Raw genomic sequence first — 56,570 nt, 5'->3', positions numbered from 1 at the left:
GCGCCGATGCCAGCACTGCAATCCATTGGTCCATCTCGATGCGGCCGGCCGTGCTTCCTCCAAGCTTGACGACCAGCGGCTTCATACCACTTTCCTTCCTCCATCAGGCTTTGCCGCGACGACGCGAAGCGGCTTTGACAATCGGGCGCTTTCCCTCTTGCGCTCGATCTGCACGCCGACCCCGCCCGGACCCAGTTCCAGTTTTTCTACGCGCACGACGACACGGGCCACACGCGGGTTCTCAAGGATGAACGTTGCGGCCTGCTCGGCAAGTGTTTCAACCAGATCGACATGACCACGGCTGATAATCGCGCGGATGCCGTCCATGATGAGGTCATAAGAAACGATATGATGCATGTCCTTCGGATCGCGGGTGAGACGAAGGACATCCGCTGTCACATCGAACCTGACCTTCTGCTTTTTGCCATGTTCAAAGCTGTAAGCGCCGATGTCGACCGGCAGGACGAAATCCCGCACGAAGATCTGGTCGGTGCCGAGATTGTCCTCAGCCGGATCGGGGAAATATCCCCGTGCCGCCAGCAGTTCGAGGTCAACGCTCGGCGTTTTTTCAGCTGGCCGCTCCCCGGGGATGAGAGCACGGATCTTTGCCGTGGCCTCAGCGTCCAGATCGGCGTTCCTGGACAGGCCCTCGCACAGCGATCCCCGGAAACCCAGAAAATCCGGCTTGCCCGGCAGCAAGCGTGGGATGTCGGGTGCTTCCAGTGAGCCGGCAAGGCCCGTCATCAATCCGTGCCGGTGTCCCTGCGCCACAAAATCCGAAATTCGATCTGGAGGAATGTGATCCAGCAACCGTCCCTTCGATTTGTCATCCGTATCCAGCATGACGCCGTAAAAGCCTGCTTTTGCAAACGATGTCATGACGTTCTCCTCGTATCGATGGTCGGCAAAAATAACGGCGATCAGCCTCTTGCGGCCAGCAATATCGGCCAAGGCTTGTGCATCCGCCCCGATGCCGGACGACGGTAGAAACCCGATCTTGATGAAATCGACGCCTGTCGCGGCCACCTCCTCGACCCTTGCCCTAAGGGCCTGCAGATCGCCGCCAAGTTCGCCGCAGGCGGCACTGACGGGCCGTCTGCCGGACACGAAATCGACAACGTCGATGATTTGCGGGATGTCTGCCGCCCCGAGCGCGCCGCGCAAAGGGTCCTTGAGATCGATAATGTCGGCACCTGCCTGCAGGACAATCTCCGCCTCCTTGCGATTTTGAACACTGGCCAACATCAATGTCATGGCATGTCTCCGCAGGCGCCGCATTTTTCCCAACCGTGGCGGGAAAAGTTGAGTGCAAGTATTGAGTTTATCGGGGATTGGACTACAAACATAGTGGGCACCTTATCGAGACAACGCGTCCGCCTTCGTTGAAGCCGGCGCGGAGCGTGGTATGACCATGAAGAGTATGGTGCCGAATACTCTTATCTTTTTATTCGCTTGTTTTTCGCTGCTCGTCAATGCGCCGCCTCTGATGGCGCAGCAAAATCCCGCCGCCGAGCCTGCAACGGAAATCCGCATAGGATATCTGCGCGCCTATGAGCCGCAACTTGCGCTGTCGGTCCTGGATGTCCCCCCACGCGATGAAGGCGTTGCCGGAGCCAACATCGCCATCAACGACAACAACACGACCGGCAGATTTCTCGGCCAGTCGTACAGCCTGGACGTGGTAGAGACGAAACGGGAGGAGGATGTCGTCCCGGTTTTCAGGCAGATGCTGGCGCGCGGCGAGAAATATGTGCTGACCGACATATCGGCCAAGCAGCTGCTCTCCATTGCCGATCTCGCCAAGGAGAACGGTGTGCTTCTTTTCAATGTCGGCTCGACGGATGACATTTTGCGCGAGCAGGAATGCCGCTCCAACGTCTTCCATACCGCTCCGACGCGCACCATGCTTGCCGATGGCCTGGCGCAGTATCTGATCTGGAAGCAGTGGCGCAAATGGGTACTGCTTTACGGTTCCCACCAACCGGACCAGCTTTTTGCGGATGCGATCCGGCGCTCTGCCAAGCGTTTCGGCGCGACGATCGTCGAGGAGCGGCTCTACAAGGATACGGGCACGGCCCGCAGAACCGACAGCGGCGTTGTTCAGGTGCAGCGACAGATGCCGGTCTTCACCCAGGGCCTGCCCGACCATGATGTCGTTATTGTTGCCGACGAGAGCGAGGTCTTTGGAAGCTATGTTCCTTTCCGGACCTGGGATCCGCGGCCCGTCGCCGGCACGGCGGGCCTCATTGCCTCGTCCTGGCATCCGGCCAGCGAACAATGGGGCGGCTCTCAGATCCAGAACCGCTTCGTGAAGGCGACCGGACGGCGCATGCTCGGCAAGGACATGCAGGCATGGACGGCAGCCCGCATCCTCGGCGAGGCCGCGACGCGGACCAACGGCAACGATGCTGCTGAGATCGAAGCCTTCATTAAAGACCAGAACTTCTCACTGGCGGCCTTCAAGGGACAGAAGGTGAGCTTCCGTCGCTGGAACTGGCAGCTCCGCCAGCCAATTCTCCTCGGCGATGGGCGCGGTGTGATCTCCACCTCGCCGCAGGAGGGTTTTCTTCACCAGTTTTCCGAACTCGACACATTGGGGATCGACCAACCGGAGACAGCCTGCAAATTGAACTGAATACGTAATGGGAGGAGAGAATGCGCAGACATGTTTACCTGCTTGCGGGAATGATCGCCGCCGTCTTGTATGCGGGGCCGTCTCTGGCCAACACCGTTTATGTTTCGAACGAGAAGGACAACACCGTCACCGTCGTCGACTCCAAGACGATGGAAGTTAGCCAGACAATCAATGTCGGGCAAAGACCGCGCGGCATTACGATTTCCCATGACGGAAAGCTCCTTTATGTCTGCGCGAGCGACGACGACACCGTCGAGATCATCGATACGTCAACGCATCAGATCATCGGGACACTGCCTTCCGGTCCGGATCCGGAGCTCTTCGTGCTCTCGCCTGACGGCAAGACGCTCTACGTCGCAAATGAGGACGACAATCTGGTCACCGTCATCGACGTCGACAAGAAATCCGTGATCACCGAGATACCGGTCGGCGTGGAGCCAGAAGGCATGGGCGTCAGCCCCGACGGAAAGACGATGGTGAACACCTCCGAAACGACGAACATGGCGCATTTCATCGATACCTCGACCCATGAGATCGTCGCCAACGTGCTCGTCGACTCGCGCCCGCGCTTTGCCGAATTCAAGCCGGACGGTTCACAGGTCTGGGTCTCTTCGGAGATCGGCGGAACCGTCTCCGTCATAGACAATGCCTCCAGACAAATCGTCAAAAAGATCACGTTTGAGATCCAGGGTTTGCGCTCGGAGGCGATTCAGCCCGTTGGCGTGCGGATTTCGGCGGACGGCAAGAAAGCCTATGTCGCCCTCGGCCCGGCCAACCGCGTGGCGGTCGTAGACACGCAAACCTATGAGGTCGAGAAATATATCCTTGTCGGTCAGCGCGTCTGGCAGTTGGCGTTCACGCCCGACGGCCAGCACCTGATCAGCACGAACGGTCTTTCCAACGATATCACCTTCATCGACACGGCGAGCGACGAGCCGGTCAAATCCGTCACCGTCGGCGCCATGCCGTGGGGAGTGACCGTAGCCCCCAACTGATAGGCGTTGCGATTTCCAAAAGGAGGACAACATGAAACTCGCAGTCATTGCTTTTGCAATTCTTATTGGCGCTCTTTCTACGCAACAACCGGCCCTTGCCCAGTCCGGTGATGACGACGGCGATCCCGCGCCCAAGGTTACGCGCGCAAGCCAAAACGTGCCGGAATTGATCCTCGGATCGAAGGACAACAGCTATGCAGTGAACCGGAAGGACTTCGAACTCGTTTCAGGACAGGGCTACCGGTGGAAGATCACGTCGGCGGCCGGCCTTGAATACAAGTTCGTGACCGATCTGTTTCGCAATGTGTGGATGAACCAGATCGTCATCAACGATCTCGAGGTTCACATGAATGGAGCCCCGGCATGGCTCGAATTCGATTCAGAAGGAACGATCAACGTGCAGTTTTCGACAGTGCGGCCGGGAGAGTACACGTGGTCGGTTCCCGACCTTGCCGACAAGGGCATGACAGGCAAGATCATCATCAAGTAGGCATCCCGGGCGTCTTGCTCGCCTGCGGCAACGCCGCTTGTGAAAGGCATAACCAATGAAGCTTGAATCCCGCTTGGACGAGACCTCCAACAGGCAAGAGAGTGCTGCGGTCGCCGCACTCGAACTTGCCTCCGTCAGCTATAGCTATGGGCAGCGAAAGGCGCTCGACAATGTGTCGTTTTCCATAGAACCCTCGTGCTTCACCGTTCTTCTGGGGCTTAACGGTGCCGGCAAGACGACGCTCTTTTCACTCGTCAGTCATCTTTTTTCGCCGCCTGCGGGCCGCATTCGCGTTTTTGGCCAGGACATAGATCGCAATCCCGGCCCCGCACTCAGACACCTCGGCATCGTGTTTCAGGCCCGTACCCTCGATCTCGATTTGAGTGTCCGACAAAATCTCCTCTATCACGCCTCCTTGCACGGCATCGGATCGCGTGTGGCTCAGCAACGCATCGACGAGCTTCTTCAATCCATCGACATGACCGAGCGCATCGAGGAAAAGGTCCGCGGTCTGTCCGGTGGACAGATCAGGCGTGTCGAGATCGTCCGAGCCCTGCTGCACCGGCCCTCCCTGCTGCTGCTCGACGAAGCGACGGTCGGGCTCGACATCAAGTCGCGTGCGACCATTTTGAAGGATATTCGTGCTCTCGTGGAGAGCGCCGGCATCAGCGTGCTGTGGGCAACCCACCTGATCGACGAGGTTGGCCAGGCGGATCAGATCCTGGTCCTGGACCAGGGAAAGCTCGTCGCCGATGGCCAGGTTTCGACCATTCTTTCCCACACCGGCACGGAGACCATCAATCAGGCATTCTCGAAGCTTACCGGTATCACAGACATGAATATCCGGGGAGGAAAGCCATGACCGGCGCGACCGGAACGTTGGGCGGTGCGACCGCCGCAAAATCGAAAGGCTTCACACCGATCCAGTACCTCGTCTGCCTGAAGGGTATTCTGTTGCGCGAATGGCTGCGCTACCTCTCGCAGAAGGAACGCTTCGTCTCCTCGCTGGTGCGACCCCTGCTCTGGCTCTTCATATTCGCCGCCGGTTTCCGGCAGGTGCTGGGCGTTTCGATCATACCGCCGTATGAGACCTATGTTCTCTACGAGGTCTACATCACGCCTGGATTGTGCGGGATGATCCTCCTCTTCAGCGGCATGCAGTCCTCCCTGTCGATGGTCTATGACCGGGAGATGGGCAATATGCGTATCCTCCTCGTCAGTCCATTTCCGCGCTGGTACCTTCTCGTATCCAAGCTTTTGGCCGGCGTTGCCGTTTCGCTTCTCCAGGTCTATGCATTCCTGGCGATTGCCTGGTTTTGGGACGTCAAGGCGCCGATCGCCGGCTATTTCATGATCCTGCCTGCGCTGTTTTTCTCAGGGCTGATGCTTGGAGCGTTAGGGATGCTCTTGTCATCGCTCGTCAAGCAATTGGAGAATTTTGCAGGGATCATGAATTTCGTGATCTTTCCCATGTATTTCGCTTCCTCGGCCCTTTACCCGCTCTGGCGGGTTCAAGAAGCAAGCCCCCTGCTCTACAAGATATGCCTCCTCAACCCGTTCACCTATGCGGTCGAACTCATCCGCTTCGCCTTTTACGCGCGCATCGAATGGACATCGCTTGCCGTCGTTCTGGTCGTCACGCTTGCCCTGTTGGGGGGAGCCATCCTGGCCTATAATCCCGCACGTGGCCTGACCGTCCGCAAGCAGGAGATGGGAGCAAGCCAGTGAGCCGACGTTTTTTCGTGATCGCAATCCTTGCCGCGCTGTCGGCGGCACCGGTGGCACACTCCGCAGCAAACACCGATCCCGACTGGCCTTGCGTTCAACGCAAGGTGCCTGAACTTTCGATCGGCCAGGTGTGGAATGCCGGCGAGCTTCCCGAAACGGCCAAGCAATGGGACAAGGACCCTCGATTGTCCGACCTCGCCGCCGAACTCGTCAAGCGCAGCAATCCGATCGATGATGCCCGCAAGCAAATTTCGGATTACATCGCATCGCTGCCCAAGGATCAGGCCCATGAAAAACTGGAGCAGCTTTTCATGGGCGTGTTCGACAAGATTAACATAGAGCGCGGCCTGATCATCTCCGGCATTTCGCGCTATGCCGAAAGTCAAAGGCAGCTTGCCGCCGATCTCAGAAAAAAGGCCGCAGAGGTCGACAAGATGCGCACGGCATCTGATGCCGACCAGACCGAGCTTGCCAGGCAGACGGCGCAACTGACATGGGAGACGCGCATCTTCGAAGAGCGTGTCCAGTCGCTTTCTTATGTCTGCGAGGTTCCGACAATGATCGAGCAGCGCCTTTACAGCCTCTCGAAAATCATCAGCGAGATGATGCAAAGGAACTGATCCTGCCGCCGGCACCACCATCTTCGGAAAGGTGCCTGACGTCCTGAAATTGCTCGCGAATGGCCGAGCTCTTGCGCTATCGCGATCAAAGCCGCCGGCGCGACTTCGACGCGTCGAGCCTCGTTCGCGTATCCGGATCCCCAATGCTGACGGGCAAGCGGTTTCTAGTGCAACTGCCGGGGCGCTTCAGCGGCGAGCGCAGACGCCGCCGTGCGCAGGCCATCCAGCGGCGAGGGTTCCTGCGAGGCGAAATCGTAAAGACAGGGCGTTGCGAAGATTGCCCCGCTCAGAATAGAGATGATCAGCAGTCTCATTCGTCCTCCGCAGACATGGGGACCCATGTCTTCTTCCGTTCGCGTTGGGACTTTACAGGCCGCCGCAGACCCTTTGGGCTGCGGCGGCCGTTTGCATTACTCGACGATCTGCAGTTCCACATGGATGTTGTCGCGCGTCGCCTTGGAATACGGGCATGTCTGATGCGCTTCCTCGACGAGGGCCGTTGCCAATGCCGGCTCGATACCCGGCAGGCGAACGTTAAGGCGGGCCTGCAGAAAATAGGCGCCGTCGCTGATTCCAAGATCAACCTCGGCATCAACGGAAAGATCCTGAGGCAGCTTCACCTTTTGCTTGCCCGCGGCAATGCCGATTGCGCCGATGAAGCAGGCCGACCATCCGGCGGCAAAGAGCTGCTCGGGATTGGTGCCGTCCCGATTGCTGCCGGGAGGCGAGAGCTTTATGTCCAACTGACCATCGTCACTGCGAGACGCCCCCTCGCGGCCGCCGGTGGTCCGGGTCTTGCCAGTGTAAAGAACCTTGTCGATCTTCGTCATTTCCAAACACTCCTTTGCTGCGTCGCTGGCGACGTCGTTTTGGGAAAGTGTCATTTGCCCGATTGACGTATCGGTCATGTTTTCAAAACGATCCGAAGTGTAACGAAACGTAGCGACTCCCTGGTCAGACATCTTGCTGTACAGTTAAGGTAGGCTGAAGCTCGCAGCGTTGGAGCGTTTGCTTCCAGTTCCACGAACCGGTGCGCTGAGCCACAAAGCCGCCGTCAGAGCGACGGCGGGAGTTTCAAGAGGTCGGCCCCCGCATCTCGGGAAGGATGGAGACCTAGGCCTTGATCGACTGGCTCGCAGCCAACAGCATTGACGTTAATTCCCCGGCTCCGGTTGCCACGCCAAAGGCGCCCGAAGAGGCAAGCAATGCCTTCCTTGCCGGCCTCGGGTCGGCAGGATCAACGAAGCCTATGGCGATCATGCCGGCGGAGACGGCTGCCGCAACGCCGTGCGGGCTGTCGTCGACCATGACGCAGCGTGCCGGTCTTGCCGCGAATTTGTCGGCGCAATGCAATAAAAGGTCCGGGGCAGGCTTTGGCCGCGCCACGGCCTCGGCGCTGAAGACCCCCGGGTGGAAGCACTGCCAGAGATCGAGCCTGCCGAGGCTCGCGCGAAGCCGGTGCATTGTACTGTTCGACGCAACACATTTCGGCCGCGTTAGGCTGGCGACGATGTCGCCGATGCCAGCCATTGGCGTCAAGGACCGTGCGAATTCAGCATAAAGCCGCCGATGCCAGGCTTGGAAGACGTTTGCAACGTCCCCCAAGCCGTAGTCGCGGACGCACATGTCGCGGATCACCGCTTCGGAATTGCCCGTGAATTTTTCGTGGGCTTCGGAAGGGGTGATTGCCACGCCCGCCTCCTGCAGGGCTTCCGCAAGTGTGCGGCTTGCGATCGGCTCACTGTCGATGAGCACCCCGTCGCAGTCGAAAATGACCAGGTCAATGTTTTGAAGTGGATCGGGGTTGGAGTGATTGGAGGCGCGCGTGTGGTCTGTTGCAGATAAGGACACGGTTCACGAACCCCGTATGCTTAGGGCAAGATCCGGCCTGTCGGTCGTAATCTGCCGGACGGGTTTGGCCAGCCAATAGGCAAGGTCGGCACTGTGATTTGGCACCCATGCGCCGAGCCGGTCAAAGGGAATGAAGGACGCAATTTCCTCCCAATGCGTCGCAAGCAGAGACTTTTCGACGGCAATGATGTCGGCGAGCTCCTCCATTTTCTTAAGGCCGGCCCTCAGCCCAAGTCGCTCGGCGGCTGCGCGGTCAAATGACGATAGCGTCCGGATATGCGGCGCAACCTCACGGACAGTTTGAAGAACGCTGACGTGAAAGCTCGTCAGGAAAGAACGGTCGGCAAGCTTGAGACCATCGACGAGGTTTGCAGCCCTCCTCTCAAGGCCCGGATAGGCATCCCCCTTCGCATCTGCCTTCAGCTCGATATGCAGCTCAAGGGCGCTGCCCTTGAATATCTCGAGAACCTCTTCAAGCGTCGGTATCGCCTCTTCATCGCTGTCTTTCAGCCTGACGCTTCGGTGCGCGCCTGGAGCAAGGTCGAAGACCGGTCCGCAGTGATCGGTCGTGCGATCAAGCGTTGCGTCGTGAATGACGAGCAGCTCGCCCGAACGGGTCAAATGCACGTCGAATTCGACCCCTTCGACTGGCATTTCAGCCAGTTTGCGGAAGCCAGAAAGGCTGTTTTCGGGCCAGAGGTTGCGGCCACCGCGATGGCCGATGATGTAAACCATATCGAAATTGTCCTTATTGTCTCGGCAAAGGCTTACTTGCCGGAATCGACCAGCCCCTTGGTGAACCAGCGTTGCATGAAAAGAATGATGACTGCCGGAGGCAACATGACGAAAAGAGCAGCGCTCATGGCAATATTCCACGCAGGCACGGAATCCGACACCGGAACCAGCTCCTTAAGTCCCAGAATTGCGGTGGCCATCGTCTTGTCGGTGGTAAAGAGCAACGGCCAGAGATACTGGTTCCAGCCATAGAGAAAGAGGATGATTGCAAGTGCCGCGATATTGGCGGTGGACAGCGGCAGCAGCACATCCTTGAAGAATTTAAGGGGGCCGGCGCCATCGAGTTTCGCCGCCTCGCACAGCTCCTCAGGCACGGTCAGGAAGAACTGGCGGAAGAGAAATGTCGCCGAGGCGGAGGCAATCAGCGGCAGGATCAGACCGCCATATGTGTTCACCATGTTCCACTTCAGGGATGTTTCTATGCTGTAGCCCGTCAGGTTTTCCAAAAGGCCTGCAAATCCGGTGATGCCCGAAAGCCAGCGGATCGGGCCTGCAGCGTCGGCGACGGCCTCGTAAGTGGGGATAATGCGGACTTCCACGGGCAGCATCAAGGAAACGAAAATCAGCCAGAATGCGGTCATGCGGAACGGGAAGCGAAAATAGGTCACGGCGAAAGCCGCAATGAGCGAAATGGCGAGCTTGCCGATGACGATCCCGCCCGTCACGATGATCGAGTTGAGGAAAAGCTGCGAGAAATCGCCTTGCCTCCAGGCGATTGCGACATTCTCGATAAAATGCGAGCCCGGCACGAGCGGAAACGGAGCCTGCTGCACCTCTTCCAGCGTGAGCGAACCTGCCACGAAGGCAAAGTAGAGCGGCAAGCATACGAAAGCTGCGCCAACCAGCAGCACGGCGTGACAGAAGATCGAAAGGCCGAGATTGCGTTCACCCATGGCTACACCTGATAATTGACCTTGCGCTCAAGCGCACGGAACTGGAGGACGGTGAAAAGGACCGCGACGATCATCAAGATCACCGACTGGGCAGCCGACGACCCCAGATCGAGCTGCACGAAGCCGTCCTGATAGACCTTGTAGACGAGGCTGTTTGTGGCGCCTGCAGGCCCGCCACGTGTGACGGCATCGATGATGCCAAACGTTTCGAAGAGGCCGTAGACGAAGTTCATGACGACGAGGAAGAACACCGTCGGTGAGACGAGCGGCAGGGAAATCGTGAAGAACCGCCGAACGGGGCCTGCCCCATCAAGCTTGGCAGCTTCCAGCAGCGAGGCCGGAACCGAAAGCAATGCGGCAACCAGGAAGATGTAGTCGTAGCAGACGTTCTTCCAGATGGAGGCAATCGTCACCAGAAGCTGCGCATCGAACGGCCGTCTGTTCGGATCCCAGGCAATGCCCAGCGAATGCAGGAACTGTGCGATCGGACCGACAGCCGGATTGAACAGAAAGGCCCAAAGCACCCCGGATATGACAGGCGCAATCGCATAAGGCATCAGGATGATGCTCTTGTAGATGCCGCGGCCGCGGATGACGAAATCCGTGGCGAATGCAAACAGCCCCGCAAGGCCAAGCGTTGCAATGTTCTGAAGCAGCGTGAACCAGAGCGTAAAGAGGGCGCTGCTTCTATATTCAGGGCTTGCCAGCAGCGTCTGAAAATTCTTCAGGCCGACGAAGATCTGCAGGCCACCGAATGGGTCGACCTGTACGAAGGCGAGCGACAGTGCTTTGTAGGAAGGGATGAAGAAAAAAAACAGCAGGATCAGCAACTGAGGCGAAACGAGCAGGGCAGCGAGCCACGGCTTGTTGAAATGCGCAGCCTTGAGGCCCGCCTCGGGAAAGCGCGCTGTTGCCAGGCCGGACAATGGCCTTCCCAGGATGCGGAGGCGCCGTGGAGCGCCTCCGATGACCTGCACTGGGCTATTTCCCCGCATGGAGCTGCTCATATTGGCGAAGGATCTGGTTTCCGCGGGCAGCCGCCGAATCAAGCGCCTGTTGGGGGGTCTTCTGACCGGTCCAGACCCCTTGGATCTCTTCGACAAGAAGCGCCATCGACTGATTGTGGTTGCCAAAACGGAAGCCGCGGGAATTATCGTCCGGCGTACCGCGGGAAAGCTGCAGGATGGCGATCTCGCGCGTGGGATGCTCCTTGTAGTAACCTTCCGCCTTGGCCTGCTCGTAGGCTGCGTTGGTGACCGGCACATATCCCGTCTGCTTGCTCCACCAGACCTGTGTCTTCGGCGAAGCGACGAAATTCAAAAAGGCGGCCGCGCCCTTGTATTCGTCCTCGGATTTCCCCTTGAGTACCCACAGCGCACCGCCGCCGATCGTGCTGTTCTTCGGTTCGATGCCCTCCTCGTGCGGCAGGAAGGACGCGCTCCATTTGAACTTTGCGCCCGTCTCCACAGCAGCATGGGCGGCCGTCGAGGCGACATAGGTCGAGCAGGTGCCCGAGATGAAAAGCTGATCGGGAGAAAGCCCCTGGCCGGCGATCTGCAAGACGCCGTCATCCATCCATTTTTTCAAACGCTCCACCTGACCGACGATCAGCGGGCTCTTGTTGAAGACGAACTCGGTATCCAGCCCCCCAAAACCATTGCCTTTGGTGCCATAAGGCTGGTCCTGTATGGCCGCATAATTCTCGATCAGGCTCCAGTAGAAGTCGTTGGCGAGCGCCATCTGGCATTTCGAGATGCGTTTTTCCTTGATCGCATAAAGCTGCTTTTCGACTTCCTGCCAGGTTTCACCAGGCTTTTCGAAGCCGGCCGCCTTGAACTGTTCGGCATTGTACCAGAAGATTGGAGTCGAGCTGTTGAACGGCATCGCGGCCGGCTTGCCGTCGATGAGATAAAAGCCCGCAACGGGTCCGACAAAATCGTTCCAGTTGATTTTGTAGCCTTCCCGCTCCATGAGTTCAGGAACCGGAATGATCGCGCCGGACCGGTACATGGTCAGGAAGCCGCGTTCGGCAGCCTGAATCAAAACAGGCTGTTGGCCAACGCGATAGGCCGCAACCATTGCAGCCATCGTTTCCTCATAGTTGCCCTTGCTGACACCGACGATCTCATACTTGTCCTGCGAAGCGTTGAAATCGGAAATCAGCTGCTTGGTAATCTCGGCAAGCCGGCCGTTTGCGGCATTCCACCATTCGACCTTGACCCGGTCTGCGGCGAGCGCATTCCCTGCGATGTGTAAGCTTAAGACGAGTGCGGCGGCGCCAGCCGCAACGCTCTTGAAGATCCGCGCGAACTGTCGGTTTCCTGAAGCCTTGTCTGTCATCTCGTTTTCCTCTCCATCGCCTGCTGTTTGTGCGTCGGCTTTGCCGCTGCGGCTGACCCCTCCCAAGGTGGCGATGAAAACAGGTTAGGGGCGACTTGTTACAAATGTCAATAGCGTGTTACAAATGTATGACGGGCGCACGGGAGGAACGAATGGCAGCCATAGAACTCATCGATCTGAAGAAGAATTACGGTCAGGTCCCAGCGGTGAAGGGCATCAACCTGACCGTCGCCGACGGCGAAATGATCGTGCTTGTCGGGCCCTCGGGCTGTGGCAAGTCGACGCTTCTAAGAATGATTGCCGGCCTTGAGAGCATCAGTTCAGGGCATCTGCATATTGCGGGAGCCGATGTGAGCAACGTCGAGCCCGCAAAGCGCGATATCGCGATGGTGTTCCAGAACTACGCGCTTTACCCGCATATGACGGTTCGTCAGAACCTCGAATATGGACTGAAAAATCGCCGTGTCGCGCGCGCCGAAATCGACCGGCGGATTGCCGAAACCGCAGCCATTCTGGAAATCGGCCCATTCCTCGAGCGCCGTCCACGGCAGCTGTCTGGCGGGCAGCGCCAGCGCGTCGCAATGGGCCGGGCAATCGTTCGCAATCCCGCCGCTTTCCTCTTTGACGAGCCGCTTTCGAACCTCGACGCCAAACTGCGCGTCCAGATGCGGGTGGAAATCCGGCGCCTGCAGCGGCGGCTGAAGACGACAAGCCTTTACGTGACGCATGACCAGCTGGAAGCCATGACACTTGCTGATCGTCTTGTTGTCATGAATGGCGGACGGATTGAACAGATCGGCACCCCGGTCGAAGTCTATCAGCGCCCGGAAACGATCTTCGTCGCTGGCTTCATCGGATCGCCGCCCATGAACTTCGTTGATCTTAAAACGAACGGCACCATTGCGGCGGAAGAACTAACTATGTCTGAGGACGCCGATATGATCGGCGTTCGTCCAAATGCCATCAGGCTCGGCGAGACCACCTCGCCTGCCCTTCGTTTCAAGGGCAAAGTGGAGCTCATCGAAACCGTGGGCGACGAAAACCATGTCCATCTGCGCCTTAACGATGCGAAGAACGAACTGATTGTGGCAAGCATTGCGGGCGACCAGAGACTTTCGGACGGTGCGACGGTCTCATGCTTTGCCCTGGCAGACAGTCTTCACCTCTTCAACAGCGCGACGGGCCGGCGGGTCAACTAGCAAAAATGCATGCGAAAAACCACCGGACCACGGCAATTGACAAACGCGGCCGATCTGGTGCCCATAGCGGCGAAAGCAGAGGTTGTAAGAGCGGTCCCATGACACAGGCAAAGACGGCCGGCGCGCCAGTTGCACTTCCCGACGAGCAGATGCAGGTTCGTGTGGTATGGCTCTACTTCATGGAAGGCCGTACGCAGGGCGAGATTGCCGACGCGCTTTCGACCAACCGGCTTCGTGTCAACAAAATCATCGCCGAAGCCCGCCGATCCGGCCTTGTGACGATTACCTTGAATTCCAAGCTTACGTCCTGTATCGAGCTTGAGCAGACGCTGGTCGCGGAGTTCTCGCTGAGCCGGGCGATCATCGTGCCAACACCTTCAGATCCCGATCTCATACCTGTTCTGCTCGGCCAAGCGACGGCGGACTACATCGCCCAGCTGCTCAGCAACGGCAAGCTGTCGGGTATTGGCGTCGGCTGGGGAGCCACGCTGCGCGAAATGGTACGTCATATGCCATCCATGCGCCGGCCCGACATTTGCGTGAATTCGGTGATGGGCGGACTGACGCATGGCATCGAGATCAACACATTCGACATCGCAAGCGATCTCGCCCGCCATTTGAATGCGGAGTGCGCCTATCTTGCGGCTCCCATTTATGCTGGCAGTCCGGAATCCAAAACGGCAATCGTAACGCAGGACGTATTCCAGGCGGCTTTCCGGCAGATTGCCTCAAACGATCTTGTCGTGCTCAGTATCGGCGATATGACCGAGCGATCGCTTCTGATGCGCTACGGGCTGCCGCAGGACGTCACGATCGACGAGCTTGTCGCAACCGGCGCTTGCGGCGATGTTCTGGCGCAATTCATTGACAGGAACGGAACTCCCATCGACCACCCGCTCAATCTACGGGCAATCGCGCCGCCGCTGGAAGCGTTACGCAAGATCCCGAACGTCGTCTTCGCCTCAGGCGGGATCAACAAAGTCGAGGCCATTGCCGCGGTCCTCTTGTCGGGGCTTGGAACTGTCCTCGTCTGCGATGAAGACACGGCGCGCGCAGCTCTGTCGGTGGCAGCCCGCGCGCGAACGCCCGCGGAGTTGTCCTGAAATGTTTTCAAACGGTCACCAGGTAGCGAAGGCTCGTTGAGCAGCGTGTCCGGCCGCAAGAAGCTGATCATCGCAGGCCTATCGAGCGAGGTTTGCGTCGCCTTCGTTGCGTTGTCGGCAATCAAGGCCGGTTACGATTAGCGAGGGTTGAACAGTCAAGACAAAAACTATGCGGCGGGCTTCGCCTGAACTACGCTGATGGGGCAACGGCGATCTTGGCTGTGCGCTGCGCTCACGCCGAAAAGAAGGAGCCCGGTGTCGCGCTCGACCTCTGGAGCCGCGAGCGCTTGGCGGAATGTTTGGCTCGCTCCGGTCAGACGGCAAATGAATCGCTTGACTCGCTTCCCCAATAAGAACATTTAAAGAACAAAATGAAAGGCAAAGCCATGTCAATCGCCGAGAAGTTCATCGTCCTGCCCTACAAGAAGAACCGCGGAAATCTCGTGCCGGGGGAGATGCGCCAGGCTTCAAACGGTCCATCGGCTGAGAAGATTGCTGCCTCGATGGCTGCTCGCTTCGTCGGGGTCGCTGCCTATGCCGTGATGGTCGACGACGAGACCGGCGACATGACGTCGCCCCGCTTGCTTGCAAGGCACGGCGAAATCGCCGATCTGAACATTGCTTAAAGATCTGGCTTGGTCACGAAGGTGCCCTTCGAGCGTGATTGGTAGCGCCGAGCTCCAAGTTGCCATGCGACAGATGTTGGCGCCTGTGCTCGCCGCGCTACCATTCAATGCCATTGGATCTATTTTCTCCTACCGCGGGTTTTCGCATCGAGCTGAGCAGCGTGCCGTTCAAAGGCCTGCCTTATAAGGATGGCGAGCTCTTCGTGAATATCGGCCCGCGATCTTCTTGCACCCTGTTCGCAAATGCGATCGGGATCGCCTACCGACTTCAGGAAATTCGCCGCGCCTTGCTTGCAAATGGGCAGAAAACTGAAATGGTCGGAATCGTCGACCTGCGCATAAGCGGCATTCGGGACCTGTTTCGCCAAGCGATCAGAAAGCACCGCAACCGGGATTTTGCCGATGCTGCCGAGATTGATGAAGGTCAGCGGGATATCAATGCTTTTCACGCTTTCAGGACTGAAGACCGTCGGAAGGCCGGGATCGACCAGCACCGCAGAGGCGATGCGCGGATCGCGGTTCGATTGTTCGAAGCGCGCCCGGTCGATGCTACGCAGATCGAATTTTTCGACCATGACCTGCTTGTTGTTGACGAAGCCGCGCCCGCCTTCGAACCAGCGGCAATCCATCATGGCAGGATAGTCGTCGCAATAGCGCACATAAGCATCGAGATCGGCGCGAGCGCCGGCAAGCTCCATTGCCGTGCTGCCGCCGAGGGAAAAACCGAGAATGCCGATGCGGTCCTTGTTAATCGACGCCTGCCATCGGGAATCGCTGACGAGTGCCGTGATGATGGTCGAAATATCCTCGGTGCGTTCCCAGATTTTCGGGGTGGCAGCCGGCGTGGAATCGCCGCTCGTCGTGCCGGGATGGTTGGGGCCGGCCACGATGAACCCCGCCTCGGCCAGCACCCTGGCGATCCAGGCCATGCCTTCCACCCGCGAACCGGAGCCATGCGAGAGCATCACCAACGGAAAACGGCCCGTTCTGATGGAGGCGCTCTTTGAGGCAGGCGTGCCTTCAAAAATCCTGTTCTCGCCGACCAGTGCCGGTTCGCCATCGCCCTTCGATGGATACCAGATCGTCACCGCAAGTGCGCTGCCGCGTTCATGCGAGAAGATGCGGATATCCTGCAGGCCGGCTTCACCTGCGAAAACGGATGCGGTTGAAATGACGACAAAGAAAAAAGCTGTAAATGCTGTGGTCAGCCGCATGAGAGCCTCGTTCGGCTTGAGAAACGATGACTGACCTTCGATGGAGGACACGGCCTTTTCGACCTCAATCATGTTCAAGGACGTACTCGAACATGATGCGGTCCTTTCAAAGCGTCGAGCACACGAAGGATCCCTGTCTCGTCAAGGCGCGGGGGAACATGCCGGCTGCCGAGTACTGCAAGAGCGGGATTGAGCGACTTGTGTACCGCATCGTCATCCGTTCGGTGCATCCCCGGAGACAGGCAGATCGCCTGGCCCTGGTTATAGGTAGGCGCGTTGGGAATGCGCCCGGTGGTCGAGTTTCGCTCTGCTTCCGTTGAGGGGGCTTTGCCTACGCGGTAAACCATGTCCGGAATGATGTGATGCGCTTCGCCGGGGCAGATCGCCTCGACGTATTCGTATGGACCGACCACGCAGGGCCACTTCTTCCTGTCTTTGGTATCGACTCTCACATTGTGTCTGAGTGCTTCGGCGGGTCGGCGATGGTTTTCAACTTACATGCTGCTGCAATTTGAGTTTCACGCTCAGCAAGCTTGCGTGACAACGCTTGCGATCGCCGTTCGGGCCACCGTTTCACCGCATATGGCCGCATTTGGGCCATGGCCTCGTGTGCTATGGACGGCGCAGGCACAAGGCTTGCGCTCCTCTGGGTTGCAATGATATGAAGCACTCGGGTTTCGCCGAGCCGAGCAAAGACTCCGGCGCGCTGTTCAGCTTGGAACCCCAAGACGCGCTAAGGCGGTTCTCCCGCGCCAGCGTCACGATCAGCTGGCGGGCGAATAGGTACGGATGCAGATGGAAACGCGCCATGGGACGGCCGGTACGATTCGCACCTAAGATAACGCGTGGCACTTGTCATTGCGGCGCTGTGCGTTGGGAGTATCGAGGAGACATACCCGATGCCACGATCTGCAATTGCACGGTCTGCCGCCGCTATGGAGTGCTCTGGACCTACGGATACGATGGTCACGAAATCGCCGTGGAAGACCCAGGCATTGCTATGGCAGCGTATATTTGCGGGTCTCGCAGGATCTCATTCAATTTCTGCAAACTCTGCGGCAACCTCATCAGCTGGCGCAGCTTGAGGCCAAACGACGACGGCCGAACAAGAATAGCTGTCAATCTTCGCCTCGCCGATCCGCAGCAGGTGTCGGAAGTTCCACTGCGCCGCTTTGACGGCCTCCACAGCTTTCACGACCTGCCGCTTGATGGACGCACGGTCGCCGACGTCTGGTTCTGAAGACGTAATCGGCGCTGTAACTTCTCACTGGCGCAGCAGCACCGAACGATCTGCGAAGGGCGAACGTCTGAACTGCCGACCGCGGGTTGTCTTTCAGGCAGCGTCGCTTTTTTCAGAGTGCAGAACCAATCAGACCAAATCCCGAAAGACGCTCTGGAAGGCCCGGGTTCGCGCCAATATGCCTGTCCTCACCGGGATCAGTGCCACCGGCTGCCATCTCTTCGGCGAGCTTGAAATTGCCTTCGAGCCCAAGCGTGGAACGAACGGAGGCCGACATGACCGTGCTGTTGCGGCAAAGGCCTAGTCGCGATAGCGTTCGAGATCGGCGAGAGCGCTCAGCAGCCGTTGCTGCACCTCCTGCTCCTGTTGACTAATCGCGGTCAATAGCCGGCGCATGGTTCCGCGCAGCCCGTGAAGCTGGTCTACCAGGTCCATAACGACATCGACGCCAGCCTCGTTAAGTCCCATCTTCCGGCTAAGATCGAGGATCAATTGCGCGCGGGCGATGTCGCTGTCGTGGAACTGCAGCCGTTCCTCCACGGCATCAGGCACCAGCCATCCCTCCTCGATCCAAAAATTCAACTCGGTGACGTCGATCCTCAGGAACCGCCGGAATTCAACATCATCCATGCTCAGACCTCCATGCTCCTTCTTGGATCCTGCGCGCTCGTTTCGGCCCAATCCTTGACGAACGCGGTCAACCGGTCATCCGGCTTGTCGGGCAGGACGATCTTGAGAGTGACATAGACATCGCCTTGTTCACCGCCGCGCCTTACAACGCCTTTGCCCTTTAGGCGCAGCACCTTGCCTGTATTCGAATGCGGCGGCAGCGTCAGATGGACGGGACCCGAGGGTGTCGGCACGCGGACCTTGCCGCCGAGGACGGCTTCGCTGAGGGAGACCGGCAGTTCCAGGCGAATATCGTCACCATCACGGGTGAAAAAACGATGCGGACGAACGCGGATATCGATCAGCGCATCGCCCGCCGGTCCGCCGCCAATTCCCGGCTCGCCCTTGCCGCGCAGTCGCAACATCTGTCCGTCTCGGGTGCCTGCCGGAATCTGCACGTCGAGGGGCGGGCCATCGGGCAGTCTGACCTGCTTTTTGGCGCCATTGACCGCATCGAGGAAGTCGACCTCCATCGAGAACTGCCGATCCATGCCCTTGGCGCGGAATTGCGCGCCACCTCTGCGGCGCGAAAAGAAACTGGCAAAAGGATCGTCGGCGTCGCCGAAATCGGCGAAGCCGGAGTTATTATGGTAGGGGCCGCCAGGACCGCTCGCCGAGGCGTAGTCGCGATAATAGTTGCGCCGCGCCTGCTCGGCGCCCGTCATATCGATCTCGCCGCGATCGAAGCGGGCACGCTTGTCCTCATCGCTCAGAAGTTCGTAGGCAGCGGAAATATCCTTGAACCGCGTCTCGGCGCTCTTGTCACCCGGATTGAGGTCGGGATGGAACTTCTTGGCGAGCTTGCGGAAAGCGCTTTGAATTTCCTTTTGGTCCGCATCCGGCTTCACGCCCAAAAGCTCATATGGGTTCTGGTTCATACATGTCTCCTGTCGAGGCACGAATACTGCAAAGTGAACTCACTGCTGATATAGGTTGTCGCCGTCTGCTAAAGGAGAGGTGGGCGGAGCATTCAGCTTAAAGAGTGGGTGTTCCCGGGCTGCAAAACGACTCCATCATAAGGATCGGTGCGGACGAGCTCGTCCTTCACTGACCTTGCCCTGTGTTCTCAACCGCGACCTTGGCTGGCAGACGCTCGCGTCTTCGAGGATGGAGCCCGAAAGCGCCGCGCCTTTTACGTCCGACCCAGCTTTGCGCGGATCGGCGTTACTCCGGCAGTCCCGCTTTCCGAAGAGCCTCTATATACCGAGTACGATCGTCCGGTCGCCGGAACGGTGGGAGTATATCGGCAAGATTTGAAAGGCGCAGCGCAGGGTCGCAGTCGCATAGGCGAGCGATCATTTCCTTGGCTTCCGCAAACCGCCCCGCCAGGGCATGACCGGCCGCCACGACACGCATCGCGCTCGGGTAGTTCGGCTGGTGGCGCAACGACTTCCACGCCCAGGCGACGGCGTCATCGTAGCGGCCAGCACAAAAATGAGCGAGCCCGGTGTTGAACTGCCAAGCAAACAGGCGCGGATCAAATGGGCTCAGGCGCATGGCAAGCGCGGCGTGTTCGACGGCCTTGTCCGGCTCGCCCAAGCAAGCTTTCACCCAGCTGCTGACGCCCAACGCAGCGGCCAGATTCGGGTTGAGAGCAAGCGCGCGATCGATGCAAGCCGCACTGTCATCGAGGTCGCCACCAACGTAGCCGAGGACGTATCCGCCGTAGGAAAGCGCAATCGCATCGTCCCTTCCGAGCTCGACCGCCCTCCTGGCCAGTCGGGTAGCTTCGGCGATCTCTTGCGCACGGTCGATCATCCAGCCGTTGCTCTTTCGGGTCGCGTAACATCGCGCCGCCCGAGCATGGGCCATAGCAAACTCAGGGTCACGGTCGATCGCCTTCATGAACAGCCCCAAGGCATCGTCGATGGTGGATCTAACGGTGATCGTCCGGTCAAAGGCCGCCAGCCCGCGGAGATAGTAGTCGTAAGCGTCGAGGCTCTCTGTCGGCTTGCGTTTGGCGCGCTCGATCTCAGCCTCCTCCACTTTCGGTGTTATCGCGCCCACGATGCTTGAGGCGACCTGATCTTGAAGATCGAATACATCCGCCAGAGTTCCGTCAAAACGATCTGCCCACAGATGGGCACCCGTCGACGTGTCGATGAGTTGCCCGGCAATGCGCAGACGGCCGCCCGTCCGGCGCACGCTTCCCTCGACCACATAGCGTACGTCCAATTCGCGTCCGACCTGCTTTATGTCTACGGCTTGACCCTTGTAGGTAAAGCTCGAATTCCGCGCGATGACGTACAGGTGACGGAAGTGAGCCAGGGCGATGATGATGTCCTCCACTATGCCGTCGGCAAAATATTCCTGCTCTGTATCGCCGCTTAGATTCTGAAATGGCAACACCGCAACCGATGCCCGATCGTGATGTTTCGTTGGGACTGAGAGGGCCTGCAGCTGCGACACCGGTGCAGTCCGCTGATTTTCGGATTCCTCCCGCGATTGCAGCGATGCCGCCAGGAAGGCCGTCTGTGCCTCGGGCTCCGCGCGCAGATGCTTCTTCAAGAGAGCTCGGCAGGTGGCGAACTGGCGCAAGACCGCGTTGTCGTGCCCCCTCAGAGCGTGGATCCGCATCAACGCTCGATGGGCTGCCTCCATGGTCGGGTCCGAAGCAAGCAGCCTCTCCGCGAGCCCTTCGCAGGCTGTTTCTTCTGCGGAGCCGGGCCTAGAGAGCGCCAGGCTCAGCCGCTCCACCAGCTGCTGCGCCTTGCGTTGATATTTACTCTGATGAGGTCTGAACCATTCATCCAATCCGTCCGGGATGGTGTCGCCAGCAAGCACCTCACCGCGGTAGAGATCCGCAGCAAACGCGAGATCAGTGGTCCGGCCGTCTTCCAGTTTCAGGTCGAAGATCGAAATGTCCGCGTCATCCGGCCCGGTAACCAGCGCGACGGCCTCCTGGTCCCCCTCGATGTAGACGGTGGCATCCTTGCCAGCCGGGAACGACCGCCTGATGTCGACCAGCGCCTGCCGCAAACTGTTGCGGGCCTGCCCATTGCTTCGTCCCGGCCAAAAGGCTTCTGAAAGCTGTTCCCGACGATAGCCGCGGCTGCCTCCAAGGACCAAGGCAGCAAAAAGGAGCGAAGTCTTGCGCGTGGTGAAGCGGACTTGCCGGTGTTCCGCAGAAGTAACTTCGAGGCCACCTAGCAACCTGATGCGCACCGATCGTCTCCAGATTTTGACCGCTGCCGCAGAATAGCATTTCGGCAGATAGATTTAACATCGATTTAGCGGCTGCTTGTCGAACTTTTGCTCCTTCTTCACGCACAGCCGAACAGCCCGAAAACACCCGCGTGGCACGCTCCCACCTGCAAACCTCAAAATGGGAGAGAGAAAATGGCTCATACAGAAACTCGCGCTGGCAAAAGCGCGTCGAAAACACAGTTGTTTGGATCCAGGCTGAAGTGCGCAGCAACCATAATCGCGGCCTTGCAGCAGTGGCGGCAGACCGTCGCTAGACGGACGGCGCTGGCCGACTTGACGCCCGATCAACTGAGGGACATAGGTCATCCGCAGGTCAATCGGCCCGTGCTCTTAATCAAAGCAGGTCTGATCACGAACTTAATGTCGATGCGGTAGTCAGCAAAATCCAACCGCGCGCGAGATCAACAACGAGAAGATCCCAAACAACCGGTGCGGCGCTGATGCGCGTTCCTGCTCAAGTGGCTTCTTGTCGCCTGATTGCCGACCTTGCGCTGCGACAAAAAAAGGCTGCTCGCGGCCTCACAAGCGGGCGGCTCGATCCACGAAGCTCAGTTTTTCTGCGATTTCAAGACCTATCCACATCATGCTCGCCATCTTATGAGACGGCGTCGGATGAATCGCATCGGAGAAACCAAGCATGAGCCAAAAGGTCCCGCAAACCATCACCACCTGGTATGTCGATCCTGACGCCGAGGGAAGGATGGCGGATGGGCACGCCCCAATCTGGCGACGTCTTGTCGACCTCATCGTCGAGCGTGATCTCTCGCAAAAGTGCGTTCTCGATTTCGGCTGCAATCGGACCCTATTGCGGGCGTAAGCGCGTGAGCCAAGCAATCATCGCCATACGTGGGCCGGGCGTTGCCTGTACTGAAAGGATGATGCATTGACGACGTGCAATTTCCTGTCTAGCTGTATCGTCATGAAGATCGCAATGGTTCTCGTCGTGGTGATAGGGCGCATGGGCAGGATGGTATAGTCATCCGGCGAAAGCACCCATGCGCGGTAAGCAGGCTCCTGACGGGGCCTTTTTTATGCCCGGAGATTGGGCCGCGCCTCGTCAGACTTCCGCAATCCTTTCTGACCATACGGACAAAACAATGACGAGCGAAAATCCCATTCAGACGTCGTGTACCCAAGTGACCGGCAAAATGAACATCACCCTGATGACTGCCCCGCCCCGGCTAGCGACCCTCATCTTGCTTTCGGCGCTTGCGGTATTGCCGGTGAACATGATCTTGCCGTCGCTTCCGAACATTGCGGCCACGTTCCAAGCTGATTTCGCGCTCGTTAATCTTTCGGTTGCGGGCTATGCAACCGTAACGGCGCTGACATCGGTCATCGCAGGGGCGATGACCGATCGATATGGGCGCAGGCCGGTCGTATTAATGGCTGTCTCCACCTTCATTGTCGCGTCCCTTGGCTGTGCACTGGCGACCAATATCGGCGTTTTCCTTCTGTTTCGAGCAATGCAGGCGTCCATTGCTGCGTGTTTTTCCCTCGCCCTCGTCCTGATCAAGGAGACATCGGGCGAGCGCGAAGCCGCGAGCAAAATCGGTTACGCCGCCATGGGATGGGCACTGGCGCCGATGCTCGGTCCGATGTTTGGCGGGACGTTGGACGAGTTGTTCGGATGGCGGGCGAGTTTTGTTGTCTTTGCGGTCCTTGGTGCAGCCATGCTCGCTTTGGCCCTTTGTGATTTAAGGGAAACGGCCGCGGGCTCACAGAGACCGCATGGAAACTATCTTGCCGCCTATGGACAGCTCCTGAGTTCGGCGCGGTTCTGGGCCTACACCCTGTGTATGGCCTGGTCCATAGGGACGCTTTACATCTTCCTGGGCGGAGCACCATTGGCCGTCGGTCAGACGCTGGCCGGCTCAAGTGCGAAACTGGGCTTCTACATGGGATTGGTCCCGGCGGGCTTCATCCTGGGTAGCTATTTGGCTGGCCGCTACGCCTCCAAGCACGCGCTCGGCGCTATCCTCATTGTCGGTCGGCTCATAACGTGCATGGGGCTGTTGGTTGGCCTGATCCTATCGATGTTGGCGACATCCCACGTTCTTGCGTTCTTTGGGCCTTGCATGCTCATCGGCATCGGCAATGGACTGACCATGCCCGCCGCCAACACAGGTGTGCTGTCGGTGCGCGCCAATCTCGCCGGTACCGCGGCGGGGCTGGCCGCTGCAATGACAACCGCTGGCGGAGCACTCATAGCCTCAGTCGCCGGCTTTTTCCTCGTGAAGTCAGGTGCAACCCATGTCCTGCTCGGCATGATGCTGATATCGGCATCACTCGCGTTGCTGGCAGCACTTTTGGCCGCTTTTGTCGATTGGCGTGCCTCCAAGATGGGTTCCTAGGGAGGCCGATTTCTATCATCCCTTGCTCAGTCCACTTAAGCCTTGAGGTTCTTCTTGCGAAAACATGCTGGGCTTCTGGCTCGCGCGCACTCCCACCTTGATCAAGTTGAACGCCGATCTACCTTCTTCTCTAAGAGGCGAGAGCCCTGCAATCGGTAGATAATATGTGTCCGCAAACCTCCTGCAACCATCGACCGGTCGTCCCTCCATTGAAGGATCATCCCGCCATCGTTGGTCGTGATTGTGATCCACTCCCTTTCAGATCGCAAAAAGGCAGAGGCAACGAAGGAGCGCCGGCGTGCCCGCCTGGCGGAAAAGCAGTCCCGACAGCTTTGGGCAGGGCTTGGTTCAGAAAGGTCGATCACTGACAAACCAGATCGAGGTTCCCAACAGCGCATCTCCCGACACCGGGTCTTTATGGAGCGTCAGGAGAAGCCAATCTCCGGTCATCGCGACGGCAATCCATGACGGTCGGCTTATGCGGCACGACTTGCTGCCGCTTTGTGCTTTGAGCGAGTCCGAGCGTCTTCGTGAGGAAGACCCCTTCACAGCCTTCCTGATCAGTGGCGTGCCGAACCAGGTGGTCTTTCATCGTTCTCGGTTTGAAATCGATCTCAACCGGAGTCGCGAACAGGCGGTCTACTTCCGTCCTGAGCAAGCCTGGGGGCTAACTGTCTGGAAAAATGGCCTTCCCGCCTCCGAGCACTTGGCCTCCCTGACAATTTACGATGACTACTATGAAATGCTTGGCTCCTTTCTAAAGAGTATCGAGCGAAACCACGGGGAGTTCGTCCTTCTCGACGTCCACAGCTATAACCATCGCCGCGCCGGTCCCGACATCCAGACCGATCCCGAGCAAGCCCCAGATATCAACATCGGTACTTTCTCGATGGACCGCGATCGCTGGGCGCATGTCGTTGATCCGTTGATGGACCACTTCCGAGCCTTCAGGATCACAGACAAGCCGCTGGCCGTGAGCGAGAATATCGCCTTCCAGGGCAAGGGAGAGCAAACCCGCTTTATCCACGAGCAGTTCCCCAAGACGGGATGTGCCATCGCCATCGAGTTCAAGAAGATATTCATGGACGAGTGGACCGGGCAGCCGGACAACGCCGTCCTCGGCAAGCTTCGCGACGCGGTAACGGCGGCCGTTCCACTTCTGGAACGCATTGTGGGGCAGCCTCGATGATGCGCCAGACGTCGGCAGTTCAGGAGAGTTGGCTGGAGGAGATCACACAGTGTCTGCGTGATGATAAGCCGATCCGCAAGGAGTTGCCGGAAGGCGGGCGACTTCATATTGATCGACTGCTGCCCTTCCTCTTCATTTACGTTGAGACCCGCAAGACCGAAGAGGTTGCCCGGTCGGTAACACAGTCAAATGCTTCGTATCTTCTCGCATCGACCCCAAAGCAGGTCATGCCTGTCATCCAGGCTCTTAGCGCCGTCGCGGTTGAACGATTTGGATCTTTCCTGGTCGTCAGAAGTGGAGAGCTCGGGCGCGACAAGTTCCTTACCGATGACGCGCCCTATCTGCCGCCCTTCGAGGTTTCGGTCTGGTCAACCGAGAATGCCGTTGTAGCCAAGGAGACATTCTCGCAGGCGGTCATGGCGAGCGAGGCTCGGTTTCGCACGCCAAGGGTCGAGGAACGAGGCGCTCCGCCATCGATGATCGACGAGGAGATTTCTGTTTTACCCGGTTGCGCCGTCTTATCGGCCGAGTTTGCTCCGATTTACCGCGCGCCCGAGTCCGCACTGATATACCCAGAGCTTCGGGATCAGCTGATTGCAACCCTGTTCGATGCCGGGCTACGGGCATGTGCCGCATTCATAAGCTCTCGTGACATCTTGAAACTGACATCGCATCGATCCTTGGGGCGCCGCGCCTTTGTTGATGCGGTGAGCCGTGTTGACCGGGGCATCGATGAAATTGCGTCGGCCTTTGACGTGCTCCTTGCGGTTACCCCCATCAACGCTCAGCAGGCGTTTCAACAGTTCAAGTCGAACAGCTTCAAAGGCGAACCCGCCTTCCTGTACCGCCCTTTGACCATCCAGGTCGAAAGCGCAAAGCAGCACCTCTTTTCGGTTTCCTTTGATCATATGGAAGACCCGGTTCTCTACGATATCTATCGGGAAAAGCAGCGCGAAGTGGATTTGCAGCTTTCCTTGATCGCGTCGCGCCAGGCAGCCAGCTTCATTGAGTTCGGAAGAGCGCTATACGGGCCTGTCGAACCGTCTCTCCTTGCCGAAGCCGAAAGCATCCTCGGCACGCTTTCGAACGGCGGCCCGGCTGATTTTGACGACCGGGTTTCCGAGGCGCCAAGTGCGGACGCCAACTATGTTTCGCAACGCGCGCAGGCGATGATCGCTCTGTATCGGCGGGCGTGGCCGGACTTCAAAGTCGATATCGAGCTTCGCGATGATCTTCCATCAGGGTTGATGGTGACCAATCATCGCCTTCTGATATCAAAGACGACCAATATGGATCGACGGCGCGTGGAGCCACTTCTTTCCCATGAGATCGGCGTCCACCTGCTCACCTACTTCAACGGATCGTCGCAAGGCCTGCGGCTCTTTCGCTCTGGCCTTTCTGGCTATGAAGGGATGCAGGAAGGCCTTGCGGTTTTCGCCGAGTATCTCTCGGGCGGTATGACCGCGGAACGGCTGAAGTTGATTGCTGCCCGCGTCGTCGCATGCGCCGACATGCTTGCGGGCGTGCCCTTTGAACATACGTTCTGTCGTCTGGTCGAGGATTACAACTTCACCCACTTCGGGGCGTTCCATCTTGCGCTGCGGGTTTACCGAGGCGGCGGTCTGGCCAAAGATGCGATCTACCTGAGAGGACTGCTTCAGCTCCTCGATCACCTCAAGCGCGGCGGTGCGCTTGAACCCTTCTGGATGGGAAAGATCGCCTCTTCTCATTTTGGCGTCATGGAGGAGCTTGCAGCACGCGGGTTGCTGAAGCAACCGTCTGTCTATCCGCTGTTTCTCGCCACCGGCGAAGGGCGCGAAAGGCTCGACAGGGCCAGGCAGGGAATGCGGCCCATCGACATGGTCCAACCAAAGGAAAGCTAGATGCGCATTGTGTTCTTCGTGAACTCCATCGAGGGCGAGGCTCCGTACTATACGACGACCTCTCTGGCGATTGCGGCAATGGCTCGTGGCCATGACATCTGCTACGTCACGCCCGATGGTTTTGTGCTTCGACCGGATGACAGTCTCTCCATGCGGGCGATCATTCCCGGTGTTGGCAAACCCAAGAACGCCGAAGCATTCATCGCGGACCTTAATGCGAAAACCTCGCCTGAAACGATCGACGTGGTGGATGTCGATGTTCTCTTCTTGCGCAACGATCCATCCCTGGACGCCGATGAACGACCTTGGGCAGCGCATGTCGGGGCAATGTTCGGACGCCTTGCGGTCGAGCGCGGCGTGATCGTCGTCAATGATCCCGACGCCTTGGCGAAGGCGCAGAACAAGCTCTATTTTCAAGACTTCCCCGAGATCATACGGCCGACTACTCTTATTTCCAAGAGCCTGGACGAGATCAGGGCCTTCATCGACAGCCAGAAGCGTGGCGTCGTCCTCAAGCCGCTTCAAGGATCGGGCGGCCGGCACGTGTTCAAGATCAAATCAAGCAAGGAATCCAATCTTAATCAGATATTCGAAGCAGTCAGCGGCGAGGGATACCTGATCGCCCAGGGCTATCTTCCCGATGCCGTTGAAGGCGATATTCGATTGTTTCTCATGAACGGCAGGCCGCTGGAACAGGATGGTTCTTATGCGGCATTTCGCAGGGTCCCGGCAAAGGGCGAGGTCCGCTCGAACATCAGCGCGGCTGGAACTGCGGCCGCAGTCAAGATCACGCCAGAGATCCTTGAAGTCGCCGAAATCGTAAGACCGAAGCTCGTCGCCGATGGCATGTTCTTGGTCGGCCTCGATATCATTGGTTCCAAGATACTGGAGATCAACGTATTCACGCCGGGAGGGCTCCAAAACATTGAGCGGCTCTACGGCGTGGATTTCTCCTCCGTGGTGATCGAAGCGCTGGAAAAAAAGGTGAGCACGCGTGCGAATTACGGCAGCCGGCTGTCGAACGCAGTCCTGGCGACATTGTGATCGGCCAGTCGTGCGAATGTCAAATGTCACGGTCGGCCCCAGAGCATATAATGACCTGCATGAGCCAGTCCGGTACAAGTGCTCGCGGCAACGATTGCCGCCGGGGCCGCCATCTAGGCACCGGACGTGATTTCGGCTACCTTTGAACGGTCATTTCAGTCGTTCGGGGCCTATGGATCGATTTGATGCGATGCGGGTACTGCTTGCGGTCGTCGACGCCGGCAGCTTATCGGCCGCAACCCGAAAACGAAAGGGACCGTCTCTTCCTGCACGAGTTTCCCGAGACCTTGTACGCGTGGAAGGGCATTTCCCTTGAGCGTCGGGCACTACAAGGCGTTCCTTCCCCTACGTCTTGCCATCCTCGGGCTTGACTGCGTTGGCCCGAGGCACCCCGGGCAGTATCCGCTTCAGCTTCAGCGCCACGGCGGGGAAATCGTTGTTCTCGTCTGCATGAGATTTGCGCTGGACGAGCGCCTCGGCCTCAGGCGACGGACCATCCACCGTCCACTAGCAGGTTCGCGCCGGTGATCAGGCTCGCAGCCGGTGATGCAAGGAAGACAACGGCACCCACCACATCATCGGTTTCACCGATCCTGCCGAGTGGAATGTGAGCGAGCGTCGCTTTGCGATTGTCGGCATCGGAAAGAAAAGGTGCTGTACCATCCGTGTGGATGAACGTCGGCGATACAGTATTGACGGTGACATCATAGCGTGCCCATTCGGCTGCAAGGCAGCGCGTGAGGTGATTAATTGCCGCCTTGCTCATGCAATAGATCGCCTCGCCGCGCAGTGCCACGGTACCGGCCTGTGAGCTGATGTTGATGATCCGGCCCCCATTGCGCTTGATCATGTGACGGCCTACTGCCTGCGTCATCAGAAAGGTGCCCTTGATGTTGACATCGAGTATCTCGTCAAGATCCTTCTCCTCAACGAGTTCGGCGAGATTGCCCGGAGCCACGCCGACGTTGTTGACGAGGACGTCGATCCGACCGAAGGTCGTAAGCGCCGCGTCGACGGCTTGTGCGATATGGGCCTTGTTGGGAATGTCCAGTTTAACAGGAAGAACCTTTCGTCCCACGCCCTCGAGTTCGGCAACCAGGCCCGCCGACGCTGCGACATCGCGGACCCCCAAAACAACATCGGAGCCTGCTGCGGCACAGGCAAGTGCGCAAGCTCGGCCGATGCCACGGCTCGCACCCGTCACCAAAGTCACCTTGCCCTCAAGGCTGAAGTCCGGCGCATTCTTCTGCATGATGATGCCTCCCTCGATGAAGCTCATTTATGGCAGTGTCGGCGTGCGGATGCCAGATATTCTGTGCATGCCGGGGAGCGTCCCTTTGACCAACGGGCGATCCCACATCGTCTCTAGAGTGAGATCGATCGGGCAGCCCGAGGGTTGCGCGTTCACGCGCAGTCCAAAGACCAATTGCGACTGAGTGCGTAACGCAATTAGAACTGCGGTGGCGCGGGCGCTTAGGAGGAGAAAAAGCGCATGGCCAAGCTCGTCTTCGGAATGATTGCACTCGTCAGACGGCTACGTCGACAATATGGAATTTGCGCCAGGGTGCACTCCTGCGCCACTTCATCGAGGAACCGCGCGGCCCGACCGGCGGCGTACGGTCACCTCATGTTGGCACAGCCTGGATGAAATCCACGGCAGCGGACCTTGCTACCAACGATCGCGATGAATGCGGGTCGGAATCATCGAAACCGCGGGATTGCCTGGCGCATCCTGGCGGAGATGAAGCACCCATCGTCCAACCACGATCGCGGCAAGGACCGCTACTCCCATGCGAAGCCACGGATAGGCGCCGACACGGCTTCCCGCCACGGTCTTGAGCCGACCAGGGAACAGGGCCAGCTGCTCACGCAGGTCGGAAACGTCCTTCCGGAGCCAGGCAACTTCCCGCAAAGCCGATTGCAACTCATCCTCGCCGGGTATGTCTTCGGCCAGATCGTCGGCCGGGGCGCCTTCCTCCACGTCCGCAAGGTGTTCACGAAGCTGGGTTGGACTGTCAAAGCCCTTGAAACGGATGTTCGTCATTGCCTTTGCCTCAGTGCGTTATCGTCATCGTCGTCCTCTCCCTTGGCGACTAGCGGCGGAGGGAGCGGAGGTTTTTGTCACTTGGCACGTAGCGCTTGCTCGTACCGGTACCGGTCAATTCCCGCCTGGCCATGGTGCGTCTGCTTGCTGTGCGTGGGGAACGCTTCAGGCACCAAAAGGATGCATCACCGGTCGGAGGGGCAAGTCGATTGCGATACTGACGTGCACAGAGCCATAAGCCGCCTTCGACCCAAAACAGGCGCGCTCAGGCATCAGCCGCCGCCATCAACGTCGGTGGGTGAGAAGCGGTCCTCTGCCTGACTCGCGGCAGCACACGTTTTGCAGATTGAACCTTGACGACCGCCGCAGGTGTGGCCGTTGTCGACAGTCGCGAGGATTCGTCCAATCCTGCAAAGTGAGATGCCCAGGTAGCTGATGGCGCCCACGATGACGCAATCCGGTAACGGTATGGGTGCCGACCGTCGACATAGAACCCGCCGGCCACACGCAAAATCGTACAAGAATCGATTATGTCCAGCCAATCTCGTAACGCCAAAAGAACACGCGGAAGCTTTGGCCGGCGGCTAGCTTGCGTAGCTGGACCCGCTCCAGTTTTCTTTCACCGTTTCCATGGCGACATTCGTCGATGTGCTCGCCACAAACGGCAAATTTGAAATCCGTTCGCCAAGTACATGTCTATAGCGGCGTATGTCACGCGTCCTGATCTTGAGCAAATAATCAAAGCGTCCGGCAATCATGTGACATTCTTCGACTTCCTTGATCTTCTTGACTGCCGCATTGAAGGCGCGAAGCGCATCTTCCTGGGTGTTTGAGAGTTTGACCTCCGCAAAGGCAATATGCTCCAGATTCAGTTTTGAGGGATTGATGACGGCTTTGAAACCTTCAATGTAGCCGTCAGAAATGAGCCGTTTAAAGCGCAGCTGGCAGGGCGTTTTAGAAAGCCCGACGCGCGCCGCAAGATCGGTGACCGACATTCTTCCGTCGTCGGAGAGCAATTCGAGAATTTTCCTGTCGAATAGGTCAAGTTCACTAAATTCATGCTCATATTTAGTCATTTCATACAACTCCGCGCACAGCAATAAATCCATACAGACTATAAACCAGGAAAATCAAGTCTGAATGCCTTGACTGCGCGTGCTAGAGTAGGCTGCTTGCTGAGGAGGAACGCCACCCTGACCATCCCCGTTAGAATACAGGATCCGCAACCACAGAGATTTGGAGAGTGTCGAGACTTACATGGACCGCGCTCTCGCCTGCCGTCCCCTGCCCGAAGGTTTGCCGAACGCATCCAGGCTTACAATTCGACGTATACGGCTCGTTTCGGCAACCGACTGGGCGGGCGGATTTTGATCCGCCCCGATCCTTTCTTGAATGCAAGGGGCGTTATCTTGTCGTATTTTGAAGAGGTAGTGAACGTGATGCATATTCCATTCGGTCGCATGGAGCGTCGCAGACGGGAACGCCGCAATCTTCAAAACGCGCAGGCACTCGAAGATATGGCGAACAAGAAGGTCCCACCGACATCCGCGACGACTTCCCGAAGGGCGGCGGCAGCGAGATCGTTCAGCTCCGCTTTCGCACGGTTGAGGTTATGCGCGGCTCTTACGACCGCACCGCGCCGCACTGCACGCCTCTGCGCAGATCAGGGTTCCGAACGGGCGCGTATCATACCGCTTTGACCGCATCACTGACGCTGACAATGAAATCGGCATCCAACACAGGGAACTGAAAGGCACCAAAATGTCGAGCCAATCCAACAAAATCCTCAAGGACAACACTTTGCCGAACCCCGTCCCTTTTTCACTGTTTGCACCACCAATCAGAGCACAGACGCCCCTGCGGCAGGCGATCACCGCAGCGTATCGGCGTCCCGAGCCCGAATGCCTTCCTCCCCTCGTAGAAGCGGCACGGCCGCCTTCCTCTGCGAAGGCCGATGCGGCTAAGACCACGCGCAGGCTCATCGAAGCCCTGCGTGCCAAGCACAAGGGTACCGGGGTCGAGGGGCTTGTTCATGAATATTCCCTCTCAAGCCAGGAGGGCGTCGCCCTCATGTGCCTTGCCGAAGCCCTGCTGCGCATCCCCGACGCTGAAACCCGCGACGCACTGATCCGCGACAAGATTGCAGAGGGAGACTGGAAGTCGCATCTGGGCGGCACGAAGTCGATGTTTGTGAATGCCGCGACCTGGGGCCTGGTGGTCACCGGTAAACTGACGTCCACCGTCAACGACCGCAGCCTGGCTGCAGCGCTTACGCGGCTCATCGCGCGTGCCGGCGAGCCTGTGATCCGCCGTGGCGTCGACATGGCGATGCGCATGATGGGCGAACAGTTCGTCACCGGAGAGACGATCGACGAAGCGCTGAAGCGCGCCCGGCCGCTCGAAGCCCGCGGCTTCCGCTACTCCTATGACATGCTCGGGGAAGCTGCCACAACTGCTGTGGATGCAGAACGCTATTATCGCGACTACGAGGCAGCGATCCATGCCATCGGCAAGGCCTCCAATCGCCGCGGCATATATGAAGGGCCTGGAATATCCATCAAACTCTCCGCTCTTCATCCACGTTACGCCCGCGCTCAGGCGGACCGCGTGATGGGCGAATTGCTGCCGCGGGTAAAGCAGCTCGCGCTCCTGGCAAAGAAGTACGACATCGGTCTCAACATCGACGCCGAGGAGGCCGACAGGCTCGAACTCTCTCTCGACCTGCTCGAAGAATTGAGCCTGGATCAGGATCTCAGCGGCTGGAACGGCCTCGGTTTCGTGGTGCAGGCCTATGGCAAGCGCTGCCCCTTCGTCCTCGACTACATCATCGATCTTGCCCACCGTTCCGGTCGCCGGATAATGGTGCGGCTGGTCAAGGGCGCCTACTGGGATGCCGAAATCAAACGCGCTCAGCTCGACGGCCTTGAAGACTTTCCCGTCTTCACCCGCAAGGTTCATACCGACGTTTCCTACATTGCCTGCGCGCGCAAGCTGCTTGCTGCCGTCGATTTCGTCTTCCCGCAGTTTGCCACCCACAACGCGCAAACGCTTGCGACGATATATCATCTGGCCGGTCCGGAGTTTCAGGTTGGAAAATACGAGTTCCAATGCCTGCACGGCATGGGCGAACCGCTCTATGACGAGGTCGTAGGCAAGGCCAAGCTCAATCGTCCGTGCCGCATCTATGCGCCGGTCGGCACGCATGAGACCTTGCTCGCCTATCTCGTCCGCCGCCTTCTCGAAAACGGGGCAAACTCATCGTTCGTAAACCGCATCTCTGATCCAAACGTCTCGGTCGATGAGCTTGTTGCAGATCCTGTGGACGTCGTCGAAGCCATGCCGGTCGTCGGCATGCCGCATGACCAGATCCTACTTCCGGCTGCGCTTTTCGGAAAGGACCGGCTCAATTCGAAGGGGATTGACCTTTCGAATGAAGCAGCCTTGGCGGAGCTTTCCGCTCATCTCGCCGCCACCCTTTCCCGAAACTTCCATGCCATGCCGTTACTCGCCGACGGCTCGCAGGACGGTGAGACACGGCCGATCGCCAATCCGGCCGATCACTCCGATGTCGTGGGTCACGTTACGGAGCTCAAGGTTGACGATGCGCCCAGGGTTGCACGTATGGCTGCCGATGGTGTCGCAGAATGGGCCGCGTTGTCGCCTCGTGAGCGAGCAGCCTGCCTTGATAGAGCCGCCGACATAATGCAGGCCCGCATCGAGATACTGATGGCCATCGCCATGCGAGAAGCAGGCAAGTCAGCCGCCAACGCGGTCGGCGAAGTCCGTGAAGCGATCGACTTCCTGCGCTATTATGCCGACCAGGCACGCAAGACGCTTGGTCCAGCGCATGCACCGCTCGGCGCGATCGTCTGCATCAGCCCCTGGAATTTCCCGCTGGCGATTTTCACGGGCCAGGTGGCGGCCGCCCTCGTCGCCGGCAATTCGGTGATGGCAAAACCCGCCGGCGTCACCCCGATCATCGCCTATGAAAGCGTGAGAATCCTGCATGAAGCCGGCGTGCCGCGCGGCGCGCTGCAGTTCGTGCCCGGCAGCGGCCGCCTGGGAGCTGCACTGGTGGCGGCTCCCGAAACGGCAGGGGTCATGTTCACCGGCTCGACCGAGGTCGCCCGTCAAATCCAGGCCCAGCTCAGTGAGCGCCTCTCGCCGGCCGGAAAGCCAATACCGCTGATTGCGGAAACGGGCGGACAGAACGGGATGATCGTGGATTCGTCGGCGCTCGCCGAGCAGGTCGTTGCCGACGTGATTGCCTCCGCCTTCGACAGCGCCGGCCAGCGTTGCTCGGCTTTGCGCGTGCTTTGCCTCCAGGATGATGTCGCCGACAGGACGCTCGCGATGTTGAAGGGCGCGTTGAAGGAGCTCAGGATCGGGCGCACCGACCGCCTCAACATCGACGTCGGACCGGTGATTTCCGAGCAGGCAAAGGCCGAGATCGACCAACACATCGAACGCATGCGCTCGCTCGGCTGCAAGGTGGAGCAATTGCCGCTTCCCGAAAGCGCCGCTCTTGGCACCTTCGTTCCGCCGACGATCATCGAACTGAAGCAGATGTCGGACCTGACGCGCGAAGTGTTCGGACCTGTACTGCATGTCATCCGCTATCGCCGCGAAGATCTCGATCGCTTGATCGACGATATCAACAATTCCGGCTACGGCCTCACTTTCGGGCTCCATACGCGACTGGACGAGACAATCGAGCACGTCACGGGACGGGTGAAGGCGGGCAATCTGTACGTCAACCGCAACATCATCGGCGCGGTGGTCGGCGTCCAGCCCTTCGGCGGACGGGGTTTGTCCGGCACGGGACCCAAGGCAGGCGGGCCACTCTACATCGGCCGCCTCGTACAGCGCGCGCCCGTCCCGCCACAACACAGTTCCGTCCATACCGACCCTGCGCTTCGCGACTTTGCATCCTGGCTGGGCCGCAAGGGTCACAACGCCGAAGCAGAAGCAGCGCGCGAGCTTGCCGCGATTTCCGCGCTCGGGCTCGAAAAGGAACTGGCGGGACCTGTGGGTGAACGAAACCTCTATGCCCTTCATCCAAGGGGGCGGATCCTCCTGGCGCCGGCAACGGCAACAGGCCTTTTCCGTCAGCTTGCGGCGGCATTGGCCACCGGAAATCAGATTGTGATCGATCGTGCGTCGAACCTTGAGATCGCCCTCACCGCGCTTCCAGCCTCCATTTTGTCTAGGGTCTCCTGGAGTTCGAACTGGGAATCCGACGGACCATTCTCGGGCGCCCTCGTCGAAGGGGATGTTGAACGCACAGGCTTGATCAACAAAAGGATTGCGGCCTTGAAAGGGCCTCTTGTCCTCGTTCAGTCGGCCACGACCGATGAACTCGCAAAAGATCACGAGGCATATTGCCTCAATTGGCTGCTGGAAGAGGTTTCGATTTCGATCAACACGGCTGCGGCCGGCGGCAATGCAAGCCTCATGACGATTGGTTGAAACGGGGAAGTGCCGCGCGTGTCCGGATCAGACCGCGCGGCCGCTTCCGCCACCGCAACTTTGAAAGTTGAGAACGACCATGTCCACGGAACCGAAAACCGAAGAAAGTTCTGACGAGCATCTGGAGCATTACCGCCCTATCGCATTGAGGGCAGTATTGGCAGCATGCGCGGTCAAAGGCGAGCACAAGAAGCCGGCGGCAGTTCAAGATCTTGAAATATTCGGGGCCTTACCCGAAGGCTTTCACATGCCGCACGATCTGGAGAGCTGAGGGGTTTCCCGCGGCTTTCTCCTGACGGCCAGCCATGGCTCAAATTGCGCTGGCCTGCGCGGTCCGAAAAGCACCATTGGCGGCGACTTGTCTTGGGCTACCGGTCCCCTTTGCAGTCGCGCGCTTCATGTTTAAGCCACTCGACAAACTGTGCGAGGCGCGCATTCTTGGCGCTGCGCGACGGCTCGATGACAAAATAGCCGTTTCGCGTTGCGATCGAATCCTCGGTCAGCCTGACCAGAGCCTTCTGATCCAACAGGTTTTGGACAAGACGCTTCCACCCCAGCGCGATGCCCTGACCGTTCAATGCTGCGTAGATGGCTTCCGTATAAAAGCTGCATCGCAAGCCCGACGGTCGCCTTGGGGCCTGGATTGAAAAGGCGGCGAACCACTCGTCCCATCCGGTCCAGCTTGGATCTTCAGTATCAGAGCTGATGAGAGGATGCCGCGTTAGGTCTTGCAGGTCTGCAAACCCCTCCAGCTTCTCCGCGTAGTCCGGGCTGCAGACCGGGAAAATCTCGTCCTCGAAAAGAAGCTCGGCTCGACCGTCGGACCACATCCCATTTCCGTAGCGGATCGCCAAATCGACATCGCCTCCATCGAGGCTTACAGCATTGTCCTGAGAGATGATCCGTAGAGGGATCTCAGGGTGCTTTCTGGAAAATGAGGCGATCTTCGGCAATAGCCAGAAATGGGAGAAGGCGACGCTGGCCGAGATTGTAAGGCCTTCGTGGCTCTCGTCCCTTTTTATCTCCGCGATTGTGTCGGCCAAAAGGTTAAAGGCCGTTGTCGCAGCCGCAGAGAGTGAGCGACCTTTGTCTGTGGCTTCGATCTTTCGATGCAAGCGCCGGAAGAGCGGAAAGCCAAGGCTTTCTTCCAGCAGATGGATCTGACGGCTGACCGCTGCTTGCGTAACGCCCAATTCGCGCGCCGCCTTCGTGAAGCTCCCTAGCCGGGCAACAGCCTCAAATGCTGTCAATCCGGTCAAAGGCGGAAGCTTTCTTCGCAAACTGACCAAGACGGCCTGACCTCCGATGATCTTGTCCGCCAGCCTTGCTAACATTACATCCGATTATGTCAAGCAGAGTCGAATGCCTCTGTGGAACCCACTTTTGGGGGTTCACCACGATCAAAACATGACGCTGAATTATGGCCCGGCGAAAGTGCCGCAGCGGCTGTTGGCAAGCCTTTCCCGCATCTCTAAGCAGCTCACGTAAAAGTGCTGAACCTTGCAAGCCTTAAAGAAGCACCGCGTCGCCCACGCTCAAAGTGCCCCTATGACCAGGCCGGCAATAGACGCCCATATTCCGGTTGCCATGCCGCATGACATTCCTGAGTATTTCGGGATCATTCTCAAGACCTTCCTGAGCGATAATTGTAAACCCACATCGTTTTGTCGGGGCAACGACGGTGCTCGAAACGGCTCCCAGTTGGAGCGGCCGGCCGATCCAGTCCAGCTCGGCAAAGCCTTTGATGTCGGCGTCAGATTTCACGAATATGTTAGGCCTGAACCTCCTTCGGTCCGGATCGCCGTCGGGATGGATGGACTTAAGATGTTCCACAGAAGCGCTCGTCAGCAGATGGAGTGGCGCGACGTCATATCGATTGACGGCAAAAGCCGTTTCGGCCGTAGCGTTTCGGGAACGTTGATACGGTCTTACAGCCACTTCGAAACCGAAAAATGCCGACAAAAGATGGGCGAGACATGGCGCACCGGTCGCAAGCCAACCTTCGTCCGGCACTTGAATTTCCACTTCGCCGGCAGCCGTCGTTCTGGATTTGACGAATGCGGCTTTATGCCAACGCTGATCGCGTTCGGGATGTGCAACAATTCCCGTCGCTACCTCCACAAGGGCAAAGCGTCGGTCACCGATCAATCCATCGATAAAAACCTCGGCATGATCCAGCCGCTCTCCTGCGACTGAACTTACCGGATAGCGCCAAAGTTCGCTGATCCTTCCAATTTGGCGCACGTTTAGTGGACTCCCGCGGTCGTCGCGCGAACCTGGGAGGGAGTCTGTCCGAATATGCGCTTGAACGTTCTGGTGAAATGCGACGCGTTTTCGAAGCCGACGTCGAGGGCAATCTCGATCATCGGTAGTCTTGAATGGGCCAGCAATGATTTTGCACGCTCCATGCGTACACGGGTATAGGCCTGGGCTGGTGACATTCCCGTCTTCTCAAGAAATACGCGCTCGAGTTGGCGCCGCGATAGTCCAACCGACGCCGCCAGCGCCGGGATCGAGATTCCGTCTTCCAGATGCTGTTCCATCGTGATCATCGCGGCCTTCACGCGTGCATCGTCATAATTCTCATGGAGCGGCCGGCGGGGCTGCACTTCTGCAGGAGACCGAGCCCTTTCGATCTGCAGAACCTCCAAGGCGTTTCGCTCCGCCTCCCGGCTGATATAGCGCCGCACGAGCAAGGCAGCCATGTCGGCGGCGCTACTTCCGCCTGCGCAAGATCCGCGCTGGCGATCGAGATTGAAAAGCCGATCCGAGCGCACCGGAAGATCGGGAAAACTCTCCCGGAAACTCTTGGCATGCAGCCAGCTTACGCACGTCTCGTGACGTGTCATCAGTCCGGCGTCCGCAAGTATGAACGTACCGGTGCAAAGCCCAATCAGCGGTACCTTCTGGACGGAGGCCCGCTTCAGGAAGGCAACCGTGTCCTGGTCAACCGGCCGTTCCACGCAAAGCAGCCCGCCAACCACGACGATGTAGTCGAAGCGGGACGGATCGACGAAGTCTGACGTTGGGGCGACCTGGACACCGCAGCTCGATGTAATCAGATGTCTGGTACTTCCCAGGACCTGCCAGTCGGCAAGGACCCGTCCGGAACGATCAGCTTCGTCACTTGCCAGGCGCAGGGTATCGACGAACAGCGCAAAGGCCGAAAGCGTAAACGATCGAGCCAGAACGAAGCCCACCTTGAGACGCTTAGGCGTCTCGGTCGCATCGCCGGATCTGCAATCTTTTGGTCGCATCATCTTGTCTCCTTGGTACAGTTGCTCGCTGGAACAGACGTTCATCCGATCCGAAAACCGCGAGCAAGCGGCGTGCATCAATGCAGAAGACGGTCTTTCTCATCCCGCTTTTGAAAGGCTGTTGCGGTTGAACAAGCCACGGGACAACCGGTCCAGCAGCAGCGCGACCGCGACGATTGCCAGGCCGGCTCGCAACCCAAGACCCATCTCCATACGTGTCAAACCGCGCGTCACCTCTGCGCCGAGACCACCTGCTCCCACGAGGCCGGCCAACACGACCATCGCCAGAGACAGAAGAATGCACTGGTTGAGCCCGACAAGAAGCGTCTGCTTGGCCAGGGGGATCTCGATCTTCCAAAGCACTGATCGCGGATGGGCGCCGATGGCGCTGCCAAGCTCCATGAACTCCTTCGGCACCTGGTTGAATGCCAGTGTCGTCAAACGCAGCATTGGCGGAATGCCATAGACGATGGTGGCGATAATTGCCGGTACCCGTCCGAGGCTGAAGATCATGACCGCCGGGATGAGGTAGACCCACGGCGGAACCGTCTGCATCACGTCGAGAACCGGACGAACCATTGCCTCCAAGGTCTTGTGGCGCGAGCACAGCACGCCGATCGGAAACGCGACGAGAACGGATATCAACACGGCAACGGTAACCAGAGCGACTGTCTGCATCGAGGCCGTCCACAGCCCCACGAGCAGGCAGAAGCCGAGGCAAAGGCCCGCAAGGATTGCGGCACGCAGGCCGACCGCCACGAATGCCAAAACGATGACAGTCGCAATCAAAGCATACGGCGGCACGAAAAGAAGCGCGCCCTCTATTCCAGACAGGACCGCTTCGACAATATAGCTGATCGCTGCGAACAAAGGATGAAGGTTGGCGTTGAGCCAATCGACTGTCGGCGCAAGGAATGCGCCAGGCGAAAACTGAAAGGTCGAAGGGTTCATGACGTCCTCCCCGCACCGAGGCGTGCTGTGCTCTGGGTTATCCGGTCAAGCACCATGGTGAGAACGACGATGGCGATCGCCCCGTTGATCGAGGTTGCGATATCGAGCGTTCGGATTGCACCGTAGATGGTTTCTCCGAGCCCGCCGGATCCGACGATACCTGCGATGACGACCATGCCGAATGCCATCATCAGGCTTTGATTGATCCCTGCCATGATGCTGGGAAGCGCAAACGGAAGGCGGATCTTGAAGAACATCTTGGCTGGCGTGATGCCGCTTGCCTCGCCGAGCTCGATGAACTCCCTGGGCGTCATTCGGATGCCAAGAGACGTCAACCGGATCGCAGGAGGCATGGCGACGACGACGGTCGCAATCAGCGCCGTGGCCGGCCCGTAGCCGAGCAGCGCGATCGACGGCAGCAGGTAGATGTATGGCGGAAGCGTCTGGATCAAATCCAGGCCAGGCTCCATGAAGCGATCCAGGGCGGTGAAGAACCCGGCTGCGATGCCGATCGGAATTCCGATTGCCAACGCAAGTACGGTCGCTGTCAGCACCAGCGCCAAGGTGCTCATCGTCTCCGGCCAAAGGCCCATGGAAAAGCAGAGCCCGAGTGCAGCGCCACTCAATATGGCAAACCAGGCGTTGACCAGCCGCCAGCCGACGAGCGCTATGACGAGGGCAACCACGTAGAAGGGTGGAAGCTCCAGGAGCCACAGGATCGCGTCGTAGAGTCCTTCGAGAACCCATCGAACGTAGTCGAACAGGAACTCTCCGTTGTCACTCACCCACTCGAGCGCGGAGTCCGTCCATTCGTCAAAAATATCGGTGAAGCCTGAACTGTCCATGTCACTGAGCTCCAAGTTAGGGGTCATGCCGCCGCGAGATCGTTTGTGGACGTACCCTTGACGCCCATCAGAAGGCTGCGTGGCGTGACGACGCCGACGACCTGATCGTTGTCTACGACGGCGATGGCATCGCGCTCCGACTGCATCGTCAACGTGATGAGTTCGTCGATGTCGGCATCGGGCGTGGTGCGCGCCAGAGACGAAATGTCGGAATTCGGCTCGCTTCGCTGAAAATCGGTGACACTGCGCATGACAGAATGTGCCTTGATCAGATGAAGGCGGGATATGCCGGCAACGAATTCGGCGACGTAAACATCTGCGGGATTGAGAATGATCTCCTCGGCCGTGCCGGTCTGGATGATCACACCATCCTTCATGATGGCGATGCGATCGCCGATACGGATCGCCTCGTCCAGATCATGAGTGATAAAGACCGCGGACTTGCCCAGGGCTTTGGTGAGTTGTCTGAACTCATCCTGAAGCTGGCGCCGGATAAGGGGATCGAGCGCGCTGAACGGCTCGTCCATGAGGATGATTTCGGGGTCGGCCGCAAGCGCGCGGGCAAGACCGACGCGTTGCTGCATGCCGCCGGAAAGTTCTCTGGGATAGCGGTTCACCCAGTCGGCAAGGCCAACCTTCTCCAAAGCCGCACTCGCCGTGGCGTTTCGCTCGGGCTTGGCAATTCCCTGCACCTCAAGGCCGAAGGCCGCGTTCTCAAGGACCGTCCTTTGCGGCAGGAGCGCCACACTCTGGAAAACCATTCCGATATTGCGGGCGCGCATCTGCCTGAGATCAACAGGTGACAAGGCAGCCAAGTCCCGTCCCTTCACCAGGACCTTTCCCGCACTGGGCGTGATCAGCTTGTTGAGGAGACGGATGAGCGTCGACTTTCCGCTCCCCGACAGTCCCATGACGCAGAAGATTTCACCGCGCCGCACCTGGATGCTCGCATCGGATACGCCGACGACACAGTTGAATTCCTTCAGGACCTGTTTTTTGCCGAGACCGCGCTCGGCGATGGACTTCATCGCGGAGGAGGACTTGTCTCCGAAGACCTTCCAGAGGGATTGGCAGTCAATCAGGACTTCATTGGTATCGACATTTGCGGTTTTCATAGCGATCCCCTTTGAGCCAATTGGCGCTGGCTTTTCTCGTTGGGCGTCGGGGTGGCCGCCCGACAAGATCGGACGGCCACGACGCGGTTAGTATTTCTTGATGTTTTCCCAGCGCTTGATCAGATCGGCATGGACGCCGATCCAGTCCTGGACAGCCTGGTCCATCGTCTTGCCATCCTTGACCTCGCCATTAATGGTGGTGATGTCGGCGAGTGGAACGTAGACGCTGGCCATCACTTCACGTGCATGCGGGTTCTCTTCCGAAAAGCCCTTCTGACCGATCCAGTAATAGCTCTGCGGCGGCGGGAAGACGCCCTTGGGGTCCTTCAGGTACTTCACCTCATACTTCTGGACCATCCACGACGGTTCCCAAATCGTCACCGCGACCCATTCCTTGCGGTCGTAGGCGGATTTCAGCGCCGCCGTCATCGCCGCCGTGCTGCCTTCGACAAGCTGCAGCTTGATATCGTAGTCCTTGACCGCGTTCGACGTGTCGCGCATGAGGCCGGAGCCCGGTTCGATCCCGATGATCTTGCCGCCGAACTTGTCGGCGTTTTCGTTGAGCTGCTCGAGCGAATCGATCGGGACATATTTGGGAACGGCAACGCCCTGGTAGAGACCGTGCGAGACGGGCGAAATCTTTTCCAGACGGTTCTTGTTCTTGTCCCAGTAGTCCTGGGCGACGTAGTCCGTCTGAGAGGCGAGCACCTGGATGTCGCCCTTGGCAAGAGCGGCATAGGCAATGCCCCATTCGGAGAAGTCGGTCACCTTCACGGTGTAGCCGGCGTCCTCAAGAACCTTCTTTGTTATTCCGGTGATGGGCGTCAGGTCTTCCCACGACAGAGTGCCCATGTTGATCGTCTTTTCTTCCGCATGCGCTGGAAGCATGCTCATTCCGATCATCGCAGCGGCGCAGAGCGCCTTCCACAAAGCCTTCATTGTTCTTACTCCTAGTTCTCGTTCCCATTCTCATTGAAGTCCTGCGGGCGGCGCAGTCTTCATATTGCGCGGCGACGGATCATCCCTCGCGGCCTGCACGCAATTCCTGAAAGCGGATGACCGAATTGACGCCCAGCCACGCGACGGGCTCGGGAGGCAGTCTGCTCGGTTCCGGTTGATTCTTGTATTTGTCGAGTTCGGGGCTCACTGCGCCAGCCGCCAGATCGGCCGCCATCATGCCCGCAAGCGTGCTCTTGACAGTGCCGAGACCATTCTCGCAACACGCCGAAAAAAGGCCCTCTTCCACCTCGCCGAATGCCGGCACATGGTTCCGGCTGAGGCACAGCGCACCGGCCCAGCTATATTCCATCGGCAGGCTTTCCAGGGTGGGGAACCGGGCATCGAACGACCGGCGCTGCTCGGCAGCCACGCCGGCAACCCGCCTCTCCGACACCTTGAGACCTGGGTCGTATGTGAACCTCGTCCTGATGACGATCCTCGAACGGCCATTGGTGGTGATCTTGCGCACGGTCGCCCCCATGGGATCTGCCGGCAGCAGCGCCCATCGATCGGCGCCGGTAACGTCGCCTGCGAACTCGTTCTGGGAGAACGCGGCGGTCATCGACGCGTAGGTAAAGATATGCATCAGCCGTCCACGGAAGTGGCCGAAGCTTTCGACGTGGCCGTTCACCCCTAAAATGACCTTCGGCGCCGAGACGGATCCGCGGTTGGAAATCGCCTTCCAAGACTTTCCTTCGCGTGTAAGCTCCAGCACCGGCGAATGTTCGTAGATGGTGGCCTTCGATCGAAGCCCGCGCGCCAGCCCACGGATATAATCGGCGGGCTGGATCATCACCGCCCCTGGGGTGTAAAGCCCTCCACGATAATAGCGCGAGCCCGTCATTTCCCGCATCTGGTCGGCATCGAGAACGCGATGCTCTTCGCCGATCTTCTCAAGAGATTTGCGGTAATTGTCGTTGAGGCCGAGCCCGCGCTCCGAGGCCGCGGCATTGACCTTGCCTGACGGATCGAACGTTTCCCTGGACAGGTCGTATTCGGCCGCGACATTTGCCGCAAAAGCAATCGCCAAACGGTTCTGCCTGATCTCGTTTCTGGTTGCCTGCTCGTCTGCCACCGAGTACTCGCCTGCCGACAAGTTGTGGGGCACGTCGATCATGAAGCCGGAGTTCCTCCCGGCTGGTCCCTTCGCAAGTTCACGCGCCTCCAGGACGATAATCTTGTCTTGGGGGCGCAATTGCGAGAGGCGCCGCGCCGCCGACAGGCCGGCAAATCCCGCGCCGATGATAAGCCAGTCAGCCGTAGCGTCTCGATCAAGCGCCGTTGCGGGAAAGGCGCGTTCGCTGATCGCCTCCCATCCCGAAGTGCCGGTGTCGATCGGCAGACGCTTGATCACATGCCGGGTCATCGGATCGTCTCGTCGACAGATCGGTCCGAGACGTCGATCCAGATCGTCTTGAGTTCGCAATAGTTGTCGTGGGCAAAGACCGACTTGTCGCGGCCGCCGAATCCCGACTCCTTGTAACCGCCGAACGGCGTGGTCGCGTCCCCTTCGCCAAAGCAGTTGACGGTGACGACCCCGGCACGGATTTCCCGCGAAAGCTTGATGGCGTTTCTCAGGCTTGCGGTATAGACGGACGCCGTAAGGCCGTAGTTGGTGTCATTGGCAAGAGCGATGGCTTCGCTGAGCGTATTGAAGGTCGTGACCGAGAGGACCGGCCCGAAGATCTCTTCCTGGAACAGACGGCTGGAAGGCGTAACACCCTCGACCACCGTCGGCTCGATGAAGATGCCGCCATGCGTGTCGCCGCCGTGGGCGACTGACAGCTTCTCCTTCTTGGCGTCGTCGAGAAAGGATTTCACCTTCTCAAAATGGCTCTTGCTGACGAGCGCGCCGATGCGGTTTTCGGGATCGAGCGGGTCGCCCGTCTTCCATTCGCGCATGTAGGCTCCGATGCGGTGCAGCAGCTCGTCCTTGACCCTGGCATGGACGATAAGCCGCGATGTGGCCGAGCAGTTTTCACCCATGTTCCAGAAGGCGCCGTTGACCACCTGCTCGGCCACAAGGTCGAGGTCTTCGGCGTCATCGAGAACGACCGCGGGGTTCTTGCCGCCGCATTCGAGCACGACACGCTTGAGATTGGAGTCGGCGGCATAGCGCAGGAAGCGGCGGCCGGTAGGCGTCGATCCGGTAAATGCCACCATGTCGACATCCATGTGCATGCCGATCGGTTCGCCGACCTCCTTGCCGCCGCCGGTCACGACGTTGAAGACGCCCGCAGGGATGCCTGCTTCATGGGCAAGTTCGGCGACACGCAGTGTGGTGAGCGTCGTTTCCTGCGCGGGCTTCACGATCACCGAGCAGCCGGCTGCAAGGGCCGGACCGATCTTCCAGGCCAGCATCAAGAGCGGGAAGTTCCACGGAAGTACGCATCCGACGACGCCGACAGGTTCGCGGACGATCATTGTCAGCGCGCTTGCCACGACAGGTGCGGTGTTGTCGTAAAGCTTGTCGATCAGTTCGGCATGCCAGCGAATGGTATGAATGGTATCGGGAACGTCGACCGTCTGGCATTCGCGGATCGGCTTGCCACTGTCCAGGCTTTCCATGACAGCGAGTTCGTGACGATTGCGCTCGAGCAGCTTGGCAAGCTTGAGGAGCACGGCCTTGCGCTCGCCAGGCGAACACAACCGCCAGCGGCCGTCGTCGAAGGCTTGCTTGGCCTTTATCACGGCATCATCGACATCAGTGGCGTCGCACGCGGCGATTTCGGCAAGAAAGTCGCCCGTGGCAGGGTTCGTAGAGGTGAAAGTCCGGCCGGAATGCGCCGGACGGAAGGCGCCGTCAATGAATGCATTCGTCGGGAACTGAAGGCCTGCGGCGATCGCTTTGTATTCGGCAGCGGTCAAGGGTTCATGCATGATTTGCTCCCGACGTGATCTGGGCAACCGTCCGCTTCAGCGTGGCGACGACGGTCTGAAGGGTTCGCTTTTCTTCGGAATTCAGCGGACGCAGCGGTGCGCGGACCGGCCCGGCGCTCAGGCCGATCAACTCGCATCCATGCTTGATCGACTGGACGAACTTCCCGCATTCCAGGAAATCCATAAGCGGCAGCATCGCGGTCATGATCGCGCGACCCTTGTCGAAGTTCTTTTCCAGCACACAGGCTTCGTAAAGTGCGACGTGCTCGCGTGGAAGGAAGTTGGAGCCGGCGCATACCCAGCTCTTTGCGCCCCATGCGAAAAATTCGAGAGCCTGGTCGTCCCAGCCGCAAGAGAGCGCGATATGCGGATACTTGCGTGCCAGACGATGAAGATTGCCCATGTCGCCGGAACTTTCCTTGATGGCGACCACATTTTTGGATTTACCGACCCGGGAAAAATACTCCTCGCCCATCATCACCCCCATGCGGGCCGGATAATTGTAGAGCATGATCGGCAGGTTGGCCGCGCGGTCCACCGTGAGCGCGTGGACCGCATTTTCCCGTTCCGTCGGCAATGCGTAGGGCGGCGAGGACACGAGGATCGCGTCCGCGCCGATTTCTTTTGCCGCCTTCGCGTACTCGACCGAGTCTTCGGTTCTCGTTGCGCCCGTTCCAATGACGAGCGGCAGCCGGGTGCCGATGACGTCCTTGGCATAGGCGGCAAGTTCGAAGCGCTCCTGGCTGCTGTGGGCATAGTACTCGCCCGTCGAGCCGCCGACGATGATGCCATGCACGCCCGCATCGATGAGCCGTTCGATGACGGCGCAAAACGCCATGCGGTCTATCTGCCCATCCCGGTCGAGCGGCGTCACCACCGGCGTATAGATCCCCTCAAACTTCACGATGACTTCTCCAATGATTGCGTGGTTGGAGCACCGATCAGGGCGTCCGCCTTAAGGCCGTGCGGCGCGATGAACATTTCCATGTTTTCGCGGGACAACTCCCAGTGCTCGAAGACAAGATCGACCACAGCGTCTTCGTCATGAATGCTAAGCGCCTCGATGAAGCTGTCGTGGTGCTCGACAGCCAACTGCAGCCGCCGCTTCATGTCCGCGTTCCTGGGTCGGAAGAAGGTGTGACCGATGCGTGCGTGGTCGATGAGGAGCCGGCCCAGGCTGGGTTGCAGGTAGACGTTGGCCGACATCTCCCCGAAGATCTCGTGGAAGCGGTTGTTCTCGAGCACCATCGCAAGCGCGTCCATGTTCTCGCTGGCGGCGCGGAAGCGCTCCTGGGTCTGCTTCAAGTCGGAGAGTTGCGAAGGCTTGAAGTTCTGCACTGCAAGGCGGCCAATCGCCGCGTAGATCATCGGCGCAACAAGAAAGAAGTTCCGCAGAGTCGCGTGGTTCATCGGGATGACCCGCGCCCCCCTGTTCTCGCGAATGTCGACGTAGCCCTCGCCCGCCAGGCGGCGGAAAATATCGCGAACCGGCGTTCGCGACAGGCCGTAGCGCTCGCTGAGACTGGCCTCGTCCAGGTCGGCGTCGGGGTCCAGCTCCATCGTCAGGATCTGACGTTTCAGGTCATCGTAGAGATTGCTCTTGACGCTCTTCGCCATGGTTATCTCAGCCCTCTTTTTTCATCTGACAGCCCACGATCGCATGGCTTGGCGCGCGAGTCAAATATTGTGTACTTTGTGTACACATTAGATATTGGTAGAAAATACAATTTGCAGCCCTCGGCGGCATGCTGCCCAGGCAGCTTTTATGCCGAGGCTTCGGCATTGCCATTACATCTGATTATGTGATGACGGCCGATTTGTGCCGTTGAACCATGCAAAGATGAAGCGGATGATGGCCCATCCAACCATGAGGTAGAATTATGCTTCAGACCTTCGCTTCGTCGATTTCATCGCTTCTCGGCTCAAGGGCAGACGGCCATTCGCTTCCAGCCGGGCTCTACAGCCGCGAGGATGTTTTCGAGGCCGACGTCGACGTGTTCTTTCGCAAACACTGGATCTGCATCGGTCTGGAATGCGATGTACCAGAACCGGGAGACGCCAATGTTATCGATATTGGCAACAGCAGCCTCATCATGCTTCGCGACGACGACAATCAGATCCGCGTCGTCCACAACGTATGCCGTCATCGCGGCTCGCGGATCCTAAACGCGGGATCGAGCGTGGTCTCCAAGCTTGTCTGTCCATACCATCAGTGGACCTACGAGCTGGACGGCAAGCTCGCCTATGCGCCTCACATGGGCGGCGATTTCGACAAGAGCTGCAAGAGCCTGAGGCCAGTCAATTTCAAATCGATCGGCGGTCTCATTTACGCCTGCCTCTCCGACAATCCACCGGCCGACATCGACCGCCTTGAAGAGGTCATGACGGAACGGCTCGCGCCCTACGATATCGGCAACGCAAAGGTGGCTTTTCAGGCTGACGTCGTAGAACACGGCAACTGGAAGCTGACGATGGAAAACAATCGCGAATGCTATCACTGCTCTGCAAACCATCCGGAGCTCTGCGTTTCCTTCGTCGATCTGGATTTCGGATTCGATCCGGAAAGCCTGAGCCCGGAAGACCGAGAGCAGGCAGAACAGCATGAAGCTCTGTATGCAGAAAAAACCAAGAGCTGGGAGGCCGACGGCCATCCTTCCGCCGCCGTCGAACAGCTCGTCGACTGTGCCACCAACTTCAGAACGCAACGCCTGATCATTTCGGGCGCCGGTGAATCGCAGACGCCCGACGCAACCGCGGCTTCGTCAAAGCTCCTCGGCACCATGACGAGAAAGGACCTGGGCGATACGCATCTGTGGGGACACAATAGCTGGAACCACTTCATGGGCGACCATGCGGTGGTGGCCATCGTCATTCCTCTTTCAGCGGGCAAGACCCTCGTGCGCACGAAGTGGCTTGTTCACAAGGATGCCGTCGAAGGCGTCGACTACGATCTCGAAAAGTTGACGAACGTTTGGGTTGCGACGACCGACCAGGACGCGGAGCTTGTCGCACGATCTCACGCGGGTGTCCTCGACCCTGCCTATGTGCCAGGCCCCTACTCGCGCTTTTCCGAAACGAATCTCGACAAGTTCGCGACCTGGTACATCGACCGGATGCGAGCTCATGGATATTAAGACCTTGACGAGCGCTTCGAACGCGCCGACGGACGTCTGGGAGCCGGAACTGGACGATACCCTCGTCTGTATCGACGTGCATCAAGAGACCCACGACGTGAAGAGCTTCACGTTTGCGTCTCCCCAGGGCAAGCGGTTCGCCTTCCAGGCCGGTCAGTATTTTCTCTTCGACTTCCCGCTTGGCGCAGACGCCGAACCCCGTTGCTACAGCATATCCTCCTCACCGCAGAGACCGAATGCCTTTTCGGTCACCGTGAAGCGGGTGCCGGACGGACGGGTCTCCAACTGGCTGCACGACAACCTGAAATCCGGCGCGACGGTGAAGGCGCAAGGTCCGCTGGGACATTTCATCCGCCCCTCCGGAGCCGGCAAGAAGCTGCTGCTGTCAGGCGGATCTGGCATCACGCCTGTGATGTCGATTGTCCGTGATCTGGCCGACACCTGCGAGCCGACAGACGTCGTGTTCATCCATGCTGCAAGGACGCCGCTCGACCTCATCTTCCGCGACGAGCTGTCCACGCTTACAACGAAGATGAAGGGGCTGAGGCTCCATTTTCTTCCCGAACATCTCACAGGTGAACGCTCGTGGCCTGGCATCACGGGACGAATAACGCCCGAGTACATAAAGATGGCGGTACCGGATATAGCCGAGAGGATCGTCATGTGCTGCGGCCCGGCGCCGTTCATGGCCGCGGCCAGGAGGATATCTGCCGACCTGGGGGTACCGACGTCGAACTACATTGAGGAAAGTTTCGACGCCGCCGTGATTGATGAATCCGAACTGCCTATCGGCAAGGCTTCGGTCGTCGCGAAGTCCTTCCAAGTGCAATTCCTGAAGCAGGCTCGTACGATCGAGGTTGCATCGGAACAGACGATTCTCGGCTGTGCCAAGAAGGCTGGTCTGAGGCTTCCGTCATCGTGTGCCAATGGCGTGTGCGGAACGTGCAAGTCTAAGCTCGTCTCGGGATCAGTCGACATGAAGCATAACGGCGGCATTCGCCAAAGGGAGGTCGATGCCGGTCTGTTCCTGCCTTGCTGTTCAAAGCCGCTGAGCGATCTGGTCATCGACCGCTGATCATCCCCGGATGGCCGACATGCTCCTCGAGGCAACCCGCGGCCGTCTATGCACGAACTGTGTTCGAGAGGATCCCGACCCAATGAATGAGAACGTCATCGCCCCAGGAGGCCCAGCGGGGTCGACCGTTTTCAAAGACGAGAGGAAGCAGGCCTATCTCAATCCGGAGGGAGCGGACCGACCGCTCAAAAGTCCCCTTCCCTTTGCCACTCTGGATAGGGCTCGCCGATATCGCCTCGGCAGACTGCGGGCCAAGATGCAGGAATGGGACTGCGGCGCACTCCTGCTCTATGATCCCGTTAACATTCGATATGCGTTCGACTCATCGAACATGAGCATCTGGACCATGCACAATGCGTCCCGCTATGCGCTCATCCTTGCCGATGGTCCGGCGATCCTGTTCGAGTTTGAAGGCGCAGAACATGTAAACGGTGATCTTACCGGTATCGACGAGATCAGACCTGCGAAGTCCTGGATCTTCTTCACCGCCGGCGATCTGATCGAGAGCCGAATGAAGGAATGGGCCGACGAGGTGGCCGACGTCATCAGGTCGCAGGGCCGCAACGCCCGCATCGCCGTCGACAAGCTCGAGCCTGCCGGGGCTTTCGAGCTGCGAGAGAGAGGGTTCGACCTTCTGGACGGGCAGGAATTGGCAGAGCGCGCGAGATCGATCAAGAGCGCCGACGAAATCGAGCTCATGAGGTGGACTATCCGTGTCTGCGAGGCCGGAATGGCGAGGATGTACGAGAAGTCCGAGCCCGGTCGGACGGAAAGGGAGATCTGGGCAGAACTGCATTTCGAGAACGCCAGAAGTGGCGGGGAGTGGCTCGAGACCAAGCTTCTGACGGCCGGCGTGAGGACCAATCCCTGGTACCAGGAGTGTTCCGACTACGAGATCAAGGCTGGGGAGATGATTTCCTTCGATACGGACATGATCGGCCCTTATGGCTACTGTGCCGATCTCTCCCGCTCTTGGACCTGCGGTCATCGTGCCATGAACGACAAACAGCGGGAGCTTTATGCCGCAGCCAGAGATCAGATCGACCACAACCTCGCAGTTCTAAGACCGGGAATTGCGTTTGCGGAGTTCAACGATCGTTCTTGGCGTATCCCGGAAAAGTATATCCCCTACCGCTATACCTTGGCGCTCCACGGCACCGGTATGGCGGACGAGTGGCCAGGCGTTCTGCTGCATCCGGATTTTGACCGCAATTGCAGCGGCACCATCGAGCAGGACATGGTCCTTAACGTGGAGAGCTTGATTGCGGAAGCCGGATCCGAAAGCATCAAGCTCGAGACTCAGGTCTTGATCACGGCGGCGGGAGCCGAGCGGCTCGATACCTTTCCCTGGGAAGACGTCTAAGCCGATTTCTTGGGGGTTCGGCCTGAGCTGGGCATTCAGGGATGGATCGCCCACGTCACAGGCGTTTGGCCCCGCTATCTGAGTGAAGATGCAGGTCGCGACGTGCGAACGCCTCGATCAAGAACCCGCTTGCGTTTTGCGCCCCGCGATATTCTGCGGAATGAACCGATAGTGGATTAAATCCATGACAACAGTCTCACTTTGCGTCCGATTGCGGTAGCCATGGCGGCGGTCGGCAGGGAACCTCAGCGACTGCCCTTGCCCGACCCGTCTCCACTCTTCGGCCACCAGCAATTCGATCTCCCCGCGCAGGACGGTCACATGCTCCACAACCCCGATGTCATGCGGCTCTGAGATACTCTCGAAGTCGGGCGCGAAGGTCAGTTCATAGAGTTCGAAGCCGAACCGGATCTCATAAGGAAACAACAATGCGCGTTGCATCCCTTCCTCCGACGGGCGCACCCGCAGACGACTGGCGTCACGCAAGAGCAACACATCGCCTACTTCGCGATCCGGCTCAAGCAGGGCGGTCATCGGAACCCGCAAGCCCGTCGCGATCTTCCAAAGCGTCGCGACCGTCGGCGTGGATTCGCCACGCTCGATCTGGCCCAGCATCGCCTTGCTCACTCCAGTGCGCTCTGCAGTCTTGTCGAGGCTCCATCCAAGGTCGTGCCTGATCGATTTCAAAAGCTTGCCCGTGTCAACGGGACTGATGGACTTCATTTGTGACTGTCCTCGCATTTGTACGTTATAGCGCACACTTCCAACGTGCGCTATAACGCACAAATGCGCAACTGCAACAACAGCGTCGGAGGATGTCACATGCAGCCAGTCGGTGAAAGTCCCGCAGCATTCCGAAAAGCCAGCCAACCAGACACCAGGCTCGACCTTAGGCGCATCCTTGAGGCGAGGGAACAAATCTCACGTATTTTTCGCGACACGCCCCAATTCGGCTGTCCGTCTCTTGGCGATCTTCTGGGCTGCGAACTCGTCATCAAACTTGAGACCGCAAATCCGATCCGATGCTTCAAGGGACGTGGGACCGAGGTCGCAATGTCCCGCCTCGCAAGAAGCGCTGAACCTCAGGCGTCGGTCTGCGCCAGCGCCGGCAATCTCGGGCAGGCGCTCGCATATAGTGGGCGGGAACGCGGTATTGGCGTGACAGTGGTCGCGGCCACAAGCGCCAATGCCGCGAAGATCGATCACATTCGCCGGCTCGGAGCCGCCGTCGAACTTGTCAAGGGCGACATCGAGGACGCGCGAGAACGCGCTCGCGAAATCGCGGCCAGCGGCAACGCTTTACTTGTAGAGGACAGCGAGAACCTCGACACCTGCGAAGGCGCAGGCACCATCGGGCTGGAGCTTGTCGAAGGGTTCGGCCGCATCGACACGATCCTGCTCGCGCTCGGCGGCGGTGCGCTCGCAACCGGCGTTGGCCACGTTTTCAAGTGCCTGTCGCCGGCAACGGAGGTTGTATGCATCCAGCCGAGCGGGGCGCCCGCCATGGCCCTGTCCTGGCGGGCGCGATCAGTCGTCACCACCGACCGCGCCGATACCATCGCCGACGGTGTCGCCGGCCGGTTCCCAATCGCAGCAGTCCTTCAGGACCTGCTCGCCGTCGCCAATCACGTGCCGCTGGTTGAGGAGGCAAGCATCAAGGCGGGCATGCGCCTGCTCCATCGGCACGCCGGTCTCGTGGCCGAGCCATCGGCCGCCCTTGGCGTTGCAGCGATACTGGAAGATCCCTCGCGATACCGTGGCAAGCGTGTGGTCACGGTGATCTGCGGGTCGAACGTACTGCCCGAGGCGTTTTCGGTCTGGACACAGGACTAGGGTAAAAGCGCGACCGCTTCCAGTGAAGGATCGCGGGGACGATCGGCTCGAGCGCCGCCAGTGTCCGGACCAACATTCTCGTGCAATCACCACAGCTTGAACCACTTCCAACGCGAAGGCCTCGGTTTTAATTTTATCGGCGGCTGCCATGCTGAGCGTGAGTCTCTTATGCCGGCGCGACATCGAGATCACGCGGTTGTCTCATCACCCGGGCTTGCCTCTATACTCATGACAAGCTTGCGCAGCAGGGCGGCCAGGGCCGCGCGCTCTTCGACATCCAAGCCTTCCAGGAACACGAGTTCACTGGCCATATCCGCGCGAAACGCCTTTTCGGCTAGCGCGATGCCCGATGCGGTCAGGCAAACGACAACACTTCGCCCGTCGTGGGCGGATTTTTCGCGTACAATCAGACCAGCCTTTTCCAGCCGATCGAGGCGGTGCGTCAGTCCGCCGGAAGACAGCATAAGCGTCGTATACATTGCCGTCGGCGTCAGCTGGTAGGGTGGTCCAGATCTGCGCAGGGTCGCGATGACGTCGAACTCGCCGCGATCGAGGCCGAACTCGGCAAAGGTCTCCTCGATGGAGGGGGCCACCAGGTTTGTTAGCCGTTTCGCGCGTCCAAGAATCGCCATCGGCTCGGTTTCGAGGTCCGGCAATTCGCGGGCCCACTGTGCGCGGAGCCGGTCGACATGGTCTTCGACAGTGTTCTCCTTCGAGCCGCGGTTGTTGTCTGGCGCCACCCGCATGATCCTCGTTTGCTTCGTCGTGCTGTTCCATACACCATGGGGCCCCAGTCGCAAAGATATCTTTGTGAGAAGATATTTATCTTGACGAGAAGATAGTTTTTCGATATGTCTTCTTGCGAAGTTAACTGCGAACGGTTGAAGGAGATCAGGATGTGTTCGGTTTATCGCTATCAGCAGCCCGAACCAGGCACGAGCCGTACTGTCCGCTTCGAAGGTCGCCACTTCGGCAGCGAGGTATCGCTTTTTGTCGTGGACGCGGATCCGGGCCGTGGCCCGGCGCTGCATGTTCATCCTTATGCCGAGACCTGGGTGGTTCGCAAAGGCGAGGCCGAGTTCACGGTTGGCAATGATAAGACGCGCGGCTTTGCCGGCGACATCATTGTTGGCCCGGCCAACGTTCCTCATCGTTTCGAAAATGTCGGCACTGGCCGGCTGGAGATCGTCTGCATCCATCCGAGCCAGACGTTCGAGCAGACCTTTGTTTAAGCCATCTCTGAGAGGAGCAATATAATGACCAAAATGATCTTTCTGAACCTGCCGGTGAAGGACCTGGCCACCGCGACGGCTTTCTACGAGGCCATCGGCTGCGTCAAGAACGAGCAGTTCTCCAATGAAAATGCAAGCTCGATGGTGTGGTCCGAAACGATCACGTTCCAGCTTCTGCAACATGGCTATTATCAGACGTTCACAACAATGCCGATTGCCGATGCGCACGCGACGAGCGCTATGCTGATCGCTCTGTCTCGCGACAGCCGCGAGGAGGTCGATGCCATGGTGGAGGCTGCCGCGAGATCAGGCGGCCAGGCGGATGTCCGCGAGCCGCAGGATCTGGGATTCATGTACCTGCGCAGCTTTGCTGATCCGGACGGACACGTTTTCGAACCGGCTTACATGGATATGGGCAGCTCCAGTTGAAATCGGAGGGTTACCTGAGTTTCAACAGCCATCGGCAGACCTAGATTTTCTTATGCCTAAGGCGAGATTTCGTCGTTTGCCGAGGGCGCTGACGACGGCCTATACGGTGTCGCCTGCCGGCGGCCGCCTGTGCCTTGGCGGTACTGCGTGCGACCGCAGCCGCAGGCCATTCACACTGCGCAAGCCCGCCTCCGGGAATGCGGCGGCCCCATTGAAGCGAGGATACGAGGAGCTATGAGTACAATATCCAGCAGGACATATGCGGTTTGCGCCGGTGCCTGTCTTTCCCTTTTCGGCACCTTTCTTGCCTGCCGTGCACAGGCAGACGTCGTTGAAGGCAGGATCAGGCCCGTGGTCGACCGGACCGTCAAGGCGTTGATGACCGAAAACGACGTAGCCGGCATGGCGGTGGGCGTCTCTGTTGATGGCCGCCGGTTTATTTTCAACTACGGTCTCGCCGACAAGGAAAAGGCAACGCCCGTCACCGCTGACACGCTGTTCGAGATCGGCTCCGTCAGCAAAACCTTGACCGCCACGCTCGGCGCCTATGCTGAGGCCAAAGGAACGCTTGCCTTCTCCGATGCTGTGAGCGAGCATTTGCGGGAGCTGGCAGGCAGCGCCTTCGATCATGTCACCGTGCTCGAAACGGGTACCTATACGGCGGGAGGTCTGCCGCTGCAGTTTCCCGACAAGGTCATTAACAACAGCACGCTCACGCGCTATTTCCGCGAATGGCGCCCTGGCTATGAACCCGGCACATATCGCGTCTACTCCAATCCCAGCATTGGTCTCTTCGGATTCCTCGCAGCTGCGAGCCTCAAAAAGCCCTTCCCCGAGCTCATGGAGGGCACTCTCTTTCCTGCACTTGGTCTCACCAACAGCTATATCCGCGTCCCAGAGGCCGAAATGGGGGACTACGCCTTCGGCTACAACAAGGCGAACAACCCCGTGCGAGTTACCCCAGGAGCACTCGATGCACAGGCCTACGGGGTCAAGACGACTGCGGCCGACCTGTTGCGCTTCGTCGAGGCGAATATTGATCCCTCTGGGCTTGAACCTTTGCTGCAGAAAGCGATCGGCGCAACCCAGACCGGCTATTACCGGACAGGCGATATGTTCCAGTCCCTGGGGTGGGAGCTCTATGCCTGGCCAGCAGCACTGGATACACTCCTCGCCGGCAACTCCTCCGACATGGCGATGAAGCCTCACGCGGTGGCCCCCTTGGTGCCGCCACAAAAGCCAGCCCAGGACGTGTTTTTCAATAAGACGGGTTCCACCGGTGGCTTTGGGACCTATGCCGCGTTCGTGCCAACACGCCGGATCGGCGTAGTACTGCTTGCCAACCGTAATTACCCCATCCCTGAGCGGATTAAGGCCGCCTACTCGATCCTCGCAATGCTCGAAGCCGTATCGCAGGACGAGAGGCATCGGTGAGTTGGCCGATGCCTCGCGAAGAGAAAGGAGTGGCGGGCTGCCCACCTGCCTCGAACCGAATGCCGGTGTTAGGGCGCCATCCCTTCGGCAGGATTAGTAGACAACCACGCCGCGGATGCTTTGACCGGAATGCATGAGTTCGAAGCCGTTGTTGATGTCTTCGAGCGGCATCGTATGGGTGATCATCGGATCGATCTGGATCTTGCCTTCCATGTACCAGTCGACGATCTTCGGCACGTCGGTGCGGCCGCGCGCGCCGCCGAAGGCGGTGCCCATCCAGCTGCGGCCGGTGACCAGCTGGAACGGGCGGGTGGAGATTTCCTGGCCGGCACCGGCCACCCCGATGACGACCGACTTGCCCCAGCCGCGATGGCTGGCTTCCAGCGCCTGGCGCATCACCTTGGTGTTGCCGGTGCAGTCGAAAGTGTAGTCGGC

General features: G+C 58.9%; 57 protein-coding genes and 2 pseudogenes (1 of these 59 running past the window's edge). 27 read left to right on the top strand and 32 right to left on the bottom strand.

Annotated features, from left to right (window positions below; translation table 11 throughout):
- Positions 1-85, bottom strand: the start of a protein-coding gene (locus tag BLP23_RS24845) for an amino acid kinase family protein (RefSeq protein ID WP_092587408.1). The gene continues 554 nt to the left of window position 1, outside the view; the window shows 85 of its 639 coding nt (coding positions 1-85); its start codon is at positions 83-85; its stop codon lies off the left edge, out of view.
- Positions 82-1,254, bottom strand: coding sequence for a (5-formylfuran-3-yl)methyl phosphate synthase (locus tag BLP23_RS24840; protein ID WP_092587407.1), 1,173 nt, complete (start codon positions 1,252-1,254; stop codon positions 82-84). The genes BLP23_RS24845 and BLP23_RS24840 overlap by 4 nt, the downstream gene beginning before the upstream one ends.
- A gap of 232 nt (positions 1,255-1,486) precedes the next feature.
- On the opposite strand from BLP23_RS24840, the gene BLP23_RS24835 reads away from it, so the two are divergent.
- From BLP23_RS24835 to BLP23_RS24810, 6 genes are read left to right on the top strand one after another with little or no spacing between them, the layout of a single operon-like run.
- Positions 1,487-2,635 (top strand): ABC transporter substrate-binding protein, encoded by a 1,149-nt coding sequence (locus BLP23_RS24835; RefSeq protein WP_167363974.1) that lies wholly within the window; start codon positions 1,487-1,489, stop codon positions 2,633-2,635.
- Positions 2,636-2,655: 20 nt separating this feature from the next.
- Positions 2,656-3,630 carry a YVTN family beta-propeller repeat protein gene (locus BLP23_RS24830; protein ID WP_092587405.1) on the top strand — a complete coding sequence of 325 codons (975 nt, stop codon included), beginning with the start codon at positions 2,656-2,658 and terminating at the stop codon, positions 3,628-3,630.
- Positions 3,631-3,661: 31 nt separating this feature from the next.
- On the top strand, positions 3,662-4,120 hold the full coding sequence (locus BLP23_RS24825) for a cupredoxin domain-containing protein (RefSeq protein ID WP_092587404.1): 459 nt from the start codon (positions 3,662-3,664) through the stop codon (positions 4,118-4,120).
- Positions 4,121-4,175: 55 nt separating this feature from the next.
- Entirely contained in the window at positions 4,176-4,982 is an 807-nt protein-coding gene (locus tag BLP23_RS24820) for an ABC transporter ATP-binding protein (protein WP_092587403.1), read from the top strand.
- The gene (locus BLP23_RS24815) at positions 4,979-5,848 is read left to right on the top strand and encodes an ABC transporter permease (RefSeq protein WP_092587402.1); all 870 of its coding nucleotides are present in this window, start codon (positions 4,979-4,981) and stop codon (positions 5,846-5,848) included. The genes BLP23_RS24820 and BLP23_RS24815 overlap by 4 nt, the downstream gene beginning before the upstream one ends.
- A complete protein-coding gene (locus tag BLP23_RS24810; protein ID WP_092587401.1) occupies positions 5,845-6,468 on the top strand; it encodes a hypothetical protein in 624 nt (207 codons plus the stop codon). The genes BLP23_RS24815 and BLP23_RS24810 overlap by 4 nt, the downstream gene beginning before the upstream one ends.
- Before the next feature lie 164 nt (positions 6,469-6,632).
- On the opposite strand, the gene BLP23_RS33850 is transcribed toward BLP23_RS24810, so the two are convergent.
- From BLP23_RS33850 to BLP23_RS24780, 7 genes are all read right to left on the bottom strand, one after another.
- Entirely contained in the window at positions 6,633-6,782 is a 150-nt protein-coding gene (locus BLP23_RS33850) for a hypothetical protein (RefSeq protein ID WP_167363971.1), read from the bottom strand.
- Between the two features lie 96 nt (positions 6,783-6,878).
- Positions 6,879-7,298 carry an organic hydroperoxide resistance protein gene (locus BLP23_RS24805; protein WP_092587562.1) on the bottom strand — a complete coding sequence of 140 codons (420 nt, stop codon included), beginning with the start codon at positions 7,296-7,298 and terminating at the stop codon, positions 6,879-6,881.
- Between the two features lie 283 nt (positions 7,299-7,581).
- The gene (locus tag BLP23_RS24800) at positions 7,582-8,319 is read right to left on the bottom strand and encodes an HAD family hydrolase (RefSeq protein ID WP_092587400.1); all 738 of its coding nucleotides are present in this window, start codon (positions 8,317-8,319) and stop codon (positions 7,582-7,584) included.
- 3 nt (positions 8,320-8,322) lie between these two features.
- Positions 8,323-9,054 (bottom strand): glycerophosphodiester phosphodiesterase family protein, encoded by a 732-nt coding sequence (locus BLP23_RS24795; protein ID WP_092587399.1) that lies wholly within the window; start codon positions 9,052-9,054, stop codon positions 8,323-8,325.
- A 32-nt stretch (positions 9,055-9,086) separates the two neighbouring features.
- Positions 9,087-10,007, bottom strand: coding sequence for an ABC transporter permease subunit (locus BLP23_RS24790; protein WP_092587398.1), 921 nt, complete (start codon positions 10,005-10,007; stop codon positions 9,087-9,089).
- 2 nt (positions 10,008-10,009) lie between these two features.
- Entirely contained in the window at positions 10,010-10,975 is a 966-nt protein-coding gene (locus tag BLP23_RS24785; protein WP_233426812.1) for an ABC transporter permease subunit, read from the bottom strand.
- A gap of 13 nt (positions 10,976-10,988) precedes the next feature.
- Positions 10,989-12,347: an extracellular solute-binding protein gene (locus tag BLP23_RS24780; protein ID WP_092587396.1), complete on the bottom strand. Its 1,359-nt coding sequence runs from the start codon at positions 12,345-12,347 to the stop codon at positions 10,989-10,991.
- A gap of 152 nt (positions 12,348-12,499) precedes the next feature.
- Here BLP23_RS24780 and BLP23_RS24775 point away from each other — a divergent pair, with 152 nt between their 5' ends.
- The 4 genes from BLP23_RS24775 to BLP23_RS24765 all read left to right on the top strand — a co-directional run bounded on the left by BLP23_RS24775 (position 12,500) and on the right by BLP23_RS24765 (position 15,275).
- The gene (locus tag BLP23_RS24775; protein ID WP_092587395.1) at positions 12,500-13,546 is read left to right on the top strand and encodes a sn-glycerol-3-phosphate import ATP-binding protein UgpC; all 1,047 of its coding nucleotides are present in this window, start codon (positions 12,500-12,502) and stop codon (positions 13,544-13,546) included.
- Between the two features lie 98 nt (positions 13,547-13,644).
- Positions 13,645-14,649 carry a sugar-binding transcriptional regulator gene (locus BLP23_RS24770; protein WP_092587394.1) on the top strand — a complete coding sequence of 335 codons (1,005 nt, stop codon included), beginning with the start codon at positions 13,645-13,647 and terminating at the stop codon, positions 14,647-14,649.
- Positions 14,650-14,685: 36 nt separating this feature from the next.
- Positions 14,686-14,790, top strand: a complete 105-nt coding sequence (locus BLP23_RS33330; RefSeq protein WP_139187107.1) for an isochorismatase family protein — start codon at positions 14,686-14,688, stop codon at positions 14,788-14,790.
- 245 nt (positions 14,791-15,035) lie between these two features.
- Positions 15,036-15,275: a hypothetical protein gene (locus tag BLP23_RS24765; RefSeq protein WP_092587561.1), complete on the top strand. Its 240-nt coding sequence runs from the start codon at positions 15,036-15,038 to the stop codon at positions 15,273-15,275.
- A gap of 119 nt (positions 15,276-15,394) precedes the next feature.
- Here the strand turns inward: BLP23_RS24765 and BLP23_RS24760 are convergent, their stop codons facing one another.
- Positions 15,395-16,489, bottom strand: a complete 1,095-nt coding sequence (locus BLP23_RS24760; RefSeq protein WP_092587560.1) for an alpha/beta hydrolase family protein — start codon at positions 16,487-16,489, stop codon at positions 15,395-15,397.
- A gap of 74 nt (positions 16,490-16,563) precedes the next feature.
- Positions 16,564-16,902 (bottom strand): hypothetical protein, encoded by a 339-nt coding sequence (locus tag BLP23_RS24755; protein ID WP_092587393.1) that lies wholly within the window; start codon positions 16,900-16,902, stop codon positions 16,564-16,566.
- A 248-nt stretch (positions 16,903-17,150) separates the two neighbouring features.
- Between BLP23_RS24755 and BLP23_RS35470 the strand changes: the two genes are divergently transcribed.
- Positions 17,151-17,729 carry a GFA family protein gene (locus BLP23_RS35470; protein WP_456114797.1) on the top strand — a complete coding sequence of 193 codons (579 nt, stop codon included), beginning with the start codon at positions 17,151-17,153 and terminating at the stop codon, positions 17,727-17,729.
- A gap of 112 nt (positions 17,730-17,841) precedes the next feature.
- Here the strand turns inward: BLP23_RS35470 and BLP23_RS33840 are convergent, their stop codons facing one another.
- From BLP23_RS33840 to BLP23_RS24735, 4 genes are all read right to left on the bottom strand, one after another.
- Complete coding sequence (locus tag BLP23_RS33840) at positions 17,842-18,006, bottom strand: hypothetical protein (RefSeq protein WP_167363969.1); 165 nt, start codon at positions 18,004-18,006, stop codon at positions 17,842-17,844.
- 23 nt (positions 18,007-18,029) lie between these two features.
- Positions 18,030-18,359, bottom strand: coding sequence for a chaperone modulator CbpM (locus tag BLP23_RS24745; RefSeq protein ID WP_092587391.1), 330 nt, complete (start codon positions 18,357-18,359; stop codon positions 18,030-18,032).
- Between the two features lie 2 nt (positions 18,360-18,361).
- Entirely contained in the window at positions 18,362-19,276 is a 915-nt protein-coding gene (locus BLP23_RS24740) for a DnaJ C-terminal domain-containing protein (RefSeq protein ID WP_092587390.1), read from the bottom strand.
- A gap of 286 nt (positions 19,277-19,562) precedes the next feature.
- On the bottom strand, positions 19,563-21,563 hold the full coding sequence (locus tag BLP23_RS24735; protein WP_092587389.1) for a BTAD domain-containing putative transcriptional regulator: 2,001 nt from the start codon (positions 21,561-21,563) through the stop codon (positions 19,563-19,565).
- A 174-nt stretch (positions 21,564-21,737) separates the two neighbouring features.
- Between BLP23_RS24735 and BLP23_RS35155 the strand changes: the two genes are divergently transcribed.
- The 7 genes and pseudogenes from BLP23_RS35155 to BLP23_RS35370 form a co-directional block, all read left to right on the top strand.
- On the top strand, positions 21,738-21,980 hold the full coding sequence (locus tag BLP23_RS35155) for a YjiS-like domain-containing protein (RefSeq protein WP_092587388.1): 243 nt from the start codon (positions 21,738-21,740) through the stop codon (positions 21,978-21,980).
- 262 nt (positions 21,981-22,242) lie between these two features.
- Positions 22,243-22,404, top strand: a pseudogene (locus BLP23_RS24725) (class I SAM-dependent methyltransferase); the annotation flags it as partial.
- 298 nt (positions 22,405-22,702) lie between these two features.
- Positions 22,703-23,959 carry an MFS transporter gene (locus tag BLP23_RS24720; protein ID WP_092587559.1) on the top strand — a complete coding sequence of 419 codons (1,257 nt, stop codon included), beginning with the start codon at positions 22,703-22,705 and terminating at the stop codon, positions 23,957-23,959.
- 298 nt (positions 23,960-24,257) lie between these two features.
- On the top strand, positions 24,258-25,148 hold the full coding sequence (locus BLP23_RS24715) for an N-formylglutamate amidohydrolase (RefSeq protein ID WP_233426804.1): 891 nt from the start codon (positions 24,258-24,260) through the stop codon (positions 25,146-25,148).
- Complete coding sequence (locus BLP23_RS24710; RefSeq protein ID WP_092587387.1) at positions 25,145-27,031, top strand: flavohemoglobin expression-modulating QEGLA motif protein; 1,887 nt, start codon at positions 25,145-25,147, stop codon at positions 27,029-27,031. The genes BLP23_RS24715 and BLP23_RS24710 overlap by 4 nt, the downstream gene beginning before the upstream one ends.
- Entirely contained in the window at positions 27,032-28,075 is a 1,044-nt protein-coding gene (locus BLP23_RS24705) for a glutathione synthase (RefSeq protein ID WP_092587386.1), read from the top strand.
- A gap of 172 nt (positions 28,076-28,247) precedes the next feature.
- Positions 28,248-28,382, top strand: a pseudogene (locus tag BLP23_RS35370) (LysR family transcriptional regulator); the annotation flags it as partial.
- Positions 28,383-28,556: 174 nt separating this feature from the next.
- Here the strand turns inward: BLP23_RS35370 and BLP23_RS24700 are convergent.
- From BLP23_RS24700 to BLP23_RS24690, 3 genes are all read right to left on the bottom strand, one after another.
- Positions 28,557-29,327, bottom strand: coding sequence for an SDR family NAD(P)-dependent oxidoreductase (locus BLP23_RS24700; RefSeq protein WP_092587557.1), 771 nt, complete (start codon positions 29,325-29,327; stop codon positions 28,557-28,559).
- A gap of 417 nt (positions 29,328-29,744) precedes the next feature.
- Positions 29,745-30,119, bottom strand: coding sequence for a hypothetical protein (locus BLP23_RS24695; RefSeq protein WP_092587385.1), 375 nt, complete (start codon positions 30,117-30,119; stop codon positions 29,745-29,747).
- A gap of 584 nt (positions 30,120-30,703) precedes the next feature.
- Positions 30,704-31,195 carry an Lrp/AsnC family transcriptional regulator gene (locus BLP23_RS24690; RefSeq protein WP_092587384.1) on the bottom strand — a complete coding sequence of 164 codons (492 nt, stop codon included), beginning with the start codon at positions 31,193-31,195 and terminating at the stop codon, positions 30,704-30,706.
- A 685-nt stretch (positions 31,196-31,880) separates the two neighbouring features.
- On the opposite strand from BLP23_RS24690, the gene putA reads away from it, so the two are divergent.
- Together putA and BLP23_RS24680 are read left to right on the top strand one after the other, a co-directional pair.
- Positions 31,881-35,588, top strand: coding sequence for a trifunctional transcriptional regulator/proline dehydrogenase/L-glutamate gamma-semialdehyde dehydrogenase (gene putA, locus BLP23_RS24685; protein WP_092587383.1), 3,708 nt, complete (start codon positions 31,881-31,883; stop codon positions 35,586-35,588).
- 79 nt (positions 35,589-35,667) lie between these two features.
- Positions 35,668-35,859: a hypothetical protein gene (locus BLP23_RS24680; protein WP_092587382.1), complete on the top strand. Its 192-nt coding sequence runs from the start codon at positions 35,668-35,670 to the stop codon at positions 35,857-35,859.
- Between the two features lie 97 nt (positions 35,860-35,956).
- On the opposite strand, the gene BLP23_RS24675 is transcribed toward BLP23_RS24680, so the two are convergent.
- The 11 genes from BLP23_RS24675 to BLP23_RS24625 form a co-directional block, all read right to left on the bottom strand.
- Positions 35,957-36,922: a LysR substrate-binding domain-containing protein gene (locus tag BLP23_RS24675; RefSeq protein WP_233426803.1), complete on the bottom strand. Its 966-nt coding sequence runs from the start codon at positions 36,920-36,922 to the stop codon at positions 35,957-35,959.
- A 175-nt stretch (positions 36,923-37,097) separates the two neighbouring features.
- Positions 37,098-37,832 carry an MOSC domain-containing protein gene (locus BLP23_RS35365; protein WP_092587381.1) on the bottom strand — a complete coding sequence of 245 codons (735 nt, stop codon included), beginning with the start codon at positions 37,830-37,832 and terminating at the stop codon, positions 37,098-37,100.
- 2 nt (positions 37,833-37,834) lie between these two features.
- A complete protein-coding gene (locus BLP23_RS24665; RefSeq protein WP_092587555.1) occupies positions 37,835-38,845 on the bottom strand; it encodes a GlxA family transcriptional regulator in 1,011 nt (336 codons plus the stop codon).
- A 99-nt stretch (positions 38,846-38,944) separates the two neighbouring features.
- Positions 38,945-39,796, bottom strand: a complete 852-nt coding sequence (locus BLP23_RS24660; protein WP_092587380.1) for an ABC transporter permease — start codon at positions 39,794-39,796, stop codon at positions 38,945-38,947.
- A complete protein-coding gene (locus tag BLP23_RS24655; protein WP_092587379.1) occupies positions 39,793-40,641 on the bottom strand; it encodes an ABC transporter permease in 849 nt (282 codons plus the stop codon). The genes BLP23_RS24660 and BLP23_RS24655 overlap by 4 nt, the downstream gene beginning before the upstream one ends.
- Before the next feature lie 23 nt (positions 40,642-40,664).
- On the bottom strand, positions 40,665-41,756 hold the full coding sequence (locus BLP23_RS24650; RefSeq protein WP_092587378.1) for a quaternary amine ABC transporter ATP-binding protein: 1,092 nt from the start codon (positions 41,754-41,756) through the stop codon (positions 40,665-40,667).
- 87 nt (positions 41,757-41,843) lie between these two features.
- Positions 41,844-42,695, bottom strand: coding sequence for a glycine betaine ABC transporter substrate-binding protein (locus BLP23_RS24645; RefSeq protein ID WP_092587377.1), 852 nt, complete (start codon positions 42,693-42,695; stop codon positions 41,844-41,846).
- Positions 42,696-42,774: 79 nt separating this feature from the next.
- Positions 42,775-44,121, bottom strand: a complete 1,347-nt coding sequence (locus BLP23_RS24640) for an NAD(P)/FAD-dependent oxidoreductase (protein WP_092587376.1) — start codon at positions 44,119-44,121, stop codon at positions 42,775-42,777.
- On the bottom strand, positions 44,118-45,635 hold the full coding sequence (locus BLP23_RS24635; protein ID WP_092587375.1) for an aldehyde dehydrogenase: 1,518 nt from the start codon (positions 45,633-45,635) through the stop codon (positions 44,118-44,120). The genes BLP23_RS24640 and BLP23_RS24635 overlap by 4 nt, the downstream gene beginning before the upstream one ends.
- Positions 45,628-46,539, bottom strand: coding sequence for a dihydrodipicolinate synthase family protein (locus BLP23_RS24630; RefSeq protein ID WP_092587374.1), 912 nt, complete (start codon positions 46,537-46,539; stop codon positions 45,628-45,630). The genes BLP23_RS24635 and BLP23_RS24630 overlap by 8 nt, the downstream gene beginning before the upstream one ends.
- Complete coding sequence (locus BLP23_RS24625) at positions 46,536-47,252, bottom strand: GntR family transcriptional regulator (RefSeq protein WP_092587373.1); 717 nt, start codon at positions 47,250-47,252, stop codon at positions 46,536-46,538. The genes BLP23_RS24630 and BLP23_RS24625 overlap by 4 nt, the downstream gene beginning before the upstream one ends.
- A 263-nt stretch (positions 47,253-47,515) precedes the next feature.
- Here BLP23_RS24625 and BLP23_RS24620 point away from each other — a divergent pair, with 263 nt between their 5' ends.
- From BLP23_RS24620 to BLP23_RS24610, 3 genes are all read left to right on the top strand, one after another.
- On the top strand, positions 47,516-48,769 hold the full coding sequence (locus BLP23_RS24620; protein ID WP_092587372.1) for an aromatic ring-hydroxylating oxygenase subunit alpha: 1,254 nt from the start codon (positions 47,516-47,518) through the stop codon (positions 48,767-48,769).
- Entirely contained in the window at positions 48,759-49,844 is a 1,086-nt protein-coding gene (locus BLP23_RS24615) for an FAD-binding oxidoreductase (protein WP_092587371.1), read from the top strand. Before BLP23_RS24620 ends, BLP23_RS24615 begins: the two co-directional genes overlap by 11 nt.
- 82 nt (positions 49,845-49,926) lie before the next feature.
- Complete coding sequence (locus tag BLP23_RS24610; RefSeq protein ID WP_092587370.1) at positions 49,927-51,207, top strand: M24 family metallopeptidase; 1,281 nt, start codon at positions 49,927-49,929, stop codon at positions 51,205-51,207.
- Between the two features lie 117 nt (positions 51,208-51,324).
- On the opposite strand, the gene BLP23_RS24605 is transcribed toward BLP23_RS24610, so the two are convergent.
- Complete coding sequence (locus tag BLP23_RS24605; RefSeq protein WP_233426801.1) at positions 51,325-52,077, bottom strand: helix-turn-helix domain-containing protein; 753 nt, start codon at positions 52,075-52,077, stop codon at positions 51,325-51,327.
- Between BLP23_RS24605 and BLP23_RS24600 the strand changes: the two genes are divergently transcribed.
- Complete coding sequence (locus tag BLP23_RS24600) at positions 52,030-53,040, top strand: threonine ammonia-lyase (protein ID WP_092587368.1); 1,011 nt, start codon at positions 52,030-52,032, stop codon at positions 53,038-53,040. The genes BLP23_RS24605 and BLP23_RS24600 overlap by 48 nt on opposite strands.
- A 188-nt stretch (positions 53,041-53,228) precedes the next feature.
- On the opposite strand, the gene BLP23_RS24595 is transcribed toward BLP23_RS24600, so the two are convergent.
- Positions 53,229-53,780 carry a MarR family winged helix-turn-helix transcriptional regulator gene (locus tag BLP23_RS24595; RefSeq protein WP_233426800.1) on the bottom strand — a complete coding sequence of 184 codons (552 nt, stop codon included), beginning with the start codon at positions 53,778-53,780 and terminating at the stop codon, positions 53,229-53,231.
- Positions 53,781-53,936: 156 nt separating this feature from the next.
- Between BLP23_RS24595 and BLP23_RS24590 the strand changes: the two genes are divergently transcribed.
- The 3 genes from BLP23_RS24590 (at position 53,937) to ampC (ending at position 56,135) form a co-directional block, all read left to right on the top strand.
- Positions 53,937-54,272: a cupin domain-containing protein gene (locus BLP23_RS24590; protein WP_092587366.1), complete on the top strand. Its 336-nt coding sequence runs from the start codon at positions 53,937-53,939 to the stop codon at positions 54,270-54,272.
- 24 nt (positions 54,273-54,296) lie between these two features.
- Complete coding sequence (locus BLP23_RS24585) at positions 54,297-54,701, top strand: VOC family protein (RefSeq protein WP_167363968.1); 405 nt, start codon at positions 54,297-54,299, stop codon at positions 54,699-54,701.
- Positions 54,702-54,935: 234 nt separating this feature from the next.
- Positions 54,936-56,135 carry a class C beta-lactamase gene (gene ampC / locus BLP23_RS24580; RefSeq protein WP_092587365.1) on the top strand — a complete coding sequence of 400 codons (1,200 nt, stop codon included), beginning with the start codon at positions 54,936-54,938 and terminating at the stop codon, positions 56,133-56,135.
- Between the two features lie 93 nt (positions 56,136-56,228).
- Here the strand turns inward: ampC and BLP23_RS24575 are convergent.
- Positions 56,229-56,570, bottom strand: a 342-nt coding sequence (locus BLP23_RS24575) for a zinc-binding dehydrogenase (RefSeq protein ID WP_139187105.1), incomplete at its 5' end; no start/stop codon positions are given.

The sequence above is a fragment of the Rhizobium mongolense subsp. loessense genome (assembly GCF_900099775.1).
Classification (GTDB): Bacteria; Pseudomonadota; Alphaproteobacteria; order Rhizobiales; family Rhizobiaceae; genus Rhizobium; species Rhizobium loessense.
The sequence above is the reverse complement of the archived record's forward strand: the minus strand, read 5'-3'. Positions and strand labels throughout refer to the sequence as shown.

Coding starts and splice junctions, on each gene's coding strand:
- BLP23_RS24740 (WP_092587390.1), bottom strand. CDS start 19,276: ATGAACCAGAACCCATATGAGCTTTTGGGCGTGAAGCCGGATGCGGAC.
- BLP23_RS24795 (WP_092587399.1), bottom strand. CDS start 9,054: ATGGTTTACATCATCGGCCATCGCGGTGGCCGCAACCTCTGGCCCGAA.
- BLP23_RS24615 (WP_092587371.1), top strand. CDS start 48,759: ATGGATATTAAGACCTTGACGAGCGCTTCGAACGCGCCGACGGACGTC.
- BLP23_RS24635 (WP_092587375.1), bottom strand. CDS start 45,635: ATGCATGAACCCTTGACCGCTGCCGAATACAAAGCGATCGCCGCAGGC.
- BLP23_RS24660 (WP_092587380.1), bottom strand. CDS start 39,796: ATGAACCCTTCGACCTTTCAGTTTTCGCCTGGCGCATTCCTTGCGCCG.
- BLP23_RS24720 (WP_092587559.1), top strand. CDS start 22,703: ATGACGAGCGAAAATCCCATTCAGACGTCGTGTACCCAAGTGACCGGC.
- BLP23_RS24625 (WP_092587373.1), bottom strand. CDS start 47,252: ATGGCGAAGAGCGTCAAGAGCAATCTCTACGATGACCTGAAACGTCAG.
- BLP23_RS24645 (WP_092587377.1), bottom strand. CDS start 42,695: ATGAAGGCTTTGTGGAAGGCGCTCTGCGCCGCTGCGATGATCGGAATG.
- BLP23_RS24825 (WP_092587404.1), top strand. CDS start 3,662: ATGAAACTCGCAGTCATTGCTTTTGCAATTCTTATTGGCGCTCTTTCT.
- BLP23_RS24840 (WP_092587407.1), bottom strand. CDS start 1,254: ATGACATTGATGTTGGCCAGTGTTCAAAATCGCAAGGAGGCGGAGATT.
- BLP23_RS24830 (WP_092587405.1), top strand. CDS start 2,656: ATGCGCAGACATGTTTACCTGCTTGCGGGAATGATCGCCGCCGTCTTG.
- BLP23_RS24745 (WP_092587391.1), bottom strand. CDS start 18,359: ATGGATGATGTTGAATTCCGGCGGTTCCTGAGGATCGACGTCACCGAG.
- ampC (WP_092587365.1), top strand. CDS start 54,936: ATGAGTACAATATCCAGCAGGACATATGCGGTTTGCGCCGGTGCCTGT.
- BLP23_RS24665 (WP_092587555.1), bottom strand. CDS start 38,845: ATGCGACCAAAAGATTGCAGATCCGGCGATGCGACCGAGACGCCTAAG.
- BLP23_RS24640 (WP_092587376.1), bottom strand. CDS start 44,121: ATGACCCGGCATGTGATCAAGCGTCTGCCGATCGACACCGGCACTTCG.
- BLP23_RS24680 (WP_092587382.1), top strand. CDS start 35,668: ATGTCCACGGAACCGAAAACCGAAGAAAGTTCTGACGAGCATCTGGAG.
- BLP23_RS24705 (WP_092587386.1), top strand. CDS start 27,032: ATGCGCATTGTGTTCTTCGTGAACTCCATCGAGGGCGAGGCTCCGTAC.
- BLP23_RS24820 (WP_092587403.1), top strand. CDS start 4,176: ATGAAGCTTGAATCCCGCTTGGACGAGACCTCCAACAGGCAAGAGAGT.
- BLP23_RS35470 (WP_456114797.1), top strand. CDS start 17,151: ATGAAGCACTCGGGTTTCGCCGAGCCGAGCAAAGACTCCGGCGCGCTG.
- BLP23_RS24590 (WP_092587366.1), top strand. CDS start 53,937: ATGTGTTCGGTTTATCGCTATCAGCAGCCCGAACCAGGCACGAGCCGT.
- BLP23_RS24765 (WP_092587561.1), top strand. CDS start 15,036: ATGTCAATCGCCGAGAAGTTCATCGTCCTGCCCTACAAGAAGAACCGC.
- BLP23_RS24775 (WP_092587395.1), top strand. CDS start 12,500: ATGGCAGCCATAGAACTCATCGATCTGAAGAAGAATTACGGTCAGGTC.
- BLP23_RS33840 (WP_167363969.1), bottom strand. CDS start 18,006: ATGTCGGCCTCCGTTCGTTCCACGCTTGGGCTCGAAGGCAATTTCAAG.
- BLP23_RS35155 (WP_092587388.1), top strand. CDS start 21,738: ATGGCTCATACAGAAACTCGCGCTGGCAAAAGCGCGTCGAAAACACAG.
- BLP23_RS24650 (WP_092587378.1), bottom strand. CDS start 41,756: ATGAAAACCGCAAATGTCGATACCAATGAAGTCCTGATTGACTGCCAA.
- BLP23_RS33850 (WP_167363971.1), bottom strand. CDS start 6,782: ATGAGACTGCTGATCATCTCTATTCTGAGCGGGGCAATCTTCGCAACG.
- BLP23_RS24805 (WP_092587562.1), bottom strand. CDS start 7,298: ATGACGAAGATCGACAAGGTTCTTTACACTGGCAAGACCCGGACCACC.
- BLP23_RS24710 (WP_092587387.1), top strand. CDS start 25,145: ATGATGCGCCAGACGTCGGCAGTTCAGGAGAGTTGGCTGGAGGAGATC.
- BLP23_RS24675 (WP_233426803.1), bottom strand. CDS start 36,922: ATGTTAGCAAGGCTGGCGGACAAGATCATCGGAGGTCAGGCCGTCTTG.
- putA (WP_092587383.1), top strand. CDS start 31,881: ATGTCGAGCCAATCCAACAAAATCCTCAAGGACAACACTTTGCCGAAC.
- BLP23_RS24585 (WP_167363968.1), top strand. CDS start 54,297: ATGACCAAAATGATCTTTCTGAACCTGCCGGTGAAGGACCTGGCCACC.
- BLP23_RS24620 (WP_092587372.1), top strand. CDS start 47,516: ATGCTTCAGACCTTCGCTTCGTCGATTTCATCGCTTCTCGGCTCAAGG.
- BLP23_RS24690 (WP_092587384.1), bottom strand. CDS start 31,195: ATGACTAAATATGAGCATGAATTTAGTGAACTTGACCTATTCGACAGG.
- BLP23_RS24770 (WP_092587394.1), top strand. CDS start 13,645: ATGACACAGGCAAAGACGGCCGGCGCGCCAGTTGCACTTCCCGACGAG.
- BLP23_RS24610 (WP_092587370.1), top strand. CDS start 49,927: ATGAATGAGAACGTCATCGCCCCAGGAGGCCCAGCGGGGTCGACCGTT.
- BLP23_RS24760 (WP_092587560.1), bottom strand. CDS start 16,489: ATGCGGCTGACCACAGCATTTACAGCTTTTTTCTTTGTCGTCATTTCA.
- BLP23_RS24600 (WP_092587368.1), top strand. CDS start 52,030: ATGCAGCCAGTCGGTGAAAGTCCCGCAGCATTCCGAAAAGCCAGCCAA.
- BLP23_RS24780 (WP_092587396.1), bottom strand. CDS start 12,347: ATGACAGACAAGGCTTCAGGAAACCGACAGTTCGCGCGGATCTTCAAG.
- BLP23_RS24695 (WP_092587385.1), bottom strand. CDS start 30,119: ATGACGAACATCCGTTTCAAGGGCTTTGACAGTCCAACCCAGCTTCGT.
- BLP23_RS24835 (WP_167363974.1), top strand. CDS start 1,487: ATGGCGCAGCAAAATCCCGCCGCCGAGCCTGCAACGGAAATCCGCATA.
- BLP23_RS24815 (WP_092587402.1), top strand. CDS start 4,979: ATGACCGGCGCGACCGGAACGTTGGGCGGTGCGACCGCCGCAAAATCG.
- BLP23_RS24655 (WP_092587379.1), bottom strand. CDS start 40,641: ATGGACAGTTCAGGCTTCACCGATATTTTTGACGAATGGACGGACTCC.
- BLP23_RS24790 (WP_092587398.1), bottom strand. CDS start 10,007: ATGGGTGAACGCAATCTCGGCCTTTCGATCTTCTGTCACGCCGTGCTG.
- BLP23_RS24700 (WP_092587557.1), bottom strand. CDS start 29,327: ATGCAGAAGAATGCGCCGGACTTCAGCCTTGAGGGCAAGGTGACTTTG.